Source organism: Lentibacillus halodurans, assembly GCF_900112045.1.
Taxonomy (GTDB): domain Bacteria; phylum Bacillota; class Bacilli; order Bacillales; family Amphibacillaceae; genus Lentibacillus; species Lentibacillus halodurans.
This window is the reverse complement of sequence record NZ_FOJW01000016.1, coordinates 1-57,671: the sequence shown is the minus strand read 5'-3', so window position 1 is coordinate 57,671 and position 57,671 is coordinate 1. Positions and strand designations below refer to the sequence as shown.

The window sequence follows — 57,671 nt, the reverse complement described above, 5'->3', positions numbered from 1 at the left end:
TTCAATCATCAGCATATAGGCGCCGGCATCCAGGCAGCGTTTACCGATTTCAATCGCGTGTGATGGGTCGGTAATGCCTTCTGCTTCATTTTGTTCGACCGTGTTGGTTCCGCCGGCTCCGAATTGGATGCCGATTTCGGGTTTGGCGAGAAGGCCAGCTTTTTGTACTTTCTCAACTAGGCGGACAATATCATCGGTAGGCATGGTGATAAAGCCAGTTGAAATTTCGATTATGTCAAAGCCGACGCGCTTGCATTCATTGATATAATGATCAACTGCTTCAGGCCCTTGTGTCAGGACAGTTTCCATAAAGCCTCCCGTTGACACTTTGACGCCAAATTCATGAGCAAGATCGAGCAGTTCCCGAAGCTTATTTTCCGGGTATAAGGTGAAGGCTCCGCCGGAAAACTTCAAAATGTCCACATAATCACCCATGGTTTCCAGAATATCCTGTAAATAACTTGTGCCCATAACAGCATAGTATGGTCCGCGGATTTCGGTAATCCCATGAGTACGTGGTTTTTCCTGACGGCTGTTCATTCGAATATCTTGAAAAGCTCTTTGGTTACGCATCATGCGTCATCCTCTCTGGTTTTAATTTGTCCAAGTAATTCGGTTAATTCACGGACTTTCACATGTTCCAAATTTCTAATGGTGTCCGCGATTTCCTGAGTAAGTTCACTGTCGATCCCCTGCGTCAAACCATTATATTTTTCCATCAGGACATCCCAGCTGGCGGGATGTGTTGTAAACCCTTGATAATCACTTTTTTCAATCTTAAAAATCCGTCCATCTTTTGTTTCCAGTTCGATTCTGCAGGCCATTTCACCCGGAAAACGTCTGCTGTACGCTGCATTAGGTGTGACATCGACTTTTTGCAGCAGCTCTTGGACGTCATTACGCTTGATACGACCGGGTTTATACTGCTCCGGCATGATCTGGCCATCGAGATATGCGGCAGCCAGCATATATGGCAATGAATGGTCAGCCTCTTCTTTATAACGGATACGTTTTTTCCCGCCTTCTTCTCCGCCGCCGATGATATTATAGGCGACATCAAACGTATTGAGCCGGATTGCTTTGATATTTTCAGGTTCAATATATTCACGATCGCGAAGCTCCAGTAGTCCTTCAATGGACGATTGAGAATGAATTTCTGCATTGAATCGCTTGATGATCGTATCGGTAACACGTTCGAGATTTTCTTTTTTCCAATCGATTGCAAATTCTCCTGTGATGGCATCCATCAACCCTTTGTTTCCTTCAAAAACTTCTCGGGGGCCGGTAATGCCGTATTTGGCAAGCATTGTTGCATGAACCGCTCCCTTTGCTGTGTTCGGATAGGCGAGTCCTTTATAATTTGACAGCTCACCGGTTCTTGTTACCCTGAGCGAATGATATCCGGTACCGGCAATGGTAATCGCGTTAGCAATTTGATTCCAGCTGAGTCCCATTGCACGAGCTGCTCCCGTTGCAGCACCATATGCACCCTGAACGGTATGGTCAAATCCATGTTTCCGGACAGGCGCCACATCTGACAGGCGGCATTGCACCTGATAGGCAATCGCAAGCGCCAGCAGAAAGTCACGTCCGTCCGCGTCAGCATATTCTGCTGCCGCGAGCACCGGTGCGATGTTATCGGAAGGATGCCCGGTTTCTTCTCGGGCAAGATAGGCATCATTAAAATCGAGATAGCGGACAGCAGCTCCGTTAAAAAACGTTGCGTAGTCCGGGGTTGTTTTTCCGCCACCGATCAGTGTAACAAGCCCTTTACCGCCAAGATCCGCTGTCATCCTGCGAATGTTTTGTACAGGTTCGCCGTGAAGTGCTCCAATGGCAACTCCAATAGAATCCAGCACCCGTCTTTTCAGTGCTTCCTTTGCCTGTTCGGACAAGTTATTCCAGTCAGCATTGTGAGCCCACTCACCCAGCTGTTCAACCATTGTTTTTTCGTTTGACATGTGAATCACCTCCAGATTTTTATGACGCCTTAACGGACAGTAATCCTCAAACATTCAGCGGCAAAATCGTTCCGTTGAATGAGGTTTCACTTTTGGGAAATGGCACCCAGTGGCCACAATCGTGAAGGAAGTTTTCCTTTACTTCCTTCACTTATAATCATATGGCAGTTTATGATAAAAATAAATTATTTAAACTCACAAAATAGATACTAAATACTTATATAAAGTGATAAGCTGATTTTTTAGCTGTATGAGAAGAGACTGGTTTAATGCCATGTACTGATTTGTCCTTTTTGGGAATAAAATGATATTAATATGGTGTGGGAGGGGTCCGATGCGGAATATTGTGGTGATTTTCATCGTGGTATTGGTTGGTGTAGCCATTTTCTTTCTTTTTTATAAATCCTCAGAGAAACAGGCAATTGAAGCGGTTGAAACATTTTATACACATGAACAAAATGCCGATTTTTCGGATTCCTGGGAGATGTTTCATCCATTCATGAAAGAAAAATTTGATAAAGCTCATTATTTGCAGGACCGTGCTCATGTGTTCATGAATCATTTCGGGGTAACGACATTTTCCTTTTCGGTGGAGGAAGCAAATGAAATTAAAGACTGGAAGCCTGAAGTAGATGCAGCCACGATTGATGTTGTCTACAAAGTGATCGTAGAACAGTATTATCAAGGCAAGTACGGGAATTTCACACTGGTACAAAATGTGTTTGCAACGGAAATTGACGGTGAATGGAAGATTTTATGGGATTACACGGATTATTAATGCTTTTTAAGGGTTAAATGTCTTGTATGGAACACCATTGCCAGATTAAAACGTGGCACCCATTAAAACGGATGCCACCATACTGCTGATTCATTCAGCTGCTTTAACGCGGTACAAGTAAATCTTCCATGGGGATTGGCTGTTTTCAAAACTGCGCTTAAATGCCAGCTGATTTTCCTCATGGTTATCGATTGGTACGGCGGAAAATATGTAGTCACCGCCTAAATCAGCTAATGCTTGAGTATTGATATTAAGGTTATCCAGCACTGTGTTACTATTTTTGCTCACCATATCGTCCTTGCCCAGTTCAGCCGTATACATGTACAAACGCCCGCCCCATGAATCGAAATAGTCCTGAATCACGGCATCCTTTGCCAATTCCGGTGCAATTATTTCCCTGAATTTATTTTTATATTCAAGCGGATAGCTGTTATTGTACGTGTCCAATGTGTAAAAGCCGTTGAATTGTGCAATCGTTGGATGAATCCCGATACTGACAATCCGGTATTCGGATTGATCTTCGCCGATATAAGCTGCAATCGAATCAAACAGTTCCCCGGAGTAAAATTCAGCAAATGTTGGCGTCCCGATGCCGCTATATTTTAATTCCTCGTTCATCCCAAACACATGCAGACATTGGGCAACGATCAGGACGGTAACGATTACTTTTGCGAATCGCATATGTTTCCAAATAATCCACAATGCAAGGGCAAAGCAAATGTACCAGATCATCGGATCCAAAAAATGAATTCTGCTAAAGTTGAACGTGTTGGCAATCATCAAGTTATCTTTCACAACACGCCACCCTTCCCAATACCATAAGGCGTACCACATTGAGAGAGCAGCATTAAACAATAACAGGCCAATCATCATTTTAGGTTTTAAGTACCGGAATATTGCTACGATCAATGCTACACCAATGACCGGGAGGATAATATGTTTATGAGCTGCCATGTCATGTGTATGTCCATTAAGTAAGTTATCAAAAAACAAATGAATGGCCCCCATCAGATCTTTATGACCAAGATCAAGATCTTCCCGGTGAGAAATAAAGCTTTCATTGAAAAACATGGCATATATCAGCATGTAATTTTTTATCAGGTAAATACTTGTCATACTGGCAATTGCCGTGAAAAACGCCCAATTTCCCCGTTTGATGCTGATCCAGTCGATCAGCCACATAACGCCCATTAATCCTAGAAAAAATACAAACGTCAAGATAAAGTTCGAGAAAAACGGAATCATTATTAATATGAACCAGTGATACCAGGGGGTGTGCCATTTGTTTTCCCGGATGGACAGGAATAAATGCAGCGCTAATGGCAAACCTGCAATGGAAAGGAGTCCGGATGGCCAAAATGGCAATAAGGCAAAAGCCAGAGAAACGCCGGTCACAATCCGTTTTGAACTGATATACCGCCGAAGTAAAAAATACATTCCGAAAAATCCGGCAACCCTCATAATCGTTTGACCGATTGTATAGGCGGTCATCGGTTCAAACAGGACATAAAACCAGACCATGATGTCAAACGGCGTAGCCAGGGTACTTCTGGGCAAGCCATTGATGACATTTGGCAGTTCAGAAATGGAAAAAAACTGACCGCTTTCAGCCAGCAGTTTGTACCAGACAATATTGGAATCCAGATTATCATGGACACGGATGTGTGTATCCTCCCCCAAAATGTAATAGGGGGACAGGTATGCTGCGATCACCAGACAGGCAAACAGAATATGTTTATATTTCGAAAAAACGCTTGATATGGCTGATGACATGATCCACATCCTTTTCTTCCAGTCCATAATACAAAGGCAGTCGGACGATTTTTTCACTTTCAGCAGTTGTATGATCATCTTTGCCGACAAATTGGCCGAATGTTTTCCCCGCATGGGATGAATGCAACGAGACGTAATGCGTGACAGCCATTATATCGTGTTCTTTCAAGTAATCGATTAATTCGGAACGACGGTCTGTCTTGATGTAAAACATATGAGCATTATGGGTGCAATTGTCCGGGACATAGGGCAAAGAAATGGTCTCCATGTCCCGAAGTCCTTCATAATAAGTTTGCCACATTTGCATTCTGTCAGCCATAATTTGATCGGTATGTTCCAATTGAACAGACAGGTATGCTGCATTCAGTTCGCTCAATAGATAGGATGAGCCAATGTCACGCCATGAGTATTTATCGACCATACCTTTGAAAAATTGCTTCCGATTTGTGCCTTTTTCCTGCAATATCTCAGCCCGTTCGATAGCGTCACGGTGGTTGATGATCAGTGCGCCGCCTTCACCGCATGTGATATTTTTTGTTTCGTGGAAGCTGAACGTGCCGAAGTGGCCGATTGTACCGAGTGGTTTTCCGTTATATGTACTTGTCAGTGCCTGGGCAGCATCTTCAATCACCCATAAGCCATGGCGGTTGGCAATCTCCATGATCGCATCCATGTTACAGCTCACACCGGCATAATGGACGACGACAATTGCCTTCGTCTGTTCAGTGATAGCTGCTTCAATGGCTGCCGGTGATATGTTCATCGTTTTTGGTTCTACATCGACAAATCGGATGGATGCTCCTCTCAGCGCAAAGGCATTCGCCGTTGAGACAAAGGTGTAAGATGACATGATGATTTCATCTTCTGGACCAGATTTGGTCAAGAGGGCTGTCATTTCCAATGCTGCTGTGCAGGAAGGGGTCAGCATCCCCTTTTCACAGCCTAGCTGATTTTCCAGCCAGTCCGTACATTTCTTACCAAATGAGCCATTGCCGGAGAGCTTCTGATTGGCAATGGCTTGCTGTATCGCGGTTTCTTCTTTCCCAATATGACATGGTTTGTTAAAATCGATCAACTATAACACCTCACAATGATTGGCTCGTGACAACGATTCCGGCGATAATAAGGGTCAGTCCCACAATCTTTTGTACTGTTACCGGATCACCGAACAGGATGACTGACAGCAGAAACACGAGTAAAAATGACAGACTCATAAACGGATAGGCGTAGCTGATATTAAATTTTGTCATCGCTGCCATCCAGCACAATGCAGCCAGAAATGCTGAAAGGAAGCCGGAGATAATCCATGGGTTCAGCAATAGCTGCAGCAGGAAAACGAGCTTTTCCCATAATGCTTCAGGTAACGTTCCTGCCTGATCAACCTGCCATTTTAAAATCAGCTGCCCATATACGGTAAAGACGACGGTTCCGAAAATATAAATATACCCCATTAGGTTACCTCGCCGTTTAGTTTATGATATACATCAACCGTATTGCGCAGCCGGAAACCAAGGGCGTAAAACAGGTTCAGCGATGCAACATTGGCAGCTGATATGGACGTTCTCAATTCGTCATATCCGGCCTGGAATTGTTCCTTGCAGGCAAGGCTGGTAAAGACTTTGGCGAGACCTCTGCTGCGGTATTCTTCCCGTATACCCAAAAGCAGTACCTTATCACCGGTAAATCCATAAAAACCGGCCGTATCATTTCCATATTGAAGAGCAATAATTTGTCCGTTTTCCTGCAAGTCACTGACCCAGTTCATGTAGCGTTTATCAGCCATCACATCCGGTATGTTAAAGTCACGATGAAAGCGGCCGTGCATGAACGCCTCTTCAGCAATTTCCAAGATCTCATCATTATCATAGGTATTGGAAAGACTTATTCCCTTTTCGCTAAACAGGTTCAAATCTTTCTTTCTGCAAACCGGTTCGATTAATGTATCCACATAGTAAAATCCATGCCGTAATAGTGGTTCAGGGTTTTCAAGCGGTGTTACCTTTATGGTGTAATGGCCTTTATGCCGATCTGTTTCCTGGAGTGCTTCTTCGGTTGTGTTTGTCAGTTCATATGTGTTGATGTTAAAATTTCGCTTATCCCACGGGGTTTCCTGTAAATGGTTCATGTTATCGCCTCTTTTCGTCCTTATCTTCTGTTGTTTCCCGGATCAAATAAAGGGGTCTGCCCTTTGTTTCATTAAAAATTTTCCCGATGTAGAGACCGAGAACACCGAAATTGAAAAAAATCAGACCACCGATAAAATAGAGCGAGACCATGACACTTGTCCAACCTTGTACAGGCTGATCAAGGAAGAAGTAGCGTATGAATAAATACATGCCATACACGAGCGATCCCGCTGCTAATAAAAAACCAAATTGAATGGACAGCCTGAGCGGTTTATTGGATTGTGATATGATCGCGTCTGTTGCCAGTTTGATCAGTTTTCTAATGTTATAGGCCGTTTTTCCTTCTTGTCTGGCACTGTGCTGGACTGGAACGGTGCCTGTTTTATATCCCATCCATTGGATAAATAATGGGAAAAAACGATTTTGTTCACGCATTTGCCTGAACGCACTGACGACTTTCTTTTGGCTGATACTGAAGTTGGCAATGGTATGATCTGACGTTTTGCCGCTGAAATAATCGTAGACACGATAGAAAGCCTGAGAAGTTTTCCGTTTAAACCAATTATCCTGCCGCACTGTACGGTTTCCGAAAACCACTTCATAACCAGCTTGTGCTTTTTCATATAATGTCCGGATTTCTTCAGGACGGTCCTGCAGATCACAGTCCATGACGACAACCCAATCACCTGAAGCGTGATCAAGTCCTGCCGTAATGGCATGGTGCTGTCCGAAATTGCGCGCTAAATCGATCCCTTTAATCCGCTTGTCCTGTTCATGCAGCTCTTTGATAGTTTCCCAGGCGTTGTCAGGGCTTGCATCATTGACTAGAATAATCTCGAAATCGGCTGGAATGGATTCGATTGTGGCTGTGATGCGCCTGCATAGTTCCTTTAGACAGGTTTTGCAGCCATACACCGGTACAACGGTTGTAATTAAAGGGTGACTTTTTCCCATTGATCAACATACCATTCAACCGTTTTGTTAAGCCCTGCATCAAATGTCATTAAAGGCTTCCAGCCTAATGTCGTTCGTATTTTACGGTCATCTACTGCATATCGCCGGTCATGTCCTTGCCGGTCGTCAGTAAATGTAATCAGTTCTTTATGACTGTACGTCTTTGGTTTTAAGTGATCGAGAATATCACAAATCATTAGCGCCAATTCAATATTTGATTGTTCATTTCTGCCGCTGATATTGTATTTTTCCAGTGTTTTACCCTCATGGAAAACCAAGTCGAGGGCCCGGCAATGGTCTTTTACATACAGCCAATCACGGACGTTTTTTCCATCGCCGTACAGCGGAATCGGTTTACCATGCAAGGCGTTTGAAATAATGGTGGGAATCAATTTTTCCGCATGCTGTCCCGGTCCATAATTATTGGAACTGCTGGAGGTGACAATATTCATGTCGTATGTGTGACCAAAGCTTTTCACAAGCATGTCGGCACTGGCCTTTGATGCACTGTAAGGGTTTCGCGGGTCATAAGGTGTCTGTTCATTAAATCTTTTGTCTGTATCAAGCTCAAGAGACCCATATACTTCATCAGTGGAAATTTGATAAAATCGTCTTTTGTCCAGTTCGCCTGCTTTATTCCACGCATTTCGGGCGGCCTGCAGAAGGACAGTGGTACCAAGCACATTAGATTCAATAAAAGTTTTGGCATCTTTGATGGAACGGTCAACGTGCGATTCTGCTGCAAAATGGATGACGCCGTCAATATCATAATCTGAAAAAATATGATTGATGAGTTGTTCGTCGGCGATGTCACCCTTGATAAAGTCGTAGTTTTCGGTAAACGTTATGTGTTTTAGGTTCGTATCAGATCCAGCATAGGTGAGTTTATCAATGTTTATGATATGGTATTCAGGATATTGTTGCCTGATATAATGAATGAAATGAGAGGCGATGAATCCGGCGCCTCCAGTAATAAGCAGGGATTTACTCATTTTTAACCAGCTCCAGAATCGGATTTTTGTCGATTGTTTCCCAATATTGTTCGGTATGTTTCCGGTTGGCGATCTCCATTAAGTATTGCCCGTAATCGGTCTTTCTCATGCTTTCCCCTTTTTGATGCAAGGATTGTTTGCTGATATACCCCATATAATAAGCGATTTCCTCCAGACAGGCAATCTTGAATCCTTGCCGCTGCTGGGTGATTTTCACGAATTCGGATGCTTCAAACAGTGATTCATGTGTACCGGTGTCCATCCAGGCAAAACCTCTTCCAAGCAATTGAACATCCAACTGATTCCCTTTTAAATACGCTTTGTTCAAATCCGTTATCTCTGTCTCGCCGCGGTCCGAATACGGCAGTTGCTTTGCGATCTGTACGGCACGATAATCATATATGTACAATCCCGCAACTGCAAAGTCAGATTTCGGATTCTCCGGTTTTTCCTCAAGGGAGATGACTTTTTGATGATCATCAAATTCCACAACTCCGAATCGTTCGGGATCTTTCACGCGACTGCCAAAAATAGTGGCATGCCTGTGATGATTGAGCGCTTTCCTGAAAAGTGTGGTAAATCCTTGACCATAGAAAATATTGTCACCTAGTATTAACGTGACATCATCGTGTCCGATAAATTCCTCGGCCAGTATAAAGGCTTCGGGAATCCCATTTGGCTTTGACTGCTTCTTGTAGTGCAGGTTGATGCCGAATGCTGAGCCATCTCCAAGGAGGTCCTGAAAATGCGGAATATCCTCCGGAGTGCTGATAATCAGAATATCCTTGATACCACCAAGCATCAGCACAGATAGTGGATAGTAAATCATCGGCTTGTCATAGACGGGCAGCAAATGCTTATTCATTCCGATTGTGCTTGGTGCGAGTCTTGTTCCGCTTCCCCCTGCAAGTACAATCCCTTTCATGCCAATCACCTCTTGAAAGATTTTTTACCTGATATCGCGTATCTGTTATGTTAGACGTTTTCCCAATGTGTCCGTTACACCCACTCCTGCTTTAAGAACATGGAGTAAAAGGATTAGGGGGGACGGACCTCACACCGGTTTTGTCGGGCCGACAAGATGCAGGTGACAAAGGCGTTGTCACAGGACAAGGAAAGGTTCTGCAGCGATGCATCGCACGAAGAAAAAGTATAATCCTTTTTCGAGGTCGTTACGTGTTTAGCCTTTGTTCATCTTTTTTTAGCTGGGGCCGGCTAGGATCGCGACTTCCTGTCGCAACGCCGGCACTAGTACGTCCTGTCCGTCGAAACGCCTAACTGAATGAAGTTTCACTTTACATTACAGATGTCTATTTCCGTTTTTAAAGAAAATAATCTTACAATTTGTTTTCAAATTTATTACAGTTTATCAGAACAATAAAATGAAGATTGTTAGAAACATTGGCTGGGGATAATGTCTGGTTACAGTCTTTCTATTTGAGGATTTTACAGACGAGCGGCCGAGAAATCGTACGACCAGTATTCCGAAGAAGGTAAACGAATACTGCAGTGGTTTGAAGATGGCGTTAATGCATATATCGATCAGGCTAAAGCTGATAACAATCTGCCGGTGGAATATACATTGATGGGTGCTGAGCCGGCTGAATGAACACCGATTGACTCCCTGACGATCAGGAAATATATGACGTTTACATTTCCACCCTGTGCTTCTGCTTGATGACCAAGCAAACGTAATTTATAAACCTCTGAACGATAATTTCTAGTATTTTATTACAGGCATAATAATTCCATAGTTTCGAGCCGAAGCAGTTGAGGGGTACTTTTGAAAATATCATGCTGCGCTGGATAATACGCAATGCTATTATCTAATCGTTCTCCATCTTGAAGTATATAACGGTCTGTATGTTGCATTTCACAAAATGAACAGTAGTTTGAAGTTAATTCCGTTCCGCAATAAGCGCATGTTTTCATGAATAATCCTCCTTTTTAAGATAATGAATTAATGCATTTTCAATATCTTTATACATTTTACTGTCTACGGAAAGATTCCTACGTTTTTTAAGGTTCATTAAATTGCCATATCAGTAATGTATGGGCACAACCGTATCGCTATGAACGGATTGTGGAAGTCCTTGAGGCTGGAGAAAATTTGACCGTTGAGGATATGAAGGCACTGCAAATGGATCAAACGAATTTGCAGGCGCGCGCGTTTGTGCCAATGTTTATTGAAGTGCTTGATGTAGCCCACCTTTCTGATGAACAGGGTGAGGCGCTGGGACGGCTGTCAAAATGGGATTATTTGGACGAGGTGGAAGCTTCTCAGCCGCTTATTTTTCATCGTTGGATGAATGAAATCGAGAAGTTGCTGTATGACAATGAATTTCCGGAAGAGGTTATGGAATTTTTGGCGGCAAAGGCCAGACTACGGATAAGCTTTTAAGGAAGGGGAATGAATCGATCTGGATTGAGGAAAATGGCGGTTTAAAGGAGATTTTGCATACCTCCCTGGAAAGAAGAACGCTGGAGCAGCTGACGGATGAATATGGCAGTTCTATGGCAGATTGGCAATGGGGAGACTATCATAAAGTCCGGTTTGATCATCCGTTGTCAGATACCAGTTCATTGCTTTCGTTCTTTTTTAAACGCGAAGACCCGATTCCTCCTGGCGGCAGCGGTGTGACCCCAATGGCAGCCAGTTACAAAGCTGATACAGGCATTGTTGATCATGGCGTTTCATGGCGGTTTGTCCTGGATACGGATAAAATAGGCACAGGCTACCATATCGTTGGACCCGGGCAGGCAGGCCATTCCAGGAGCGACTGGTATCATAATCAGATGAACGACTGGGAGGCTGATGGTGTTTATCATGTGACAAAGATGGATGAACCTGTTGGAATGGAATTAACGCTAACACCACAAGACACATAAGCAAAGGAGGGATCACAGCATGAATGATCAGGAAAACGCAAAAAAATATGCAGGGGAAGCCTCCGTGAACTTCATTGAAAATGGGATGAAAATTGGTTTAGGATCAGGTTCAACTGTTTACTGGATGATTCGCAAGCTTGGTGAATATGTGCAGAAAGGCCTGGATATCACGGGTATTCCCTCTTCACATCAGACAGAAGCTTGGGCAAAACAATTTAGCATACCGCTGACTGATTTTACACAGACCCAGAAGTTAGATATAGCGATTGATGGAGCTGATGAGGTTGATCGGCAATGGAACTTGATAAAAGGCGGCGGTGGTGCATTGGTTCGGGAAAAAGTCATCGCAGCCGCAGCCGATCGGTTTATCGTCATTGTTGATGAATCAAAAATGGTTACGAATTTGGGTACTTTCCCGCTGCCAGTTGAAATTTTGCCATTTGGCTGGGAAGTGACTTCAAGCCGAATTGCTTCCCTGAGCGGCAAACCGGTCATACGCACAAACCCAGACCATGATATCGTTGTATCTGATAACGGGAACTTTATTGTGGATTGTGACTTCGGTGCGATTTATGATCCGAAGACACTGAATCACCAATTAAAGCAGCTGACTGGTGTTGTAGATACTGGTCTGTTCATTCAAATGGCTGATGACGTCATTGTCGGGTATCCAGATAGGACAGAAATTCAATCTGATCGATGAGGAATTGATGTGAAAACAATGTGGCATGAATTATGACCGTGTTCCTGCTAAAATAGATCTAGTATACAAATTATCAAAGAATGAGGTTCATATATAGATGAGTCGAATGATGAATATCTATCAACAATTACAGAAAATTGGCAGCAGAGGCGCTACAGCAGGTGAAATCGGGGATACACTGCAAATAGATCGTTCAACAGCAAGCCGTTATTTGAATGATTTGGTCAAAGCGAATCGTGTGGAAAAAATACCGGGAAAGCCGGTCAAATATGTAATTAAAATGCCTAAGCGTAAGGGAGCTGCGAACCTGAATGTGATCGGGGCGGAAGAGAGTCTTCAGCCCCTTCTTGAGACAGGTATGGCAGCATTTTTATACCCTTCCAGACCGCTGCCGATCTTACTGACAGGTGAAACAGGCACAGGTAAATCATATTTGGCGGAAAAGCTGTCCAATATGGCGATTGAAAATTCGGATACTTCCGGGGATGTGCCGTTCATTGCATTTAACTGTGCAGACTATGCCCAAAACCCGGAGCTGCTTGTCGGACAGATTTTTGGGATAAAACAAGGTGCGTTTACGGGTGCTACCGAGGATCAAACAGGGCTTGTTGAACAAGCAAATGGCGGCATTTTATTTTTGGATGAAATTCATCGGCTGCCGCCGTCAGGACAGGAGATGCTGTTTTATCTGATGGACAAAGGCATCTATCACCGGCTGGGGGAAGCGACCCAGGAGCGTCGTGCGAATATTGCGCTTATCGGCGCAACAACAAAGGAATCAGAAACATATATTTTGTCAACCTTACTACGCCGCTTTTCCGTGAAACTGGATGTACCTCCGCTGCGTGATAGAACCGATGCTGAGCGTAAGGCACTCATTGATCACTTCCTAACTGAAGAGGCATCGAAAATGAACACCGGCCTTTCGATTGGGAACGATTGCCGTCAAGCATTTCTGTCATATGATTGTCCCGGTAATATCGGCCAGCTGAAAAGTGATATTCAAATCGCCTGTGCAAGAGCTTATTTACGTTATTTGAATAAGGAAGAAGCGAAAGTACTGGTTAAATTAGAGGATTTCCCAGGCGAAAATCGTGTTAAAAGCAAAGGGGGAAGTCACACTTACCGGAACATTGAAGTAAACCATGAGACAGACGAACCATCTTATCTGTTTCCAAATATTTATCAGCGTCTGGATTATAAAAGCAGAGATACACAGAACAAAGATAAGCGTAATTTACAACAAGTGGTGCTTGATTATATCCGGGATCTGACGGAAAAATATCAGCAGCCTTCCTTTTCCCGGGACAGCTGGCAACAGTTGATTGACCATGATCTGTTTCAGGTGCTTCAGAACACGGTGGATATTTTAAATGCCAACCTTCCTTTTAACATTGATAAAAACCGGGTGTATGTGATCGGATTGCATTTGCAAAATTACCGGAACCATTTGCGCGAAAATATTCAAAAGGAACCTATACCGGTTATGATACATCCGAATGCGATGTATCGCCAGGCAGCTGGACAGCTTGCCTTCCAATTACGCACGGAAATTGATATGGATTTGCCTCAGGAGGAAATTGAACTGCTGGCTCATTTTCTTACACCGGAGAAACAAACGGAACAGGAAATGACCTCGGAGCAGGAATTAGCTGTAATACTTGTGACACACGGGACTTCCACTGCATCTTCCATGGCGGAAGTGACCAATTATTTGCTTGGAAATCATGTTATTCATGCTGTTGATATGCCGCTCAATATGTCAGCAGAGGATACGTATGAGCGGGTAAAAAAGACCATAAACGGAATGTCGCAAATCAGAGGTGTCCTTTTGTTAGTGGACATCGGTTCATTAATTACGATGGGGGATACAATCCAGCATGAATTGAATGTCTCCATTAAAACGTTATCAAGTGTTAACCTTCCAATGGTCCTGGAAGCCGGAAGACAGTCACTTATTTCAGAGCAGACATTGGACGGCATGTATCAGGAGGCAAAAAGTGCACTGTTAACGTTTATGGAAAAAGATCAGCAACAGGCAAGTATCCAAAAAAAGCGGCTCATTGCCACCGTCTGTTTCACCGGCGAAGGAGCCGCACAGCTTTTGGAATCATGGCTGGAAAATCAGTTGTCAACGGTTGATCAAGACGTCCTTATCCGATCAGTGCGGATTGATCCCGTGACAAAAGACACCTCCGTATTAACTGACCTGAAAGATTATTATGATGTCATCGCGATTATTGGAACGGTCCCGGTTTCAATTGAAGGCATTCCATATATTCCGGCATGGGAACTCCTGCAAGTTGAAGGAATATCCCGCATGCAGAAGCTATTGGAGATTACCAGAAAATCCAGTGTACTACAGCTTGATGAACATGTTTCGGAAGATGAAATTTATGACTTGATCATTCAAGGTCTGCAGGAAATCGTCACATATATCAATCCAAAAACAATGGCAGAATTGCTCCAGGAACATATACCTCCCATCCGTGATTATTATGGATGGGACAGCAATCGCGAGTTAGGCATGTGGATGCATATTGGAAGCCTGATTGATCGTATTTTAGATACGACGCTCAAGAATCAGGATGATCAATTCCTGTCATCCATTCCATTGGATCATCAAACGGTTCCTTCCAGTCAGGAAGTAGAGATTTGGAGACCGCTTTTTGACCACATTTATCAAACATTTCATATTGAATTGATAGATGATATAAAACGTGAAATCGTTAAACTTTCCCGCTGAATGTGTGCAAAAGATATTGCACACATTTTTTGATGACTTGTTTTATGTCGTTTGAGGCAATTGTACAGTCGCTCGCACAAAAGATTTTTGTCGTTTTCGGATAAAAGTTGGCATAACTTTTGCTGTAGTATGAATGGATGCGGCCATATGATGATCATGCAGCTGATTCCCTGTTTAGTTTTTCTAGGCTGCCTTGTATCTTCGTAGGGTTTTGCTGCCCGTTAAGACAGGGTGAAATAGCAGAATGGGAGGGATAGTTTGAAAAAGTTTTTTATGATTTACGCATCGATCTTTGCATTAATTTGGACGGGATACGGTCTTTTTGCAGTGATCACGGGAAAACCGTCAGCTAATCTTATCCTCGGATATGGTATTGCATTTTCCATTGTCATATTTGCTGCATCATGGTTCTCGTACTGGCTGATGGGCCACTATAAGAGGGTTGACAAGATGGCAAAAGAAGTTTTGACCAAAAAATAACATGGTAAAGGAGCGGAATTTCTATGGCAGATCAAATGAAAGTCATCATACTGTGCAGCTGGGGGGCTACATCCAGTCAATTGGCGAAAAAGGTACAGGAAGCGGCTGAAAAAAGAGGAATGGACGTCGAGGCATACGCCGGTGGTACCGGGGAGTTCAAAGATAAAGCAAGCCAATATGACGTTGCATTGCTTGAACCGCAAGTGCGTCACCTTAAGAAAGAAGTGACCAAAGTAGCGGATGAACACGGTATTCCGGTAGAGCTTGTTGATCAGCGGGCATTCGCCATGATGGATGGGGAAAAGGTGCTGGATCAGGCATTAGATTTACTGAAAAAATAACATAACGGATTCAAAAGGCATTTCGGACTTTTTGAACGCCTTTCTAAGGGGGAAACAATCGTGAATATGGTAGAATGGATGGAAGATAAATTAATGGAACCACTGGGCAAAATCGCCCAAAATAAATATTTGCAGTCCATCAGGGATGCGTTTGTTATTTTTGCGTTACCGATTATCATTACAGGCGCAATTTTTCTGATTATTGCCAACCCACCGACATCCCTTGACTGGGGAATTATCAATGCGTGGGAAGATGCGATTGCACCAATCCAAGGACAAATTCTATTCCCGTATAATCTGACGTTTGGAATTATGGCGGTGACTGTTGCGTTTGGTGTCGGTTACAGCCTGGCACAGAGGCATGACATGGACGCCGCCATGGCGGGGATATTATCGATGCTGGCGTTTATAATGACCGCATTTCCGGTCACTGATATTACGCAAGTACCGTTTGGGGATATTTTGGATTATCTCGGTGGACAGGGTCTGTTTGTTGCTATTATTTTAGGTGTTCTAACAACAGAGGCTATGCGATTCTTGATTAATAAAGGTGTTGCCTTTGAAATGCCTGCTGGAGTGCCGCCATATGTTATGCGAACCTTCCGTGCCTTGATACCATTCATGATCATTCTGCCAATTGTATGGATTTTGGAATGGATTGTCTGGGCAAACTTTAAGGTTACGATACCACAGGCAGTGCTTGATTTGTTCAGTCCGCTTGTTTCAGCATCGAACTCATATTGGGCTGCACTCGGTATGATTCTCTTGATGCTAGTGCTCTGGTCTATTGGTATTCACGGCATGAACGTTGTATCATCTGTTGCATACCCGTTCTGGATGACACAGATGGCAGAAAATGCTGATGCCATCAGTGCGGGTAATCCTGGTGAGGCAACCGGTATTGTCACCGAACCGTTCTTCCATATGTTCACACATATCGGTGGTTCAGGTGCGACACTAGGTCTAGCTATATTTTTACTGTTCTCGGCTTCAGTTCAGTTAAAGCAGGTTGGAAAAACAGCCATTATTCCATCCCTTTTCAATATTAATGAACCACTTATTTTCGGGGTGCCCATTGTATTGAATCCGATATTAATTATCCCGTTTGTATTGGGCCCTGTGGTGATTGTGACAGTGAACTATATCCTGTTTGCAACCGGAGTCATGCCGCCGGTAGTTGTGCAGCCGCCATTTACGGTGCCAATTTTCTTTGGTGGTTTTATTGCAACAGGTGGATCGGCGATCGCCGGATTGGTACAGATTATGAATGCTATTATTGCTGCGGTCATTTATTGGCCATTTTTCAAGCAATACGAAAAGCAACTCGTTCGAGAGGAAAAATCAACATCAGAAGCGTAATTCAGTAAACAGCTTAGAGGAGTGTGAGCAATGACCTACGAGGAGATCATGACACAGCTGATTTTACACGGCGGAAATGCCCGTGGTGCAGCTTATGAGGCGCTTGATGAAGCAGAAGAGTACAACTTTGAGAAAGCCGAAAAATTGCTGGAAGAAGCAAATGACGAATTTCTCAAAGGCCATAAATACCAGACAGAACTGATTCAAAGTGATGAAGAAGCCGTTCCAAGCTTTTTTATGATCCATGCACAGGACCATGTCATGACCGCACAGGCCGAGCTTCAGCTGATTAAACGTATGGTTGAACAATTAAAACATACGGAAAGGCTTGAAAAACGGCTTGAAAAACTGGAACAGTGATATGGGTTTATGGCCGAATTAAACGGGAGAGCAACCAAAAAAGCTTGAAATGACCGAACTTAATCATAAAAGCTGAAGCGTCCGAATAACCGGTATATTTGACCGAATCAAATTGACTGAGCTGGGAGAAACGGATGCGAATACTGCTTAACACTGATAAACTTGGTGTTAAGCAGTATTTTTACATACGAAATAGGGGAGCTGTGAATATGAACTTTGGTACTGTTGGAACAGGCTGGATTACGGATGCGTTTATCGAAGCGTCTAAGGAATCTGAAGGATTTGAGCATACGGCAGTCTATTCCAGGACTGCTGACAAGGCAAAGGGTTTTGCGGAGAAACACAAAGTCAGGCAATTTTTTACTGATTTAAAAACAATGGCAGCAAGTGACCATCTGGACGCTGTATATATCGCGTCACCAAACGCATTACATTTTGAACATGTTGTCACTTTCCTCGAACAAAAGAAACATGTCATTTGTGAAAAGCCAATTTTTTCTAACTTAAGCGAGTGGAAAGCGGCCTATCGTGCTGCGGCGGATAGTGGTGTTTATTTATTCGAGGCGATGCGGAATGTGCATTCACCTAATTTGACAAGTTTGCAGGAAGGATTGCAGCAGATTGGTCATATACGCAGCATGATTCTGCCGTTTGTCCAGTATTCATCAAGATATGATAAATATTTGCAGGGTGAGGCACCCAACATCTTTACGACGAAATTTTCGGGAGGTGCGCTTGTGGATTTAGGCGTTTATCCGCTTTCACTAGCTATAGAATTATTTGGCAAGCCTGGGGAGGCTTCTTACTTTCCGGTAAAACTTGACAGTGGCGTGGATGGCAGTGGAACGCTGGTTCTGGAATATCCGGATTTTACCGGCACCATTCTTTGTTCCAAAATCACCCAGTCATCCAATACATGTGAAATCCACGGTGAGAGAGGGACATTGGTATTTGAAAATGCCGGCGATATGTACCGTCCGAGGGTGGTGGTGAATGGGTCCCAAGAAGAGGTTCTGCTGCGGGCGGATGAACACCCGAACAATATGGTATATGAAATAAGGGAGTTTGCTCGGATTATTGATTCCGTTGATATGGATGCATATAAGCGTTTGAAGCAGCTCAGTTATGATGTATTGGCGATTACAGAAAAAGTCCGGAACGAAAATGGCATTATGTTTGGCAGTGAGAAATGATGTTTGAGGGCCGTAAATGGGTCCTTTTTTTGATGAGCTCCAAAATTTTCTGTTTCAGTCGAAGCCATTCCCACATAACAGTTCAGCGGGTGCGACATATTTGATCAAGAAAAAAAGCGAAACCTGAATAACCATATGCTTTTCTTGTTCATAAAGGATCAAATCTGTTCATATAATCATATGTTATCTGCGTCATATTTTAGCAAAGCTGCACATAGAATGAACAGGTGTCAAACGAATGTTTTGAATAAGTACAGAGAGGATGAGACGGTGTGTGCGGGATTGCAGGTATGGTTAATTGGCGGAAAAATGTGTCAGATGAGCGAACAGTTTTGGAGAATATGACTGAAACCCTGACATTAAGGGGACCGGATGATACAAGGATATGGACGGATAAACATGCCGGATTTGGCCATAAGCGATTGGCGGTTGTTGATATTGAAGGTGGAAAACAGCCGATGCAGAAAGAAAAAGGCGGCAGCATGTACACATTAGTATATAATGGCGAATTATATAATACGGACGATTTACGGAAGGAATTGCAGAAAAGAGGATATACGTTTTATACTGCTTCGGATACAGAAGTACTGCTGACGGCTTACATGGAGTGGAAAGAAACTTGTGTTGATTATTTAAATGGAATATATGCGTTTGGTATATGGGATGAAGAAAACGATCAATTATTTATGTCCCGTGACCGATTAGGTGTTAAACCATTATTTTTCCATGAAGATTCACGGGGACGTTTTCTTTTTGGGTCTGAACTAAAAACTATTCTAGAACATCCGGATATAAAAGCTGAGGTGGATCGTGACGGTTTGGCCGAAATATTTGGTCTTGGTCCGTCAAGAACACCTGGTCATGGTATTTTTAAAGGAGTTCGTGAATTACGGGCAGGGCATTCGTTAATATTTTCAAAAGCTGGTTTGAAGGTTTGGCGTTACTGGAATGTAGAAAGTCGCCCGCACTCTGACTCTGCAGAGGAAACTGCTGAACATGTACGGGAGCTTTTTGTTGATGCTGTCAGGCGGCAGTTAGTGGCTGATGTACCTGTTTCGACATTTCTATCTGGCGGTCTTGATTCGAGTGGGATTACGGCGATAGCATCGGCGTATTTTCAGGAGAAGGGGAAAGGGCAGCTGAGCACTTTTTCGGTGGATTATCAAAATAATGAGCAATACTTTGAAACAAGTAAATTTCAGCCATCGAGTGACCGGCCATGGATTGCAAAAATGGCAAAAGATTTTCAGACCGATCATCATGATGAAATCATCTCCGGTGAAGAATTGGCGTCATTGTTAAAGGAGTCGGTTGTCTTGCGCGATCAGCCGGGGATGGCTGATATCGATTCGTCTTTATTATGGTTTTGCAGACAAATCAAACAGCATACAACGGTCAGTTTGTCGGGTGAATGTGCCGATGAAATCTTTGGCGGTTATCCATGGTTCCACGATCCGTCTATGACATCAATTGGCGGATTCCCATGGATGACATCACTTGACGCCAGAATCGACTTGCTGCATTCCGAATGGCAAAAGAAATTAAATTTAAAAGAATATGTTTACAATCGATATCACGAGACAATTGACGAGACACCAAGGCTGGATGGTGAGCGTAAACAGGATGCACGCCGCAGAGAACTGTTTTACTTGAATATGCACTGGTTTATGGCGCAATTACTTGATCGTAAAGACCGCATGAGTATGGGAGCTAGTTTGGAAGTCCGGGTGCCATTTGCTGATCATCAGTTAGTCGAATATGTCTGGAATGTTCCTTGGGAGATGAAAGTATTGGATGGCAGAGAGAAGGGAATCTTGCGGAAAGCGCTGGAGGGAATTTTGCCGAATGACATTTTATACCGGAAAAAAAGTCCATATCCAAAGACATTCCAGCCCGAGTATACCAGACAGGTTATAAATTGGATGAATGATATTCTAGCCGATCCGGACGCACCGCTATTTGAATTTATGGACCGAAATCGTGTTAAAGCCATTGTCCGTAGTGAGGGAGAAGAATTCAAACAGCCTTGGTATGGTCAATTGATGAAAGGACCGCAGCTGATTGCCCACTTGTGTCAGATTGATTACTGGCTGCGCACGTATGATGTCAGCGTGAATTGAAAATCTGCAGAATTATGTCTGGCGCCCCCTTCTGGTTGTTCGATTGGTTGAATCCCTGCGAATGGTTGCATTAATATGATGTTAGCGGTATTCTGGCCGGATTGAATTTACAAAACCGTGTTAAATAAAATTAAACACAACGAAAAAAGGAGAACATTATGAACATCGTAGCAGCACCAGACTCATTTAAAGGCAGTCTGACATCCATTCAGGCATCTATGATCATGAAAAAAGCCATCAAAGCAATTGATGATAACTCCCGGGTCATACTGAAACCAATGGCTGATGGCGGAGAGGGAACCTTGGAATCACTACTTACCGCCACGGAAGGGGGACATACCCCCATAACGTGTACAGGGCCCTTGGGCGAAAAAATAAACACATCCTATGCAATCGTTGATTCCAATACTGCGGTCATCGAGTGCGCTAGCATTGCGGGGTTGGTTCAGGTACCCGATTATAAGCGGAATCCTGAGCTAACCACAACTTTTGGAATTGGCGAGGCAATGCTGGATGCGCTGAACAAGGGTTGTACATCACTTATTCTCGCTCTTGGGGGCAGTGCGACCAATGATGGTGGACTGGGAATGCTTAAGGCATTAGGAATGAAGGCATGGAAGCAAAATGGCGAAGCAGTGGGTCCATTCGGCAAAGATGTGCAGCATGTAACAGATGTCAGTTTTCAGGAAGTCGATCCAAGACTTGCCAAAGCAAATATTAAAGTTGCCTGCGATGTTGATAATCCGCTTTGCGGCGAAAGAGGGGCAACATACGTTTACGGACTTCAAAAAGGGTTGGGAGCAGCTCAACTGGCGCAATATGACGCAGCCTTAAACCGGTATGGGGCCGCAATCGAGTCTGCTTTAAGCAAAAGGTTTCAAAACATCGCTGGTGCCGGGGCTGCTGGTGGACTCGGCTTTGCCTTATTGGCCATAGGCGGAACGCTTGTTTCGGGGGCAATGCTTTTGGCGAATGCCATGAACGCTGAAGATGTCATCAGGAATGCTGATCTTGTATTAACGGGTGAAGGGCAGAGTGATGAACAAACACTTTATGGAAAAGCACCGGGTTATATCGCGTCCCTTGCCGAAAAACACCAGGTTCCAGCCGTTTTGATTTCAGGCAGTCTGGATGGGGATTTGGATGTCTTAAGAGAAAAATTTGCGGGATGCTTCTCAATCGTCAATAAGCCATTATCGCTTAAGGAATGTATAGATATGGCTGATGAGTTGCTTTATGAGCAGACAAAGCAAGTTATTCATTTATTATGTCATTTATAAAAAAGGGGTGGAGAAAGTGGAAGGCTTTGGACTTATCTTGTTAATTTTTATTGGCGTTTTATTTGTTATTTTGGCTACCGCTAAACTGAAGCTGCATCCATTTTTATCACTAATCATTGCTGCATTTGGCATTGGAATATTTGCTGGGCTGCCATTAATGGATGTCGTTAATTCTGTAAATGATGGCTTTGGCGGATTAATGGGCAGTATTGGTCTCGTCATCGTTTTTGGTACGATCATCGGTGTTATCCTGGAAAAGTCCGGGGCGGCACTTCGAATGGCAGAGGTTGTCCTGCGTATGGTGGGTGAAAAACGTCCGCAAATGGCGATGAGTATTATTGGGTCAATTGTCAGTATTCCGGTATTTTGTGATTCAGGTTATGTCATTTTGTCCTCACTGAAAAAAGCACTCGCAAAGAGAGCTAAGGTAACAATAGCGTCAATGGCGATAGCATTATCCACCGGTTTGTTTGCAACACATACATTAGTGCCGCCGACCCCCGGCCCGATTGCTGCTGCCGGAAATATTGGCGCTGAGAATTATTTGGGAACCATTATTCTGATTGGCGTAATTGTCGCGATTCCGGCGATCATTGTTGGATATATATGGTCCTTGAAAGTCGGGACGAACATTAAAGTGGAAGGAGAAGACGAAGACACTTTCGCTTATGATTACGACACGATATTAAAAGCGTTTGGAGAAATGCCTTCAGCAATTAAATCATTTGCCCCGATCGTAATACCTATCTTGCTGATTGGCTTTAGTTCTGTTATTACGTTTGCTGACTGGACCGGGACGTTGTTTGATATATTTTTATTTCTCGGGTCGCCAGTGGTTGCATTATTGATCGGCGTATTATTCGCATTTCTGTTATTGCCTGACTATAATGAAGAAACACTTACTGAATGGATTGGGATAGGTATTAAAGAATCCGCTCCGATTTTGCTGATAACAGGCGCAGGTGGTGCATTTGGGACAGTGATCAGCGCAACGCCGGTAGCTGAATTTATCCAGGGTTTTGGAGAAAATGCATTCTTTACGGGGACCCTGTTTATCTTTATTCCGTTCTTGATTGCTGCTTCTTTAAAATCAGCTCAAGGTTCGTCAACAGCAGCCCTAGTCATCACGTCGACTTTAGTGGCTCCATTACTTCCGGATGCGGGCGTTACCGGAGCAGTTCCGCTCGCTTTAATCGTTATGTCGGTAGGCGCAGGAGCAATGGTTGTATCTCATATTAATGACAGCTACTTCTGGGTTGTGAAGGAATTCAGCGGGATGTCGGTCACACAGGCATACAAAGCTCAAACTACTGGTACATTATTACAGGGAATGGTGGCGATCGCGGTTACGTTTATTTTGTGGGTGATTTTGGTTTAGAAAAAGAACCGTTCAGGAGATTTAAGCTCTTGAACGGTTCTTTTTCTGCTTTGCAGTTTTTTGCAGATTTACTTCCCTAGCATATCATCGACCTTGTCACGGTGCTCCTCAATCCATTGTGCTGCTGATTCTTCAAATGGAACATCGTTATTCTCATAGTCGTGGATCATTTTTTCCAAATCGCCGACTTCAATGCTCCATTTTGATAATACTTCATAAGCTTTTGGGTGATCTTCTTCCAGCCCTTTATAGCCTACCACATATACATTATCATATTTGAAATTTTCCTTTGGTTCTTCCAGGAATTTCAAATCATATTTCTCGAAAATGGAATGTGGGCGCCAGCCTGTAATAATGACAGGTTCCTCGTTATTGATTTTTTGATCCAATGTGCTGATCATAGCGGTTTCACTGGATGGCATCAGCTCGAAAGCATCCAGGTTGTAATCTGCCATGACCTCTTCAGAAATAGAAACGACTCCGGCACCAGGGCTGATCGTGTACACTTCGTTGCCAAACTTTTCAGGGTTTTCCTTTATATCTTCAATGGAATCTTCCTCGACATAAGTTGGAACAACCCAGCCCAATGGCACATTTTCATAACTGGTGGCGATTTTCTGAACGTCATCCTGATATTCATTCCATAACTCTGCTTCGGTATATGGCAGCCAGGCATCCATGAAGATATCAACTTCTTTTGACTGCAAGCCTTCAAAAATAACTGGTTGTGAAAGCAATTTGATTTCCACATCATATCCTGCTTCCTCTAGGATTTGTTTGGCTATTTGTGTCGGTGCTTCGGTACTTGTCCACGATGTCTGTCCAAATACGATGGTTTCATCTTTGTTTTCTGTTGCATCTGAATGATTAGCTGATTCTTCATCTGTATTGCTGCAGGCTGCCAATGCAGCAAGCGCAATCATCAACAGTATACTTACAAATTTTTTCATCTTATCTTCCGTCCTTTCGTGGTTGTTGAATGCTGCTGAAAACTTCTCGCATATTTTCAGGGGTGAATTGTAACGTGTCGGCAGCGGTTGATTCCCAGTTTATAAACGCTTCACCGTTTAAAAATTTAATGAAATTCTCGGTGTCATAGATGGATAAATGATAGATCCAATTCGCCATGATCATTAAGGATGCCATATGAGCACCTTCATTGGATGCTGAACATATATCCTGGATCAAGTGAATGTCATAATCCCGAAAATAGGCATCAAAAACAGTAGTCATTAAGCAGCCATCTGTAACGACGCCGCCTATAATTAAATGTCTGACATTCAGGCTTTTCAATATTAAATCAAGACTTGTTTCATAAAAAGCACTCCAGCGATATTTATCAATAACAATATCGTTTTCCTGTGGCTTTATATCCTCAAAAATTTCAATCTGACTGGTATTGGACGCATAGTAAAATGGTGTACTGTCATCGTTCAGCGGCTCTCCTTTGGAAAGACCGATACCATCAGCACGATTAATCTGTCTTGTATATATAACCGGTATCCCGGCAGTCTTGCACGCCTCAATGAGCTGCCTGGAATTCCCGATAACACGGTCCATATGCTGCAGACTGAAATTGCTTTCCTTTTGCAAGTCGATCAATACGAGGGCTGATTCCTGGATGTTCATTGCTAACGACTCCTTATTTTTTATTTTTAGGAAAGTAATCAAATATTTCCCCAGACTCCATTGCGTTCGCCAACCGCATGGTCCAATCGAGATATTGCTGGGATTCGTCAATCAGTTCAAGATCCCGTTCGATGTATTCCTGGATTTGCGCATCTTCCGTTTCTCTTGAAATGTCGTTCAAATTTGATTTGGTTTGCTCTGCTGCTTTCATAATGAGATTCCGTTCCTGCCTGAGTTTTTTTACAAAAAAGTTCAGCAAGTTTTTCAGAAAATCTTTTTCAGCCATAAAATGATCTTTTCGTTCGCCCTTTTTCCAAACTTTTGTGACCATTTCAGTTTCTAACAGTTCTCGCATTCCATTACTTACACTGGCTTTGCTCATAGCCACCTGTTCTTTGATTTCATCAAGGTTCATTGGCTCGTCAGCAAAGTAGAGAACACCATAAATTCTGCCTACAGACGGTGTAACACCATATATAACCATGGATTGTGCAATGGCACTTTCCATTACATCCCGTGCTTCTTCTATCCTTTCCTCATGATCGGCCACACCCAACACTCCATTTAATTTATTTAATTTGTATAATTTAATTTAAACAAAATGATCAAAATGTGTCAAGTTATAAAAAGTTTTCTTTGAATGCCACCCTTTCGACCATTCGATACGATTGCAGTTATAGAGGAACGCAATTTTATAAAACCCTGTATTGGAATGGGGTGGCAAATAAAAGGTTGTTTCGGCTGTATAAAGACTTGCCAGCGACTGCGGTGTGCAGATAGGTGTTGTTAATACAGATAAAATGGTGATGGAATTTACGTCGATTTAATGAGTTAAAACCGACAGTCAATCGTGGAAGTGTCTGAAATATTCGATATTGGCAATATGTTGGTGGAGAAAAGGTCACGCAGTAAAATAGTTTCTTAAATTCCTGGGAAGCCTGCGCAACGAGCGGTAAAATAACTCAGAAGGGAGGATATTTTTATATGGAATATGAGGCTGGGAAAAACTAAAGTAGGAGGCTTAAAAGACGACCAATCGTCCGTTTTAGCGGAAGAAATATACGTAGACTCCAGCGGAAGGAAAGGCATGGGTGGCAGAGCGAATGCACGCGGAGGCTCACCAGCCGCTCACGGAAAGCGAGGAGCGAAACATTCACCGAGTAAACTGTGAGTTGCGAGGAGTGCTGCTTCTCCGAAATCTCATTTAACATAACGAGCACCAAGTATATTTCCGCAGCGGGGTATCCCTTGCTTTGTTTGTTCGCATTTTTGTTTTATAAACGTTCTTTTGTCCCAACCTCTCTGTACATTAAAGAAGGCCAAGCTGGTTTAGACCATAGGCGATGCCGTCTTCTGTAACAGTGGCTGTCCTATGTTTGGCATAAGGAAATAAATCCTCATGGGAATTACCCATGGCAAATCCTTCACCAACTGCACTGAGCATTTCTTTATCGTTCATCCCGTCACCGAAAGCTATGGCTTGTTCACGGGAGATATCCAGCAGGCTGAGGATTTGTTCAACCGAATAGCCTTTGTTGACGTTTTTCCGCAAAATGTCGTAGCTATGTTCTGCACCATTTACATGAACTGGTGAAAGACGGAGATTGGATTCAATTTCGTATAGAGCGACTTGTTCAGGAGATACATTCAGAACTGTTGCTCCCAGAACTTGATCTGTTATTTCAGGTGTGAATGCTGTGTTGTCTTTTAGACCGAATATATCAATAAACTTGCTGATAAATGGACGTTCAAAATTGGTGAAATAATTTTGATCACGTGTGTACATAATCAGCTCGTGATCATGATTGGCAGCGATATCGATAAACTGTTCCATATTGTTTTGCGGGATCGGTTCATCAACAATTGTTTTTCCCTGATGGAGGGCAAAGGCACCGTTGTAGGCAATAAATGAATGGACATTCAGATCTTCAGCCAAGCCGCTAATCTCATGTAGTGGCCGACCTGTGGCAAGAAAGACCTCAATTCCCTGTTTTTTTACTGTACTGATCGCTTGTTTTGTGATGTCGGAGTATGTATGATCCGACTTTAAGATAGTTCCGTCAATATCGAGAAATAAAATTTTGTATGTCATGTGATTCTCCTTGTGTTTTATTGTCTACATGCATTTTAGCATAAGCGTCTAACTTTTTGCGAAAAAATGTTTGGTCAGCTATTTTTAAGGAAATAGTATACATGGACAATCTACTTTGCCCTCTATAATGTTACAAAGGAGTATGCGATTATGGCAAAATTTGCAGGAAAAACAGTTCTTATTACCGGTGGAGCTGGCGGTATTGGCAAGAAAACAGCCGAACTATTTTTAAAGGAAGGTGCCAGTGTCTCACTGGTTGACATGAACCAGGATGCACTGCATGAGGTCAAATCAGATCTTGATCAATATGGTGATGTGATGATCGTAAAAGCTAATGTTACGAATGAGGATGATGTGAAAAATTATGTTCATCAGACCGTTGACAAATTTGGAACGATTGATGTCTTTTTCAATAATGCCGGAATCGAAGGGGAAGTTGCGCCGATTGTAGAGCAAACGGATGAGAATTTCAGTAAGGTACTGTCAGTCAATGTTCAGGGTAGCTTTTTGGGACTGAAACATGTTCTTCCGGTCATGGCAAAACAGAAAAGCGGAAGTGTGATCAACACTTCATCCGTTGCGGGGCTGGACGGTTCTCCTGGGGTTGCACCTTATATCGCATCAAAACATGCAGTAACAGGATTGACAAAAACGGCCGCACTTGAAGCGGCACAGGATAATGTCCGCGTTAACTCCATCCATCCTTCACCGGTCAATACACGAATGATGCGTTCACTTGAAAAAGGATTTAATCCGGAAAACGCTGAGCAAGCTAAAACAGAACAGGAGAACGCCATTCCACTGGGACGTTACGGCGAGTCCGCGGATATTGCCAAGCTGGTACTTTTTCTGGCCTCTGATGACAGCAGCTTTATCACAGGTTCGCAATACAGAATTGATGGCGGCATGGGAGCACAATAAAGGTTGGGATAGCAACATCTCATGAAAGGGCTTTATTTTGCCGGAAATGCTTCAGTTCTGGAAAATCGCTAAAGTTCACAATTGCAGCGCGGTACAGGCCGTTTCAAGTTTGGAGCGGTCTCTTCATATGCATTTTTTAACAGGGCTAAAACCGTAATGTTACCACATAATAAACCGTGAACAGATAAATTTTTTCTGTTCGAATTCCCACGAGGAGTGATCAGTTGTGGCAGGTAACAAAAATGATTTGTTAGTGCCTGGAGCAAAGGATGCAATGGAAAATATGAAAGAAGAGATTGCAAATGAATTTGGTGTCCAGCCCGGAGCGGATACAACTGCACGTGAAAATGGCTCTGTGGGAGGCGAAATGGTCAAACGGATGATCAAAATAGCCGAACGAGGTATGTCCGATAACAATCGATAGTTGTTTGGCGGACTTACAGCAAAAAAGGCGGATCCGAAACAAAATCGGGTCTGTCTTTTTGTAATGTCAAAAAGGTATAATTGATGTGAGGCTTATCATTCCCTTACAAGACTTGCATAAAGTCTCAGTTTTTCTAATGTGAGTGAATGCGGAAGTTCAAATTTTTTGTGATTAGAGTGAAAACCAGTTATAATTTAGCAGGAATTTTCAGTTTCAAATAGAAATATTATAAAGGAACGGAAATATAATAATAATAGCAATTATTTGTAAATTCGAGAGGGGATTAAATTATGGAATTTGGCGTGTTGTCGCTGTTGCCGCCGGTGATTGCAATTATACTGGCTCTTATTACCCGAAATGTTATTCCTGCTTTATTTGCCGGCGTTTGGCTTGGAGCGACGATGATGTATGACTGGAACCCGTTTATGGGTCTTTATGCAAGTTTCAGTGATTTTATTATACCGAATGTAGGTGATCCATGGAGTGCCACCGTTTTGATTTATTGCGGTCTATTCGGTGTATTGATTGCATTTCTGCAAAAAACGGGTGGCGCACATGCCATTGCTAACTTCATTTCCAATAAAGTTAAAACATCAAAAGGCGCACAGGGTTCAACGATGTTATTCGGGCTTATCATTTTCTTTGAGGATTATTTTAATGCACTGACGGTCGGAAGTGTGATGCGTGCGGTCACTGATAAAATGCGTGTGTCCCGTGAAAAACTGGCATATATCGTTGACTCAACATCTGCACCGATTTGTCTGCTGGGACCGGTTTCCACTTGGGTTGTTTTCGTCATGGGGTTGATTGGTGCACAATTTGCAGAACTGGGCATTTCCGATTCTGAATATATGACCTATATTTTAACGATTCCATTTAATTTTTATTCCATTCTGGCGATCATACTTGTCGGTATTATCGTTTTCCTCAAATGGGATTTTGGACCGATGGCACAGGCCGAATACCGCGCGAGAACATCGGGCAAACTGTTTCGTGATGATGCAGAGCCGCCGTCAGATAATGAAATGATGGATGTTGAGATGGCAGAAGGCTACACACCTAAAATGCGGAATATGATTGTACCGATCGTTGTGCTTGTCGGCATGATCCCGCCACTATTTCTGTGGACCGGGGGCTACCCGGAACAGGACTTCGTGACAGCGTTTGGGGAAGCGGACGGTGCAACATCAATTTTAATTGCTGCCTTTGTGGCGGGTATTGTGGCGCTGGTGATGGGCATGCAGCAGAAACTTTACTCATTCAAAGAGGCCATGTCCATCATTGTCAGTGGTTTCCGCAGTATGATGCTCGTTTACATTATATTGGCATTGGCTTGGTCAATTGGCGGTGTGACGACAGAACTTGGAACAGCTGAATACATTGTGCACTTTGCTGAACAGACAACATCATCGGCCATCATTCCAGTACTGCTGTTCTTTATTGGTGCAATTGTTGCGTTCACGACAGGAACATCATATGGAACATTTGCGATTATGATTCCAATTGCTATGCCGATTGCCGCTTCGATGGATATATCGATGTATTTGGCCATTGCTGCGGTCTTTAGTGGGGGCATTTTCGGGGATCACTGCTCGCCGATTTCCGATACGACCATACTATCATCAGCAGGAGCTTCGAGTGACCATATTGATCACGTTAATACACAGATACCGTATGCGATTACCGCAGGGGTCAGTGGTGTGATTTCATTCCTGATAGCCGGTGTTACAGGTTCTTCAATATTGGCACTTGTTGCTGGTATTGTTGTTGTATTTGTTCTGGCCTTTATCATGAAAAAAGTATGGGGCAAACCGATACCGGAAAAATATGAAATAATGGCTTAAATAATACGGGATCAAATTTTCCAGGGCTCTAGTGTTGGATAGGAATGTAAAAAAAGAAGCGGACTGTCGTTTTTATCGGCAGTCCGCTTCTTTTTAAGTATTTTGTTCAAGCCATTTGTTAATGGATTCAATAACTGAATCCACATTGCCATCTTCAAAAGGGGATTTCAGGTTTGCCGCTTCAACCAGTTCGAGAAATGACTTCGATCCGCCAAGTTTACATAAACGTAAATAGTCTACCCAAGCTGCTTCCGGTTCTTCGCGTGACCGTTTCCAGAACTGGAAGGCACAGATTTGCGCCAGTGTATAGTCGATGTAATAAAACGGGACTTCATAAATATGTCCCTGGCGCTGCCAAAAACCGCCATACTCCAGGTAAGCATTCCCGTCGTAATCGCGATGCGGCAGATACGTTTGCTCAACCCGTTTCCATGCTGCTTTACGCTCATCGGGGGTCCAGTCTGGATTTTTGTAAACAAGATGCTGGAATTCATCAACCGCGACGCCATACGGCAGGAATTGCAATCCATCTGCCAAATGGGCATATTTATATTTATCCGTTTCCTCTTGGAAAAACAGCTCCATCCACGGCCATGTAAAAAATTCCATGCTCATCGAGTGGATTTCCGCTGCTTCACTAGTTGGAATAATATATTCCGGAATGCCGATTTGGCGGCTGGAGTAAAACTGAAAAGCATGCCCTGCCTCATGTGTCAGTACATCAATGTCTCCGGAAGTCCCGTTAAAGTTGGAAAAGATGAACGGTGATTCGTAATCCTCGATAAAGGTGCAATACCCGCCGGCTTCTTTACCCTTCTTAGCCTCCAGATCCATCAGGTTGCGGTCAAGCATGAACTGGAAAAATTCCTTTGTTTCTGACGATAATTCCGCATACATTTTTTTACCGTTTTCAATGATCCACTCGGGTGGACCTTTAGGCGTTGCGTTGCCATCAGGGAATCCAAAGTTCTCATCATAATATTTGAGCTTTTCCACACCGATTCGCTCCGCCTGTTTTTCGGAAAGCTTTGTGACGAGGGGGACAATGGATTCACGCACCTGATTCCGGAAATTAGCCACCATATCAGCATCATAGTCAACACGCTGCATTCGTAAATAACCAAGTTCGACAAAGTTTTGAAAACCTAATGTGGTAGCGATTTCGTGGCGCGTTTTGACAAGCTGATCGTAAATGTCATCAAATTTTTCTTCATGTTGTTCGAAAAATCCTGTGCTCGCTTCAATCGCTTTTTTGCGGATGGAACGATCCTGATGTTCGGTAAAAGGTCCGAGTTGTGCGAGTGTATAGGTTTCACCCTCGAATTCCACTTGTGCGGATGCAACGAGCTTGGAATATTCGGTTGCCAGCTTATTTTCTTTTTGTAATAGTGGCATGATTTCTGGTGAAAATGTCCTGACTTCATGTTCGGCAATCCGGAACAACTGTCGACCCCATTTGTGTTCCAACAGATCACGGTACGGGGATTTTACCAATGCTTTATAAAAGGCCGTGTCCATCTCTTGTATCTCCGGCCCGATCTCGTCAAAGTAATCCCGTTCGTTTTGATAAAATTCATCGTCTGTGTCTATGGAAGCACGAATATAGACCAGGTTCTCAAGTGTTGACAGCTGATTGCGAAATGCATTGATCTCGGCTATCGCTTCGTTCTGCTGATTAACCGAGGAAGCATTGGTGAACTTTTGTAAAAGCTTGGTGAATTCCTCTTTTTTCTGTTTCATATTCGGCCGTTCGTATGCATAGTTTTCAAAGGTTAACATCTGCTGATTCCTCCTTCTATAGAGTTATTCGACATTTTTTTGAAAAGTCCTGTTTATACAAGGATTAAATTGACTTTATGTATACACATCGATAAACTGGTATATAGTAGAAAAGGATAGATGAGGTGAGTTCATGTTTAATTTGGCCTTGCTTATCAGCATCTCATTGCTGGTTGTCATTATGCTTCTTAATATTGTCGTCACACTGGCAACTTCCAGGGGAGGATATGCGGTTTATGCACCAGCTGCAATGATCTTTGTAGCCGGTATTGTCATGATTGTGATTTCAATATTCGGCAAAGTTGAAATGCTAGGATTAGGTTTTGGCGGATGGGGTGGTGCCAGCCTGTTTGCTGCAGCAATCGGGTTTATTGTGACATCGCTTGTTGAAACCTATAGACAACATTCATAATGAATAATAACTGAAAAATATCTGTCTTACTGGAAAGGGCAGGTATTTTTTTTATGTTCATCTGTGACAGTTGAGTGGTCATGAACCATAAACTATGATAAGCAGGCAGGTGCCTTAAAACAAAGAGAAGCGGACAAAAAACAGGAGGGACCGTTTATTAACGAATGATCAAACGGGAGGCGAACGGCGTTAAAAATCTGGCGACCTTCGAATTCAAGTGATAGACTGGAAAAAGATTCGCTTTAATGGGGATGTTATGAATGGATGTATTTTTTCAAGTTGTATTGCCGATTATGGCGGTGTTCGGAGCAGGCTTTCTGCTGCAGCGGATTCGTTTTCTTGATGTGAAATCACTTGCTGCGGCATCGATTTATATTTTTCTGCCGGCACTGGTGTTTACAACATTATATGAGGCCAGTTTTAATCAAGGATACACCATGATTGTCATATTTGCGTTCTATTTATTGTTTGCCATGATCGTTGTTGTTAAAATGCTTGCACATATTTTCAAATGGTCAGAGTCGGTGGAAAGCGGGTCGATTTTGACGACTGCCTTCATGAATGGCGGTAATTATGGGGTTCCAGTTATCCTGTTCAGTATTGGCGAAGCGGCTATGCCATACGCTGTGTTTCTGATGGTTCTTCAATCGTTGATCATGAATGTGTTTGGGGTTTATTATGCATCGCGCAGCACGAGCGGGTTTTGGAGGGCGTGTAAAACCATTTTTAAAATGCCGGCCACATATGCGGCTGTTTTGGGCGTTGGATTTCAGGCGTCTTCTGTAGACATACCAGATTCGGTTTATTCGACATTAGCGATGGTAAGCGATGCGGCTATTCCATTGATGATGGTCATCTTAGGTATGCAGCTAGCATCGATTACGGGACTGCAATTCAATTGGAATGTTATTTTATCGGCAGCGAGTGTTCGCATGATTCTTTCGCCGATGCTTGCATTCTTATTTATTTGGTTAGTGCCGGTCGACCCGGTCATCGGAGCGGTACTCATGATTGTTGCGGCAATGCCCAGCGCTGCCACGACAACAATGTATGCTATTGAGTTTGATGCTGAACCCGAGCTTGTTTCCAGTATTACACTTGTGACAACGCTAGTAAGTATTGTAACGGTTACCGTGCTATTGAATGTCATCAATATTATATCATATTAAAAATCCCCAATATAATGAGCAGAAATGGAGGAAGCAGTGTCAGTTGCTTCATCCATTTTGTGGCTGATAAAAACATACCGAACCGAATACCGCATAGTACAAATAATCCGCTCATCAATGCGATTGAAAGGGCGGTTATCACGGGTGAATACCCCAGCATGGCTGCTCCCAGTCCTGCTCCAAATGCATCAATTGCCAGTGCGAATCCCAAAAGAATTGCTTCTGTCAATGAAATGCTCCCGGATTCATCCAAGTCTGCCTGCTGCGGCTCTCTCATGACGGTTTTGAAATGGTCCCAGGTTGCATCATCGGAAACTGCTGCCAAATGAGTGTCTTGTTTGGAACGGATGACATTGTATAAACAGTACACACCGATCAGCAGCAGGATAATACCACCGATGTTATCTGTCAGATTTGGTGTGATAAAGGACTTCAGCGTATTGCCAATGATCATTGAAATATAAACAATCAATCCGGAACAGAACATAATGATTCCCAGGGCTGTATATGGCACATGAACACGTCTTATGCCATATGACATACCGACGCCAAACCCGTCGATACTGACTCCGATGATTAAAAGAATTAATCCGGTGTAATAGAGCATCGATATCATTTTCCTTTCCGTAACTTCCTAAAATAGTGTATGGGAATTGGCGCATGGTGTGAAACACGCACAATATAAGCAAATTGTGTTACAGTAGCATCATAAGGATTTTAAAGAAAGGACTTATTCATATGAGCAAAACAGTCGTATTAGCTGAAAAACCTTCTGTTGGCCGGGACATTGCCCGCGTGCTGAACTGTACGAAAAAAGGGAACGGCTATATGGAAGGTTCGAAATATATTGTTACATGGGCGCTGGGGCATCTCGTTACTCTTGCTGATCCTGAGGTGTATGAGGATAAATGGAAAACATGGCGCCTTGATGATCTTCCCATGCTGCCGAACCGATTAAAGCTTGTAGTGATAAAAAAATCTGGAAAGCAATTTAATGCTGTCAAGACACAGCTGAACCGTAAAGATGCCGGTGAGATTGTCGTTGCAACGGATGCCGGTCGTGAAGGGGAGCTGGTTGCCCGCTGGATTATTGAGAAGGCACGTGTCCATAAACCAGTCAAACGGCTCTGGATTTCCTCTGTCACGGATAAGGCCATCCGGGAAGGCTTTAAAAAACTAAAACCAGGCAAACAGTACGAAAATCTTTATGCGTCGGCAGTGGCGCGTTCGGAAGCCGATTGGTATGTCGGGCTGAATGCGACACGGGCGCTCACAACGAGGTTCAATGCCCAGCTTTCGACCGGCCGCGTGCAAACACCAACACTTGCAATGGTTGCCGCAAGGGAAAGAGAAATTAAGGAATTCCAGCCACAGCCATTTTACGGGATTGAGGCCAAAACAAGCACGGGAATAACACTGACCTGGCAGGACGAGAAGCATAACAGCCGGATTGATTCCAAGGAAAAGGCGGAAAAGCTGGTTCAACAGCTACAAAACAAACCTGCTAAAATCGTCGGCATTGATCAGGCTTATAAGAAAAAACATGCACCGCAATTGTATGATCTGACCGAACTTCAGCGGGATGCGAACCGTATTTTTGGTTTTTCAGGGAAAGAGACGCTATCTCTAATGCAAAAGCTGTATGAACAGCACAAAGTCCTGACATATCCAAGGACCGATTCACGTGTATTGTCGACGGATATTGTCCCGACGCTGAAAGATCGAGTGAAAGCGGTTGGCGTTGATCAATATGCGAGTGCTGCTAACAAAGTGATGAAAAAAGAATGGAAGCTGCCAAAGTCGGTCGTTGATAATGCAAAAGTATCCGATCACCATGCGATTATCCCGACTGAAGAATCTGCAGTGTTGGCTGACTTGAATAGTAAAGAACGGAAAATCTATGATCTTGTTGTGAAGCGATTCCTGGCTGTACTGTCAGATCCGTACGAATACGAACAGCTGACAATTGAAGCCCGGATTGATGGAGAACACTTTACTGCCAAAGGAAAAAAAATTAAAAAACAAGGCTGGAAGGCAATCTACAACGATGGAAGTACGAATGATGAGCAATTGCCTGACGTTCAGAAAGGATCCACATTATCCAATGTCAACATCAAGATGACAACCGGTGAAACCAAACCGCCGGAACGTTTTACAGAAGGGGCGCTCTTGCAGGCGATGGAAAACCCGGTCCGCTATATGAGTCAGGATGAAAAACATTTGGCCAAAACGATCAGTAAAACCGGCGGAATTGGCACCGTTGCAACACGGGCTGATATCATCGAAAAATTGTTCAACAGCCAGCTTATGGAACTGCGGGGTAAACATATTTTCACGACATCCAAAGGCCGGCAGCTGCTTGAATTGGTTCCGGAAGATTTACGCTCACCGGCACTCACTGCCGAGTGGGAAAACAAACTCGGTCAGATTGCGAAAGGCCAATTGAATAAAACGCATTTTATTAATGATATTAAAGGCTATACAAAGGAGATCGTCCAGCAGATCAAAACGAGTGAAGAGAAGTTTAAACATGATAATCTTACCGGGAGCAAGTGTCCGAACTGCGGACAGCTCATGATGGAAATTGACAATAAAAAGGGCCGGATGCTTGTATGCCAGGATCGCTCATGCGGCTACAAAAAAAATATTTTAAAACGGACGAATGCCAGATGCCCAAATTGTCATAAACGGATGGAACTGCGCGGTGAAGGTGAAGGGAAAACGTTCACTTGCCAATGCGGTCACCGTGAAAAACTCTCTACATTCAACAAACGGAAAGAACAAGAGAAAAACCAGAAAGTCTCCAAAAAAGATGTCAACAAATACTTGAAACATCAGGATGACGAGTTTAAAAATAATGCACTGGCAGACGCGCTTTCCAAATTAAAAGAATAGATTGATGATCAGGATCCTTGCACATGCAGGGATTCTTTTATACGTCGATTGTACCTGTCATGATTCCCGGAATGTTATACTGACGTTTATGAATGCGAATGATAAAAAACGGCATTTGACACACGGATGGCGTTTCTGCTGCTGTACAGCCTGATCCTTTTTTGCTGGTTGGATACTGTTATTCGAGCATTTGCATTGTTTGAAATGTCGCCTGGCCAGCGTATTGATATTTTTGTAACCTCAAAAGTACATACATGTCATGGTTGACCTTATAAGAAAAGCTTGGGCACTTACTATAAGGCAATGTAAATGCCGCGTTTTTCTAATCTGCGTTAAAATGATTTCCTGAAATTGGTGGAATGTTTATGACATGCATTCATAATTTTCGAAATCCATGATAAACTGTATTAGTAGTAGATTTTTAACATTTTCCTATGATAGAGGAGGAGCGAGAAATGTCGAGTAACGAAGAATTGGATAAGGCCACTGGGGATAAAAAAGTTCAAAAGCTGGATTTCATATTCGGACCATTTGGGGCAGCAGTGCCTTTACTATTTTTTGTCGTTTGGGCGATTACGATAAGTGTCATGCAGCTGTCATCCGAGGTTGCACTGGTTTTAGGAGCTGTTATAGGTCTGACACTCGGTTTACTGTTATGCAAAAGCAGATGGGAAGATTATGCACAAGGCTTATTTGACGGTCTCGCACAGCCTGTTGGTGTAATTGCGATGGTGGCATGGTTTTATGCAGGCATGTTCGCACAAGTATTGCAGGTGGGCGGTCTTGTCGAAGGGCTTGTATGGATTGGATCTGTAACAGGGGTTGAAGGCGGTATTTTTGTTGCGCTGACCTTTCTGTTGGCGGCGACTTTTTCAACAGCTGTCGGTACTGGTTATGGAACGACTGTTGCTTTTTGTACGTTAATGTATCCGGCTGGTATTGCAGTAGGGGCTGACCCGACATTCATGTTTGCAGCTATTTTGGCTGGAGCTGTGTTTGGTGATAACCTGGCACCAGTTTCGGATACGACGATTGTTTCGGCGACAACACAGGACGCAGATGTGCCCGGCGTCGTACGGAGCCGTTTCAAATATTCGATCGTCGCTGCTGTTCCGGCTGTTATTTTGTTCGCGATTTTCGGCGGCGGCGGTAATGTACAGGTTGATCAGGCTGCAGTGAATTCGGTGATCGAATCTGTCAATGCAAGCGGGCTAATGATGCTGGTTCCTTTTGCGTTAGTACTTATACTTGCTTTATCCGGACAGCATCTGCTTACATCGTTAACATGGGGGATCATATCAGCTATCCCAATCATTTTGCTGCTGAATTTGGGAACATTTGGTGACATTCTAAGCTTTAACCCGGATTCAGATGCTGTTGTGGAAGGTGCTTTGGTTGAAGGACTGACAGGTTATTTTAATATGGCCATCCTTATCCTGCTTATTGTAGCAGCGGCTCACCTGCTGAAATTGGGCGGAACAATGGAAGCTATTACGAAAGGTCTGGTCAAATGGATCAAACATTCTGTCCGCAAAGCTGAGGTGTCGATATGGGCGATTGTCGCATTGTTAAACAGTTCAATCACTATCAATACGGCGGCAGAAATCGCAGCAGCACCATTCGTTAAAGAGATAGGTTCAAAGTATAAAATTCACCGCTACCGGATGGCGAACATGCTCGATGCTGTGACTTCAGCCCTGGGTTACATTTTTCCATGGGGAGCTCCAGTACTGTTGGGCTGGTCAACAATCCAAACGATGCAGGGGCAATATGATTGGCTCCCGATTGTTGAGCCGACAGCTGTGTTCCCATTCGTATTTCAAGGCTGGTTCCTGTTCATCATCATGCTGATTGCAGCATTAACCGGATGGGGATTGCGCTATGAAGGGAAAAATGGTAAAGAGTTAAAAGAAAAACCGCATGACTGATCTTGTCATTCAAATAGGGTGGGGATCTTCCTTAGGGAGATCTCCATTTAAAAACATAGCGATTATGCAGAGATGAGAGGAAATATCAGAAGCGGCCGCAGAGGTTTGGGGTGATCAGCATGAAGAATGCGTTGCCCCCGAAACGTTGGGGAGGAAATCTTTGTTTCAGCCATATATAGCAGAAGGAGTTTTTTATGACGATAAAAGGAGCAATCGATCAGGAGACACGCTGTGAACACTATCACAGTTCCAATGATAGAATAGCGATTAAATTCTATTGTTGCGGGGAGTATTTTCCCTGCTATAAATGTCATGCGCAATATGGGTGCGGGACAACAAAGGTCTGGCCACGGACAAAATTTGACCGTAAAGCAATTTTTTGCGGCAACTGCAAAACAGAACTGACGATAAACGAATACCTCAAGGGCAGCTACCGTTGTCCATTTTGTCATGCAGCTTTTAATCCGGGCTGCGCCTTGCATGCTCACCTGTATTTTGAAAAGTGACAAGCTGTTTACTTGTAACCGCGGTATCATGTATCATTAAATATAATTGGAAGGAGGTTACATTTGTGGCTTTTGTTATATTAGATCCTTGCCGTGGTGAAAAGTCAGGTGAATGTGTGACGGTTTGCCCTGTTGATTGCATCGAGGAAGGACCGGAACAATTTTACATAGATCCGGATGTTTGTATCGACTGTGCTGCATGTAAGGCGGTATGTCCGGTTGATGCGATTGTGGAAGAGTATGATCTGGAGCCTTCACAGGAAAAATATCTTGACGAGGCTGAGGAATTCTTTGCAAACAGGTGACGTACATGCAGACTAAAAAACCCTTGTACGTGTTCTCCCTGAGGACATGGTACGAGGGTTTTTAGTTTCGGGAAAGATCCAATTTGTTTATTCGTGGGGCATGAGCTGAGGTATTAATTTGTTAACTGATGCTTCAACTGGTTGATGTCCCGTTCGTTTTGCACAGTTTTCTTCCAGATATGATCCTGGTCTGCCCGCAGGATTTTGAATTCATCCATAATTTCTCGATGACGTTTGTCGTTTTCCGTCATTTTCTGTTTCATGTCAGTCTGTTCATTCTTGATTTCCGCCAGCTCTTCCCTCATGGCAGCCTGTTCTTCTTTCATGGCAGTCTGCTCAGTCCGCATGCTGCCAACCATAGAGATTAATTGTGAAAGCATATTTTCCATACGTTCCGAACGTTGCGCATCCATTTGGTTCACCTCCTTTTTCTCTAGTATATATTCTCTTTTGATAGAGAGCTATAGACTTTCTATTCGTTTTCAACTTTTTCCGCTATTTTGCTGGCGATCCAACGTTCAGCGGTAGTTTCATCCACTTCATAGATTTTGCCTGCACGAAGCAGGTCACCATGGTATGCAGTTTGAACATTCATTTTTACCTTCTGCATGCGAATGCTCCTTTATATGGCTATTTACGTTTATTATATCATAGGGACGGTCTGATTTTCAGGCCCGTTTAGTATAGTCAAATAGCAGATTATGAAGGAAGCGCTGCAGTTATGGCAAATTCATTAGAAAACTTCGCGCATCACCAAGCCTTATACCAAAGTCTAAGCTGTACTTATGCATATAGGAAAGTTGATCCTATCTTATCTGCTAAAATGACCGCTGCGCTTCATAGCATCAACGGTCATTCTGGATGAGCTCCCATGCTTTTGCCATATTGCTTGTTGGTTGGTGGCATGCAAAGTTTTCGCAGACGTAAATGGTCGTCTCATCGTCAAGCTGTTTATATTCGGATGTGAAAGGGGCCGCCTCTGCAAGCTGCCTTGGATCATTGCCTGCAAGCAGTGTTACATCTGGTGAAAATGATTGTTGAAGTTCCGCTGTAAATGGACTTGAATCACCGATAACGACGACTTCTTTTGTCGCGTTTTCCGTTAAGAGCAGGCTCTGAATAAAATGTGTACTCGCTGCTGTACCTTGATTAACCTCGTCATAAAAGGTATAGTACATTTCTTCCAGTTTATCGAGATAAGATGTTTCACCGGACAAGTATCCCATTGTAGCGAGCATGACAGCTGCAACACTGTTACCTGAAGGGAGTGCACCGTCATAGATCTCTTTTTCCCGTGACAGCAGTTTTTCACTGTCATGTCCATTAAAGAAAAACCCCCCCTCACCGGTATCCCAGAACAATGCAATCATGTCATCGGTCAGAGTACGTGCTTTTTTCAGGTACGGCAATGAAAAAGTTGCCTCATACAGTTCAACATAAGCCCACAATAAAAAGGCATAATCATCAAGGTAACCATTATATTTCGCGTCACCGTCACGATAGCGGGCCATAACCCGTTCGTCCTGAATCAGGTTGTTTTCGATAAATTCCATCGTGTCTTCAGCAGCTTTCGTGTATTCGCGCTTGTGAAAAACCTTCCCGGCTTTAGCCAGAGCGGTAATCATCATGGCATTCCACGATGTCAGGATTTTGTCATCCACATGCGGATAAACGCGTTTTTCCCGTGCAGACAGCAATTTCTTCCGTGCATCATCGAGTTCTTGATCAAGCTGTGTTAATGTCATGTCATGGTCTTCTGCTATTGTTTCCAGGTCAGCTTTCAGCAGGTTTGGAATGTTTTTCCCCTCAAAATTGCCTTCAGATGTTATGCCGTATACAGACGCATAGAAATCTCCTTGTTCTTCACCGAGGATATGAAAGATTTCATCATAATCCCAAACGTAATATTGACCTTCAACACCTTCTGAATCAGCGTCAATGGCCGAGAAGAAACCACCTTCCGAACTGTGCATTTCCCTCATTACAAACGTGATGATCTGCTCACTGATTTTCTTATATAATGGGTTTTTCGTGATCTGATAGCTTTCTGTATATGCGATCAGTAATAATGCATTGTCATAGAGCATCTTTTCAAAGTGGGGGACGAGCCATTTTTTATCGGTGGAATAGCGCGCAAATCCGAAGCCGACATGGTCATAAATGCCGCCGTCAGCCATTGTTTGCAGTGTGCTTTCTGCCATTTTCAGTGCGGCGGTTTTGCCGGTAAAATGATAATATCTTAACAGAAACAGCAAATTTTGTGGCGCGGGGAATTTTGGTGCTGAACCAAATCCGCCATAGGTAAAATCAAATCGTTTGCCGAGCTGCTGAAAAGCTTGATCGGTGATGTCTTTCGTAAGGCGGTTCTCACTTTTGATTGCGACAGTTTTTTCCAGCGCATCGGTCACACTATTGGTCACTTCATCAATCTGATTAGGATCCTGTTTGTATCGTCGGTATAGTTGCGTGATAACTTCCATAAATCCGGGCATGCCGTATTTGCTGGTACGGGGAAAATAAGTCCCGGCATAAAATGGGACTTTATCCGGTGTCATAAAAATGGATAGCGGCCAGCCGCCATGTCCGGTCATCATTTGACAAACTTTCATATAAACGGAATCAATGTCCGGACGTTCTTCGCGGTCGACTTTGATGGCGACATAATGATCATTTAAGTAAGATGCGATTTCTTCATCCTCAAATGATTCATGCGCGAAGACATGACACCAATGGCAAGTTGAGTAACCGATGGAAAGGAAAACAGGCTTGTTCTCCTGCTGGGCTTTTTCAAAAGCTTCATCACCCCATGGATACCAATTAACCGGGTTGTAGGCGTGCTGTTGGAGGTATGGCGATTTTTCGCTGATTAACTGGTTAGGCTGCTGGTTAACGATCATACGTGCGTACACCAACTTTCTTCATGGTTTGGTTCGAATTTACCTTACCACAATAGGTTATTTTCATGCATCAGCAAACGATGTTGCAATCGTGGAATACAGTAAAAATGAACTGAACATTTAGCAATGGGATCGAATATAGGTTTAACATTTTCACCGGCAAGCTTGGAAATGGTTATATACCACACTTATCGCCATGATAAGGGGTAGTATTGGATGTTAAGCATAAGGAGAGGCGTCAGATCTTCAACCCGTCTTTCACAATAAATGACACACATGGCAGGCGGTCTGATGTGATGGTATCGTTGGCTTCGAAAACGTTAATCAAATCATATTGCTGCTTGTCCCCTTCTGGAACGTATTGCTCAACAGCTTCATTTTTATAGTCCACGATCCAATATTCGGGGACGCCGAACCTGGCATAGCTTTCTTTTTTCATGATCCGATCCCGATTTGCACTGTTGCGGGAGAGGATTTCAATGACTAAATCGGGCGGTCCGACAATGGCATGTTCCTGAATAATACGTTCCCGGCTGCGATGAATCATGAGTATATCGGGCTGACGTGTTTCCATGTCTGAAAGAATGACATCAATTGGTGAATCAGTGATAATATAATTGTTTTCGCATGAATCAGTCAGTGTTCGTTCCAGACGGTGGCTGATCCGCTGGTGTGTCGTGGATGGCGATGGTTTCAATTCAAGTATTCCATTAATGATCTCATACTGGTTTCCATCTTCCGGCAGCTGGTAATAATCATCGACAGTCCAGCCTGGTTCATTAATGACAGGCTTTTTACGGTGTTTTCCTCCATACATGAAGCTCGCTCCTTTCAATTTATTTCATTATTGCATTTTTCGAAAAAATAAGTTATTAAAAAGGAGGTTAGAACGATTATCTGTTTGAAATTTTATTTCATAAAAACTTGTTAATATATTTTAAATTTTATAAGATGATAGTACAACATGTCACGAAGGGTCGGGGGAATATGAATTACGTTGTTGGAGTTGACGGTGGGGGAACCAAGACTACAGCGGCAATAGCGGACGCAAATGGCATGGTTACGGCCAAATCTGCTGCAGGACCTATCAATCCGAATGCCGTTGAAAAAAAGGATATCATCCAGACCTTGACGCATATAATGGAGGATTTAAAAAAACAGAATCCCACAGCATTTGAGAATGTAACCAATTTATTTGCAGGTATCTCAGGTGCCGGTAATAACAAAGCTGTTACCGATCTAAAGGAGATATTAAGCCTGACCGTTCCGCAAAAGGTCGTGATTCAAGTCGAACCTGACACGGTGAACGCACTGTATTCCGGGACTTATGGTGATCCCGGAATTGTACAGATCTCAGGAACAGGTTCTATAACTTATGGAATTAACAGTAATGAAGAACGTGATCGTGTCGGTGGCTGGGGCTATTTATTTGGTGATGAGGGCAGCGGATACGATATTGGCAGAAAGGGGATAACAGCAGCGTTAAAAGCCTTTGACGGACGTGGTGAAAAGACAATGCTGCTTGACATGGTTCGTACGCATTATGGAATGGAAAATCCATTTGACCTTGTTCAGCAAATTTATACTTCCGGAGCTCCGAAAAGCCACATTTCCCCGGTATCAAAGCTGGTGTTTGGGGCTTATAAACATAACGATCCGGTTGCGGGAGAAATTGTTGCGAATGCCGTCAATGATTTAAGCTGGAGTATGCGGACTTTATATTCGAAACTTTTTTCACCGGGGGATGGATTGAACGCGGTACTATGTGGAGGCGTTTTTCGGGATGAAAATGTTTTGCCTCGGTTACTTGAAGAGAAACTGGACGATTTTCCGCAATTAACAATTATCAGACCTGAAATGGAACCGGTAGGCGGTTCAATAGTTGGTGCTTTTTTAATGGATAATATCAGACTGGGTGGTAACGCGATTCGAAATATTATTTCAACATATTAAGAGGTGATGGGATTGTCACAAGTCAAAGGCGGTCTGACGATTTTAAGGGAAATGGTACATACACTTCCGCCATCGGAAAAAAAACTGGCACAACATATTTTAGAAAATCCGGAAGAATCAATTATGCTTACAGCGTTGGCGCTTGGAGAAAAAAGTGGTACCTCAAGTGCTGCTGTAATCCGTTTATGCAAATCTCTCGGGCTGGATGGTTTTCAGGAATTGAAGATTCGAGTCGCTGGTGATCTGCAGGAACAGGCAGAACAGGGATACCGGGATATAGAACCGAATGATAAATATGAAAATATTATTGACAAGGTCGCTTCAAACACGATCCAAACAATAAAAGAAACGGTTGACATTATGCGGGTGTCAGATTTGGAAAGAGCGGTAAACACCTTATCCAATGCAAAATCAATTGTATTTATTGGATTTGGTGCTTCGTATATTGCTGCAAAAGATGCGGAACAGAAGTTTACGAGAATTGATAAAAATGTGCAGTCCTTTTCAGATGTACATATGGGGGCAACAGCTATTGCCAATAAAGGACCTAATGACGCCGTTGTCGGGATTTCTTTTTCAGGCAAAACAAAACAAGTGCGTCATTTGCTGGAGCTGGCCCAACATAAACAAGTCAAAACGATCAGTATAACAAAATCCGGGAAGTCACCGGTCAGCAGCATTTCGGATATTCAATTGTATACATCTGCAGCAAGAGAAGCAATCTTCAGAAGCGGAGCAACCTCTTCAAGAATTGCACAGCTCCACGTGATTGATATTCTGTTGATGGCTTTAGCTTCAAAGGATTATGAAGAAATTGTGCAGCACCTTGATCAAACTAGGAAAGCCATATCCGATTTGAAAGAAAAGTAAGAAACTTGTGTTGCATATTGAAATATTATTACAAAAATACAAAAGCTATATTGACAAAATAGTTCAACAAACCTATACTTAAATCAAATAAAAATTTATTCGATTTCTTTTGTTTGGTTGAAAGCGCTTTATTACTCTTTATGTGGGGAGACGCATGGAAATATGGAACTGGCAAAGCTAATAACTGAAAAACGCAATGATAACACGATGACATTGGATCAAATGTCGACAATGGAAATGTTAAATGTGATAAATCAAGAAGATAAAAAAGTTGCAGGGGCTGTTAAAAACGTATTACCTAAGGTCAATGATGCCATTGAACATATCTATAAGGCATTGAATCAAGGCGGGCGTTTGTTTTATGTGGGAGCTGGAACAAGCGGCAGACTTGGTGTGTTGGATGCTTCAGAATGTCCGCCTACATTCATGACGTCGGATGATATGGTTCAAACCATTATGGCAGGTGGTAATGGTGCATTTTTTCACGCCGTTGAAGGGTCAGAAGATGACGAAACACAGGGTGTGCAGGATATAAAAACCAAAAATCTAAATTATAAAGATGTTGTGATAGGTATTACAGCAAGCGGGCGAACCCCCTATCCAATTGGTGCATTGAAATATGCAAGGGAAATTGGTGCATACACTGTTTCTTTGTCATGCAATGAACACTCATTAATAAGTGAGTTTGCGGATACCGAAATTGAGGTGATTGTCGGTCCGGAAGTGCTGACAGGTTCTACCCGGATGAAGGCGGCAACAGCTCATAAAATGATCTTGAATATGATTAGCACAACAACAATGGTAAAACTGGGAAAAGTCTATGAAAATCTTATGGTAGATGTGCATGCCAGCAATTATAAGTTAATGCAGCGTGCCAAACGAATTATTATGGAAATTACTGGTGCTGATTATGAGGAAGCTGATAGAGTACTAGCTTTAACTGATAACCAGGTGAAACCAGCAATTGTGATGATTAAGGGGGGTGTTACCTACCAGGAAGCAGAAGAAGCCATCGAGCAAAGCAATGGTTATGTTCGTGATGCGATTGCAATTGTAATGAACTCCAATGTTTGAAACTTGTTTAATAGTTACATGAGCTATTAGTGAGTTTCATATATTTTAAACTAAACAAAGGGGGAAGATTATTTTGAAGCGTTTATTTAAAAATCCTTTCGTGCTTTTTCTGATGGCTGTCTTACTTATTGTAGCAGCAGCCTGTTCAGATGACAGCACAACGGAAGAATCACCTGATGAGGGCAGTGATGGTTCAGGTGAAGAGTCAAGCGAGGGCGATGGTTTGAGCGGAACACTTGAGATTCAGTATTTTGTCGGAGGTTATGGTGACTCATGGTGGAAAGAGGTTATTGGCGACTTCCAGGAACAGCACCCTGATCTGGAAATTGTCGAACATGCCGGACCGAATATTAATGAAGAAATGAGATCACGCTGGGTTTCCGGCGATCCGCCTGATGTTGTTTACATTGATGGTGCTGGATCAAGCGAAACACAGATGGTAGAAGATGGACAATTGATGAATTTGTCTGATTGGGTACAAGATATTGAATTGGAAGACGGTACACCACTGCTTGATAGTTTTATAGTAGAACCGGCCACATATGATGGTGAAATTCACAGCTTGCCATTAGTATTTGATACATGGGGAACATGGTATGACATATCTTGGTTTGAGGAAGAAGGTTTTGAAGTACCGACCGATTTTGAAAGTTTCATGAGCTCCATGGGTGACATTCAGGAGTCTGCTGATATTGCACCATTTGTGACAACCGGACAGCATCCATACTACTTCCTGCGTGGTATGTTATATCCGGCATTCGGGGCAGCAGGCGGTAATGAATTGCTGGAGGATGTCATTACTGGTGCAGAAGGTGCATGGACAAGTGAACCAGTACTCGAAGTCATGAAGAAAGTGGAAAAGATGCAGCAGGAGGGCTATATTGACGAAGGATTTGCAGCGATTAATCATACGCAGTCACAAATGAATTTCCTGCTTCACGATAATGCCTATATTCCGGTTGGGTTCTGGCTGCCAAATGAAATGGAAGGTGACAAACCTGAGGACTTGGAGTATGGTTTCATCCCGTCACCAATGAACGATGCGGGCGAACCAATGGCAGTTGTTCCGGACCTGCGTCCACTGGCGATTGCTGAACAGGCGGAAAACCCGGAAGCAGCCAAGGCGTTTGTTGAGTTTGTTTTCACAAAAGAATATGCTAAATCATTTTCTGAGCATACTGGTGCTATTATGAACCTCGAAGGCGTAGATTTGGCGTCGAACGAAAACGTACCGCAATATCTGATTGATGCGAATGAAATGATCAATGATCCTGAACAGGCTCAAATCTATCATAAGCCTCATCCAATGAGTGCAGACTTGGAAACACCGATCAGTGATTCACTCGTCTCGCTTATGCTCGGTAATATTACAGCAGAAGAATTTGTCGAGGAAGCTGAAGAAGCAGCTGCCGAATATCGAAACAACCAATAATAATATAAATGTGTATGGAATGTGAAGGCTGCTTGTTTGCTTTCATATTCCATACCATTATTTTCACCGGAAAGAGTGGTTAGATGGTACAGTCAAAAAAACAAAAATACCTGTTTCTGGCTTTTTGTCTCGTCCCGACATTTATCCTGTTCAGCATTTTTACCCTTTATCCATTATTCAGCGGATTGTATTATTCCTTTTTTGACATGTCGGGTTCGTCACAGGCGAGAGAATTTGTCGGATTGGACAACTATATAAGACTTTTCAAGGATGAGATAATTCCCGCAACAATCTGGCACGATTACTTTCTTGTTATTACAAAAGTGATCGGGATAATGATTATGGCGATGTTTATTGCGGTTGCTCTGACGCAGCTGAAAATTAAGGAGGCGCCGTTTTACCGGATTATCTTTTTCTTCCCGAATATTATGTCTGTCGTGGTTATTGGTATTTTGTGGGCATTTATTTACAATCCGGATTTGGGTCTGATTAATTCGGGACTTGAGTTTCTCGGTCTTGAGGAATGGCAGCGAGCATGGTTAGGGAATGAAGATTGGGCACTCACGAGTCTTGTTCTGCCATCCATCTGGGCTGGAATTGGTTTATTTATGCTGCTCTTAATGGGGGGGATTGCCAACATCTCCAAAAGTTATTATGAAGCGGCACACATTGACGGGGCAAATGAATGGCAGCAATTTTGGAAAGTAACGCTACCACTTGTATGGCCACAGATTAAAATTTCCATCCTGTATATTGTCATTACAACTTTAAATGGATCATTTATTATTGTACAAGTCATGACCGGGGGTGGACCGAATAACGCGACACACGTAATGGGGTCCTACCTCTATCAGCAAGCTTTCCAGCAGTATAATTTTGGATACGGAGCAACCATTGGTGTCATGATTTTAGTCATTTCATTAATCACCGTATTGATCCTGCAGTTGCTGCTGAAGAGAGATAAGGTCGAATACTGATGGAGGGGGAACAAGCATGAAACCAAGTATAGGTCAAATGATATCCAGAACCGGGATCAGGATACCGCTTATATTATGGTCGATCGCTGTGCTATATCCGATTATTTGGATGCTTATTGGTTCATTTAAATCAAACGCTGAAATTTATGCCAATCCATGGGGTTTTCCGGAAACATGGAATTTCCAGAACTTTGTAACGGCGTGGACGGAATATAATATTGATACAAGCGTGTTTAATAGTTTGATTGTGACGGTGGTTGGTGCTGTTTTGACATTGGTGCTTGCCATTCCGACAGCCTATGCGCTTGAACGGATCCGCTTTAAAGGAGGCCATTTTTTATTTACATTATATATTTCGGCGATGATGATTCCAATGGTGCTCGGCTGGATTCCGCTGTTTTTCCTGCTGGCACAGTTCAACTTACTGGATAATATATTCGGGCTTGCGATTGTCTATGCGATCAGCCAGTTGCCATTTTCGATTTTCGTACTGACAAGCTTTATAAGTACAATTCCCAAGTCATTGGAAGAATCAGCGGCAATGGATGGCATGTCGCCTTATGGTGTGCTGTGGAAAATCATTACACCGCTTTCTATGTCAGGGATTATTACGGTGACAATCATGAACGCAATTCAGTTCTGGAACGAGTACTTTATGGCGCTTATCTTTCTGCAGACTGAGGAAAATTATACACTTGCATTGGCGATTGATTTTATTAGCAGTGAAGCACAGTATACGAATGCATGGGGAACGTTATTTGCAAGTTTGGTCATTGCGATTGTTCCGGTGATCATCTTATATGCCATTTTCCAGCAGCGGATTGCAAAAGGCATGACAGAGGGTGCCATTAAAGGATAAGAAAAAAGGGGGATCGCTTAAGCGGTTCCCCTTCTTAACGGATTTAATAGAGAAAAAGTTCAGTAGTTTCGCCTGACCCAGTTCTCACTTGTAAAATTCAGCTGGGTCCCATTGTCCAGACGGGCATTGGCAATATACCATCCCCTCCCATTGGTACTGGCATCTGTCTGATAGTTGAAACGGATGTGCTTGGTTTCAGCAGGTATTTGTATTTCATGTGATTGCCACCCGTCGCTGCTGCCTGTAAACTCGATTCCAGCACTCGTCCAGTTCTCACCATCCTCCGAGATTTCCATAGTCCCTGAATCATAGGCCTGCTCAATACGGAACCATGTATCAAACGAAACGGAGGTCACTTCATCAAGGTCGACATTTGCCGTCAATGTCCGGTTTTCGTTATCGCCGTAACCGGCAAACCATGCATCCTCTTTACCCGGAATGCTGACAGGGATAGCATCAGCAACCTGGCGGGCAAGTTGCCGTCTTGCTGGGTTGGTTGAGACGGTGTCACGTGTCGGGTGTACACGATTTGTCAATAAAATCGCAATGGTGTCATTGTTCCGGTTTATAACAATTGATGTCCCTGTGAAACCAGTATGCCCAATTGCTGATGTATCTGATAGCGCATCCATATACCAGCCTTGGGCTACTTCCCACCCTAATCCATGTTCATCACCGGGGAACTGCGGCAACTGGTTTTTAGCGAGAAGTTCAACAGTCTCAGGCTGAAGAATTTGGACGTTCCCATATTGTCCGTCATTGATCATCATGTGCCCAAGTTTTGCGAGATCATTCGCGGTGGAAAAAACACCGGCATGACCTGCAACTCCATCAAGTGCCCAGGCGTTCTCATCGTGAACCTCGCCCCAGACGAGACCGCGGTTTGTAGACGGCTGATATTCGGTAGCAGCAATCCGCTCTTTTAGTGTTTCCGGCGGGTTGTACATTGTATTTGTCATGTCCAGCGGGTCAGTGATGTTGTCTTTGACGAAATCATCAAGTCTTTTGCCGGAAAGCCGTTCAATAATGGCGGCAAGTGTGATCATATTCAAGTCACTGTAGGTATACGTTGTGCCAGGCTCGTTATCCAATGGATATTCAAAGACATACTGCAGCCTGTCCTCCCTTGCGTCGCCAATCGTATAGAGTGGAACCCAGGCTGTGAATCCAGAGGTATGTGTCATCAAATGCCGTATGGTAACATGTTCTTTTCCATTTTGGGAGAATTCCGGGATATAGTTTGCCACCGGATCATCCAGTTTTAATTGTCCTTCTTCGTATAACTTCATCGCTGCAATGGTTGTGAAAATCTTACTGAGAGAGGCAACGTCAAAAATCGTGTCCTTGTTCATTGAAATGGGATCGTTCAGCTCGTTCCCACTGTCGTCCTGGTAAAGAACAGCATTCCCATATGCCTGGTGCTGCACGATATGGCCCTGCCTGGCAACAAATGTAACCGCTCCGGGCATGACATCATCGTTAATCGTTGATTCTATGACTGTATCAATGTCATTTAAAGGTTCCTCCATCATTCCGGCTCCCTTTACCGAACCGGGATGTAATACGGGTGATGATGGTCCTGGTGATCCCCAGCTGAATGTAGGGTGTGGTTGTTCTTGCACGTGTTTCTTGTTTTGTTTTTTCATGGAAGGTTTCTGTTCCGCGAATGCTGGTGTGGTAACTAATGCTATTATAGTCGCCGATATAGCAGCACAAGTGACAGTGTACAACAATCGTCTTTTCATAATTTTCCTCCTTTTTGCAAGGGCTTACATTAAGCGTAATTCGATAAAGTTCGTACGTCCATCCAACTTATGCATTAAAAACGTTGGGAAAGTCTATAATTATATGTTAAATGATACAGACGAAAAGTTTCAGACACTGCTGTATGATTTTTGAAAGCAGCTGATCCGAAGCAAAAAGTGCTAGTGGATTGCAAAAAGGAACATATTTTTCGCGTAAGGAATTTAATCGAATAATACAAAAAAGGGGTGCCCCAAATGAAAGTGGGACACCTTATATTTTTAAAAGGGGGAATCTTATAGCTTATATTCATCATAATTCGATAAGATTTGAATGTCCATCCAACCCAGGAATTAAAAAAGTTGCGCATACTCGTCAATATATGTCTATTGATATAGGAATTAAGTTTCACTGGATTCATTTATTGCCAACCGTATCGGAAATGACTATACTAATGTTATAATGCCAGATAAAGAGGTTTTGGGGCTATGGGAAATTCTTTATTGAAAAATAGATGGATTGTGTGGACCTTGATTTTGCTTATTACAATTATTTGGGGCTATGCATGGGTTTTCATGAAAGCCTCGCTTAATTTTATGGGGCCATTTACGTTTTCTGCGTTTCGGTTTGGAACCGGTGCAGCTGTATTACTGCTTGCTGTCTGGCTGCTTAAAAAAGCTAAGCCGGCGCGAAATATGTGGAAACACCTTATTATTGTCGGAATATTGCAGACAACAATTGTGTTTACGTTTGTCATGTACGGGATGCAGTTTGTCGATGCTGGGAAATCGTCTGTTTTGCTGTACTCAATGCCATTGTGGAGCAGTATCTTTGCAGTAAAAATTTTAGGCGAAGAAATTACGGGAGGAAAGTTTCTTGGGCTTGTGGTTGGTATGTTGGGTCTTGTAACGATACTTGGCTGGGATATCTTTTTTGTACAGGATCCGGCGACCATATTCGGTGAACTTCTGATCATTGTGGCAGCCGTATCGTGGGCAGGTGCTAATGTTTATTATCGCCTTAAACTTGAAGGCATGACCCAGCTGCAGGTGTCAGCCTATCAAATGTTTTTTGGAACAATCGGTATCGTTATTGCGACGCTGTTTGCGGAATGGGGTGATCCGATCAGACTGACTGGCGAAAGCGTTTTTTACATATTATTTACCGGTGTGCTGGCATCGGCGTTATGTTTCACTGTCTGGTTTGTGCTTTTGAGCATCATTGATATGGTGACAGCAACCTTGTCGACATTACTTGTTCCGGTGTTTGGTCTGTTTTTTGGATGGTGGATTTTAGGTGAAGAGTTGACGAATGGGATTCTGATCGGATCGGCGATGATTATTGCCGGTATAGCTGTTGCGCAGGTATTCGGCAAACGAAAAGTAGAGCAGACTGCTGAGACTTGAGCTGATGAAACCGGAGACAACATCAAATTTTGATCCAAAACGGCCAGATTTCGGCTTGAAAACGTCAAACGAACGTGTATTTTTACGGTCAATACTACGAATAAGTCCCGGTATCATATATGGCACCGGGACATTTTCTATTTTTAAAAGAACAATAGACCTATCGAAATCGGAATGAAACTGTAAAACAGAATCAGGGCACAAAAGCCCATGATGTCACGAACTTTTAAACCTGCTATCGCGAGCAGCGGCAATGCCCAAAATGGCTGTATCATGTTCGTCCATGCATCTCCCCATGCGACACCCATTGCGGTTTTCGCTGTATCTGCACCAATCTCCAGAGCAGCTGGTACCATAATGGGTCCTTGTACCGCCCATTGACCGCCGCCGGATGGGACGAAGAAATTAACGATGCCGGCACTGATGAACGAAAATAACGGCAGGGTCATTTCATTTGATATGCTAACAAACCACATCGACATCTCCTGTGACAGTCCCGACTCAACCATCATGCCCATAATACCTGCATAGAACGGGAATTGGATAATGATTCCCCCGGCATTTTGCACCGCACTCGTGACACTGTTCAAAAAGCGCCGTGGTGTTTTATGGAACAGAATCCCCAGGAAAAGGAAAGTGAAATTGACGATATTAAGGTTTAGGTCAAAGCCGTTTTGCGTAAAATGATAGATGATAAACGCGAGTCCCATGATTCCGATAATAAGCGAAATAATTTGACTGTTTTCCAGACTTTCTGCCGGTGTTCGGTTTTTGGCAGGTATTGTTTCTTCTTCAGTATCCTCATAATCTTTCGTATCCCATGTTGACGCATCTGTATTTGTGAAAGGATCACGGGCTTTCATTAAATACCAATTGATGAAAGGTAATGTCAGGAGCAAGAAAAGTACAATGAATAGATTAAAGCTGCTGAAAAGTGTTTCCGTTACCGGTACTGTCCCGATCGTGTCCATTAAAAAATGGTCATCAGTTGCAACCAGTAACGGAATTGATCCCGAAAGTCCACCGTGCCAAAGCAAAAAGCCGCTGTAGGCACTGGCCATCAGCAATCGATAATCGACTGATGTAACACGTCTTGCCACATGGATAGCTAAGAGTGCTCCAACAACAAGCCCGAATCCGTAGTTAATGAGACAGGCGACAGAAGCCACAAATGTGACCAGCAATATCGCCTGACCGGGTGTATTGGCCAGTGTGCTGATTTTCTGCAAAATGTTACGAACAAACGGTGTGCTTGCCAGGATGTATCCGGTCACAACAATCAGCGACATTTGCATGGCGAATTCAAGCAAATCCCAGAAGCCTGTACCCCAATATTCAACCATCTCAATGGGTGAACTGCCCATAACACCCATTCCCAGAAAGAAAACAATGATCGTTAGGATGATGGCAAAAAGAAAAGCATCGGGTAAATACCGCTGCACCATCCGGTCAAATAATGCCGTTAGTGTTTTCAATTTTCATTCCCCCTGTGTTCTATGTGTAAGCGTTTCTTATTACTTATCTATCAAACTAGCAAAAAATTCGACATAACGTCAAATAGAGCTTGTTTTAGGTGTATGATTCTACTCGTGGAATCATGTATTCCGAATGATTCACCAAATCAGCTGGATAATTACTCAAGTGGCCGGAATGTTTCAAAAAGTGGTTTCCCTTCCTGAACGAATAACAATATAAAAGTGGCGGTATCTCACTAAAATTGACCGGATAGTTATCAGGGAGGAAGATGTGACAAGATTTGTACGGTCAGTCCTGTGAAATAAGAAACCACCGGACACTGCCAATGGTTTCTTATTCAATCTATTCGTTTTTAGGAAGCTAGTTATATCTGACCCTCACTCAAATGAACTGCATAAGCTATAGCGTGCTGCGCTGTCTTAACATCATCAATACCACGGTTATCAAAATCAGCTTCAACGAAACGGAGGTCCGTTTTTTCATCAACAGTGAAATCCAGTGTTACAACATGAAAGTGTTCAGCATGGATTCTTTCAAGGACTGTTACAATCTTGTGTGATAAAGCTGGCAGTTGCTTTTTAAGATTCTCTGCACATTTTTCGCCATAATGTTGAACAAGCCAATTGTTTTCATTGTCCGTTCTGCTGCTGCCATCATGTTCCAAAACCGGATCACTGCTCACAAGCGACCACTCGCCATTCCCGTCTTTCATCATGTGTATCCGAATGTTAGATGATTGTCCGTCTGTTGTCAGTGTTTTAACATGCTGCTGAACAACAAAGCTTCCCTTTTTAATCTTTTCCCTTAAGTGCTGTGTCAAACCTATTTCGCTGTATTGCTTATTCTTTTTTTCATCAGACATCATGTAATGATCGATAGCTGATTTTGATATGCAATAGCAATCCTTAGAAGCACTGCGATCAGGTTTTAACATAACGTCTCCAAACTGTTCTACAAAATGAAGTATATCCTTGACACGACTGACTTTTTGATAGGGTATCGTAACATCCTTTAAATCGTTCGCATCTGTCAAGTGATCATAAATGTTTGACCGGCTAACTGAATTCACCGATAGTTCATTCGTAAACGGTATCTCTTCCAGTTCTTCATAGATAATTCGATATCGTTTTGTCCCTCTCATCCTGAGATGGTCGTAAATCACATCCGGATATTCCACGACTTTAGGTATCCATTTCGCATTTTCATAAAAATAGCCTCTGATTACCATTTCATCAAAATCAATATCTTTCGGTGTGAAATAGAAAAAGTCCACACTTTCATTATGGGCGGTTCTGGCACATGAGACAGCTAATTCGTCAGGTTCATTGTTCTGCATTAGCATTCCAATCCGAGACTGTTCAGTTGATTCAACCCATGTTAAATTGGTGTAACGAGATTCAAATTGATCTTTTATCGGCTTTCGTTCAGCCAGTTCATTTGTGTGCACAATGCCATTTTTGGCGATATACGCTGCATAAGCGACGGTGTTGGCCGCCCGTTCCTTCTCATGAAATAAGGTTTGTGGTCCGTTGTTTACCTCATGCAGCCAGAAGCGGCCATTTTGATCAATGGTCAGATCAATTCCCAGCTCATCCAAGGCCAGCCCATGAATATGATCAAGATGCCGTGTTAAGCCTATGGCAATCTCCAGTGTTTTCTGTTCGTATTCTTTGCCTTGCCCGCCAAATTCTCTTTCCAGAAATGGTCCGAGTTCTTCAATTCTCCCTTCATTGGCGATATTACTGAGATTACTCTTCTTGCTGCCGACACGTGGGTAGATTTTAGTCAATTGCCAAGATCCATCGCCATTTTTCTGAACGTGTGCCCGAATATGGAACGGTTCGTCACTTTTGGTGCGGGAATGAATATAACGCTGAACTAAATAACTGTTTTTACGTTTTAAAATAACTTTATGAAGCCATTCGTTAAATTTTTCCTGACCGATGATTTGCTCCTTTTTGTGATCCAGCAATGAATATCTGTTGCCCCTTTTTTCAACAAAGAAGATGTTTTCGCCTCGGCGTCCCATAATCGGCTTGAAGACGACAATTTTATTTTCCTGCATGAATTCATGGATGATGTTTTCATGACGACACATTTTGAATGGAACCAGCAGATTCGCATATTTCCTGTATTTCACCAATTTCTTTGGCAAGTGAAATTTATTGCCGACATAGAAACTGGTGAAGGGCAGTTCACGCCGCAGCTTCCGTTCCGTACGGGTCTGCTGAATGCGGGAGCTTGGTGCAATATTATTGATGACATCCGGAAAAGGAGAAACCATTTTCTGCCATTCATTGGCCTTGAAAATGTCGGCATTGATTTGTTTGTTTTCAAAATCAACATCTTCTGAAGAAAAAAAGATCAAATCGACACCTTGACGTTCCGCTTCCTCGACATAGGCGTTAATGCGTTCTTCCGGATAGGCGATACGAGGATTGGCCCTGCTTGAATAAACCCCGATTGTAATGGGTTCTGTCGCTTGTTCACCTGGGATGCAGGCCTCAAATGTCCGTTTTAATTCCCGAAACTGCGGCATCAGGGAAAACTGGATGACTTCCGAAATTTTTAAAAAGTTTCCTTGTTCCATCTGTTTAGCTATGAAGTGAATACTGCGTTCAATGCTTTCTTTATTTTGCTTCATTTCATCAGATTTTGTTTTCGCTAAGGTTTTCTCTATTGCACTGAATCCGTCAACAATGGAGCTGAATATATAAATACTCTGGTTAAGGTTTTTCTGTTTCACCAAATCAGAAAAATGGTCAGCAGCTTCTATTAATGTATCGATAATATGTAATGTTTGCGGAAGTTGCTTCTCTTTTAATGTGGCCATGTCTTATGCTCCTTATAAAATATCAAATATGATCCTATTTCATATATCGACTAAAGAGGTGAAAAATTGAATAGGGAATGCCTGTCAATCAGTTGCAGCCAGTAAGTTTCCCGCTTCGTGCTTGCAGGGTAAACGTAAAAACTGTGGGGGAACAGCTCCCAGGCAGGCTAAGTTCGTCACGTCCTGTGCGTCGAAGCAGCCCGCTGAATGAAGTTTCACCTTTTGTGTTTAACTTTGTAAAAAATTTGTCGATATAGTAATTATAATAGTTAAAAAGAAATGGTTCTATTAACCCATGATTTAGAAAAAAGGCAATTTATTGATCTGTTTTAAACATTTCCTTCATGTATCGATGTCAGTTCATAACCTGTTGCTTGATTAATAGATAGGGGGGTTGAAATGGATACCAGTGATTATCTTGATGTATTCCTTGACGAAAGTGATGAACACCTGCAGTCCATCAATCATCATTTATTAGAACTCGAACAGAATCCGGAGAATCCGGATATCGTCCATGACATTTTTCGTTCAGCCCATACATTGAAGGGCATGGCCGGAACAATGGCATTTCATGACATTGCCGCTTTAACCCATCAAATGGAAAATGTCTTCGATCAGATCAGAAATCAGGAATTGGACGTGACGGAAGATGTGATGGATGTCATGTTTCTGGCAGTGCAATCGTTGGAAGACATGGTTGAGGCGATCCGAGATGGTGGAGATGGCAGCATGGATGTCCGGGAACTTGTTTCACAGCTGAAACAGATTGAAACAGGAGATTTTCAGCCGCCGGAACCGGAAAGGCATGCTGGAC

Annotated in this window: 52 protein-coding genes and 1 pseudogene (1 of these 53 running past the window's edge); 31 read left to right on the top strand and 22 right to left on the bottom strand. The window is 43.1% G+C overall.

Annotation, left to right across the window (positions count from 1 at the left end):
- Nucleotides 1-573 carry the 5' portion of a phosphosulfolactate synthase gene (locus BM195_RS15830; RefSeq protein WP_090240794.1) on the bottom strand. It extends 252 nt beyond the left edge of the window, so the window shows 573 of its 825 coding nt (coding positions 1-573); it begins with the start codon at nt 571-573; the stop codon falls past the left edge of the window.
- Nucleotides 573-1,961 carry an MmgE/PrpD family protein gene (locus tag BM195_RS15825; RefSeq protein WP_090240792.1) on the bottom strand — a complete coding sequence of 463 codons (1,389 nt, stop codon included), beginning with the start codon at nt 1,959-1,961 and terminating at the stop codon, nt 573-575. Before BM195_RS15825 ends, BM195_RS15830 begins: the two co-directional genes overlap by 1 nt.
- 334 nt (nt 1,962-2,295) lie before the next feature.
- Between BM195_RS15825 and BM195_RS15820 the strand changes: the two genes are divergently transcribed.
- A complete protein-coding gene (locus BM195_RS15820) occupies nt 2,296-2,739 on the top strand; it encodes a hypothetical protein (protein ID WP_090240790.1) in 444 nt (147 codons plus the stop codon).
- A 90-nt stretch (nt 2,740-2,829) separates the two neighbouring features.
- Here BM195_RS15820 and BM195_RS15815 read toward each other — a convergent pair whose 3' ends face one another.
- From BM195_RS15815 to rfbA, 7 genes are read right to left on the bottom strand one after another with little or no spacing between them, the layout of a single operon-like run.
- Entirely contained in the window at nt 2,830-4,512 is a 1,683-nt protein-coding gene (locus BM195_RS15815; protein WP_090240788.1) for a DUF6044 family protein, read from the bottom strand.
- A complete protein-coding gene (rffA, locus tag BM195_RS15810) occupies nt 4,475-5,587 on the bottom strand; it encodes a dTDP-4-amino-4,6-dideoxygalactose transaminase (protein WP_090240787.1) in 1,113 nt (370 codons plus the stop codon). The genes BM195_RS15815 and rffA overlap by 38 nt, the downstream gene beginning before the upstream one ends.
- A 10-nt stretch (nt 5,588-5,597) precedes the next feature.
- On the bottom strand, nt 5,598-5,963 hold the full coding sequence (locus tag BM195_RS15805) for an EamA family transporter (RefSeq protein WP_090240784.1): 366 nt from the start codon (nt 5,961-5,963) through the stop codon (nt 5,598-5,600).
- On the bottom strand, nt 5,963-6,637 hold the full coding sequence (locus BM195_RS15800) for a GNAT family N-acetyltransferase (RefSeq protein ID WP_090240782.1): 675 nt from the start codon (nt 6,635-6,637) through the stop codon (nt 5,963-5,965). Before BM195_RS15800 ends, BM195_RS15805 begins: the two co-directional genes overlap by 1 nt.
- A 1-nt stretch (nt 6,638) precedes the next feature.
- Nucleotides 6,639-7,592 carry a glycosyltransferase family 2 protein gene (locus BM195_RS15795; protein WP_090240780.1) on the bottom strand — a complete coding sequence of 318 codons (954 nt, stop codon included), beginning with the start codon at nt 7,590-7,592 and terminating at the stop codon, nt 6,639-6,641.
- A complete protein-coding gene (gene rfbB / locus BM195_RS15790) occupies nt 7,571-8,584 on the bottom strand; it encodes a dTDP-glucose 4,6-dehydratase (RefSeq protein ID WP_090240774.1) in 1,014 nt (337 codons plus the stop codon). The genes BM195_RS15795 and rfbB overlap by 22 nt, the downstream gene beginning before the upstream one ends.
- Complete coding sequence (gene rfbA / locus BM195_RS15785) at nt 8,577-9,509, bottom strand: glucose-1-phosphate thymidylyltransferase RfbA (RefSeq protein WP_090240769.1); 933 nt, start codon at nt 9,507-9,509, stop codon at nt 8,577-8,579. Before rfbA ends, rfbB begins: the two co-directional genes overlap by 8 nt.
- 534 nt (nt 9,510-10,043) lie before the next feature.
- Between rfbA and BM195_RS18140 the strand changes: the two are divergent.
- The 13 genes and pseudogenes from BM195_RS18140 to BM195_RS15720 form a co-directional block, all read left to right on the top strand.
- Nucleotides 10,044-10,193 (top strand): annotated as a pseudogene (locus tag BM195_RS18140) (penicillin acylase family protein); the annotation flags it as partial.
- A 474-nt stretch (nt 10,194-10,667) separates the two neighbouring features.
- On the top strand, nt 10,668-10,985 hold the full coding sequence (locus tag BM195_RS18925) for a penicillin acylase family protein (RefSeq protein ID WP_280141274.1): 318 nt from the start codon (nt 10,668-10,670) through the stop codon (nt 10,983-10,985).
- Nucleotides 10,925-11,473, top strand: a complete 549-nt coding sequence (locus BM195_RS18920; RefSeq protein WP_090240752.1) for a penicillin acylase family protein — start codon at nt 10,925-10,927, stop codon at nt 11,471-11,473. The genes BM195_RS18925 and BM195_RS18920 overlap by 61 nt, the downstream gene beginning before the upstream one ends.
- 19 nt (nt 11,474-11,492) lie before the next feature.
- Nucleotides 11,493-12,176 (top strand): ribose-5-phosphate isomerase RpiA, encoded by a 684-nt coding sequence (gene rpiA / locus BM195_RS15765; RefSeq protein WP_090240743.1) that lies wholly within the window; start codon nt 11,493-11,495, stop codon nt 12,174-12,176.
- A gap of 97 nt (nt 12,177-12,273) precedes the next feature.
- Nucleotides 12,274-14,922, top strand: coding sequence for a sigma 54-interacting transcriptional regulator (locus BM195_RS15760; RefSeq protein WP_090240738.1), 2,649 nt, complete (start codon nt 12,274-12,276; stop codon nt 14,920-14,922).
- 258 nt (nt 14,923-15,180) lie between these two features.
- Nucleotides 15,181-15,402 (top strand): hypothetical protein, encoded by a 222-nt coding sequence (locus BM195_RS15755; RefSeq protein ID WP_090240729.1) that lies wholly within the window; start codon nt 15,181-15,183, stop codon nt 15,400-15,402.
- A gap of 23 nt (nt 15,403-15,425) precedes the next feature.
- Nucleotides 15,426-15,743, top strand: coding sequence for a PTS sugar transporter subunit IIB (locus BM195_RS15750; protein WP_170848283.1), 318 nt, complete (start codon nt 15,426-15,428; stop codon nt 15,741-15,743).
- A gap of 66 nt (nt 15,744-15,809) precedes the next feature.
- On the top strand, nt 15,810-17,102 hold the full coding sequence (locus BM195_RS15745) for a PTS sugar transporter subunit IIC (RefSeq protein ID WP_090240814.1): 1,293 nt from the start codon (nt 15,810-15,812) through the stop codon (nt 17,100-17,102).
- A 30-nt stretch (nt 17,103-17,132) separates the two neighbouring features.
- Nucleotides 17,133-17,462 (top strand): PTS lactose/cellobiose transporter subunit IIA, encoded by a 330-nt coding sequence (locus BM195_RS15740; protein WP_090240727.1) that lies wholly within the window; start codon nt 17,133-17,135, stop codon nt 17,460-17,462.
- 209 nt (nt 17,463-17,671) lie between these two features.
- On the top strand, nt 17,672-18,655 hold the full coding sequence (locus tag BM195_RS15735; RefSeq protein WP_090240725.1) for a Gfo/Idh/MocA family protein: 984 nt from the start codon (nt 17,672-17,674) through the stop codon (nt 18,653-18,655).
- Nucleotides 18,656-18,927: 272 nt separating this feature from the next.
- The gene (asnB, locus tag BM195_RS15730) at nt 18,928-20,775 is read left to right on the top strand and encodes an asparagine synthase (glutamine-hydrolyzing) (protein ID WP_090240723.1); all 1,848 of its coding nucleotides are present in this window, start codon (nt 18,928-18,930) and stop codon (nt 20,773-20,775) included.
- Between the two features lie 158 nt (nt 20,776-20,933).
- Nucleotides 20,934-22,055, top strand: a complete 1,122-nt coding sequence (locus tag BM195_RS15725) for a glycerate kinase (RefSeq protein ID WP_090240721.1) — start codon at nt 20,934-20,936, stop codon at nt 22,053-22,055.
- Nucleotides 22,012-23,433, top strand: coding sequence for a GntP family permease (locus tag BM195_RS15720; RefSeq protein WP_090240719.1), 1,422 nt, complete (start codon nt 22,012-22,014; stop codon nt 23,431-23,433). Before BM195_RS15725 ends, BM195_RS15720 begins: the two co-directional genes overlap by 44 nt.
- Nucleotides 23,434-23,501: 68 nt before the next feature.
- Here the strand turns inward: BM195_RS15720 and BM195_RS15715 are convergent, their stop codons facing one another.
- From BM195_RS15715 to BM195_RS15695, 4 genes are all read right to left on the bottom strand, one after another.
- Nucleotides 23,502-24,383: a glycine betaine ABC transporter substrate-binding protein gene (locus tag BM195_RS15715; RefSeq protein WP_090240717.1), complete on the bottom strand. Its 882-nt coding sequence runs from the start codon at nt 24,381-24,383 to the stop codon at nt 23,502-23,504.
- Nucleotide 24,384: 1 nt separating this feature from the next.
- Nucleotides 24,385-25,062: a cysteine hydrolase family protein gene (locus BM195_RS15710; RefSeq protein WP_090240715.1), complete on the bottom strand. Its 678-nt coding sequence runs from the start codon at nt 25,060-25,062 to the stop codon at nt 24,385-24,387.
- A 13-nt stretch (nt 25,063-25,075) separates the two neighbouring features.
- A complete protein-coding gene (locus BM195_RS15705) occupies nt 25,076-25,612 on the bottom strand; it encodes a GbsR/MarR family transcriptional regulator (RefSeq protein WP_090240711.1) in 537 nt (178 codons plus the stop codon).
- 759 nt (nt 25,613-26,371) lie between these two features.
- Entirely contained in the window at nt 26,372-27,154 is a 783-nt protein-coding gene (locus BM195_RS15695) for an HAD family hydrolase (RefSeq protein ID WP_090240707.1), read from the bottom strand.
- Nucleotides 27,155-27,304: 150 nt separating this feature from the next.
- Between BM195_RS15695 and BM195_RS15690 the strand changes: the two genes are divergently transcribed.
- From BM195_RS15690 to BM195_RS15680, 3 genes are all read left to right on the top strand, one after another.
- Nucleotides 27,305-28,075: an SDR family NAD(P)-dependent oxidoreductase gene (locus BM195_RS15690; protein WP_090240702.1), complete on the top strand. Its 771-nt coding sequence runs from the start codon at nt 27,305-27,307 to the stop codon at nt 28,073-28,075.
- Between the two features lie 226 nt (nt 28,076-28,301).
- Nucleotides 28,302-28,499 carry an alpha/beta-type small acid-soluble spore protein gene (locus BM195_RS15685; protein ID WP_090240700.1) on the top strand — a complete coding sequence of 66 codons (198 nt, stop codon included), beginning with the start codon at nt 28,302-28,304 and terminating at the stop codon, nt 28,497-28,499.
- Nucleotides 28,500-28,789: 290 nt separating this feature from the next.
- Nucleotides 28,790-30,343, top strand: coding sequence for a Na+/H+ antiporter NhaC family protein (locus BM195_RS15680; RefSeq protein WP_090240698.1), 1,554 nt, complete (start codon nt 28,790-28,792; stop codon nt 30,341-30,343).
- 93 nt (nt 30,344-30,436) lie between these two features.
- Here the strand turns inward: BM195_RS15680 and BM195_RS15675 are convergent, their stop codons facing one another.
- Nucleotides 30,437-32,122: a M3 family oligoendopeptidase gene (locus BM195_RS15675; protein WP_090240696.1), complete on the bottom strand. Its 1,686-nt coding sequence runs from the start codon at nt 32,120-32,122 to the stop codon at nt 30,437-30,439.
- 133 nt (nt 32,123-32,255) lie between these two features.
- Here BM195_RS15675 and BM195_RS15670 point away from each other — a divergent pair, with 133 nt between their 5' ends.
- Complete coding sequence (locus BM195_RS15670; protein WP_090240694.1) at nt 32,256-32,534, top strand: hypothetical protein; 279 nt, start codon at nt 32,256-32,258, stop codon at nt 32,532-32,534.
- A gap of 260 nt (nt 32,535-32,794) precedes the next feature.
- The gene (locus BM195_RS15665) at nt 32,795-33,703 is read left to right on the top strand and encodes an AEC family transporter (RefSeq protein WP_090240692.1); all 909 of its coding nucleotides are present in this window, start codon (nt 32,795-32,797) and stop codon (nt 33,701-33,703) included.
- Here BM195_RS15665 and ytaF read toward each other — a convergent pair.
- Complete coding sequence (gene ytaF / locus BM195_RS15660) at nt 33,690-34,310, bottom strand: sporulation membrane protein YtaF (protein ID WP_090240690.1); 621 nt, start codon at nt 34,308-34,310, stop codon at nt 33,690-33,692. The two genes, BM195_RS15665 and ytaF, sit on opposite strands and share 14 nt — an antisense overlap.
- 131 nt (nt 34,311-34,441) lie before the next feature.
- Between ytaF and BM195_RS15655 the strand changes: the two genes are divergently transcribed.
- From BM195_RS15655 to BM195_RS15640, 4 genes are all read left to right on the top strand, one after another.
- Nucleotides 34,442-36,598 carry a DNA topoisomerase III gene (locus BM195_RS15655; RefSeq protein WP_090240688.1) on the top strand — a complete coding sequence of 719 codons (2,157 nt, stop codon included), beginning with the start codon at nt 34,442-34,444 and terminating at the stop codon, nt 36,596-36,598.
- Between the two features lie 455 nt (nt 36,599-37,053).
- Entirely contained in the window at nt 37,054-38,526 is a 1,473-nt protein-coding gene (locus BM195_RS15650; protein ID WP_090240686.1) for a Na+/H+ antiporter NhaC family protein, read from the top strand.
- A 194-nt stretch (nt 38,527-38,720) separates the two neighbouring features.
- Complete coding sequence (locus BM195_RS15645; protein WP_090240684.1) at nt 38,721-39,032, top strand: CHY zinc finger protein; 312 nt, start codon at nt 38,721-38,723, stop codon at nt 39,030-39,032.
- A gap of 65 nt (nt 39,033-39,097) precedes the next feature.
- Complete coding sequence (locus tag BM195_RS15640; protein WP_090240683.1) at nt 39,098-39,337, top strand: ferredoxin family protein; 240 nt, start codon at nt 39,098-39,100, stop codon at nt 39,335-39,337.
- Nucleotides 39,338-39,450: 113 nt separating this feature from the next.
- Here the strand turns inward: BM195_RS15640 and BM195_RS15635 are convergent, their stop codons facing one another.
- From BM195_RS15635 to BM195_RS15625, 4 genes are all read right to left on the bottom strand, one after another.
- Nucleotides 39,451-39,750 carry a hypothetical protein gene (locus BM195_RS15635; RefSeq protein ID WP_090240682.1) on the bottom strand — a complete coding sequence of 100 codons (300 nt, stop codon included), beginning with the start codon at nt 39,748-39,750 and terminating at the stop codon, nt 39,451-39,453.
- 59 nt (nt 39,751-39,809) lie between these two features.
- A complete protein-coding gene (locus tag BM195_RS18395; protein ID WP_170848282.1) occupies nt 39,810-39,947 on the bottom strand; it encodes a hypothetical protein in 138 nt (45 codons plus the stop codon).
- A 235-nt stretch (nt 39,948-40,182) separates the two neighbouring features.
- Nucleotides 40,183-42,234, bottom strand: coding sequence for a thioredoxin domain-containing protein (locus BM195_RS15630; RefSeq protein WP_090240680.1), 2,052 nt, complete (start codon nt 42,232-42,234; stop codon nt 40,183-40,185).
- A gap of 238 nt (nt 42,235-42,472) precedes the next feature.
- Nucleotides 42,473-43,051: a Uma2 family endonuclease gene (locus BM195_RS15625; RefSeq protein WP_090240678.1), complete on the bottom strand. Its 579-nt coding sequence runs from the start codon at nt 43,049-43,051 to the stop codon at nt 42,473-42,475.
- Between the two features lie 170 nt (nt 43,052-43,221).
- Here BM195_RS15625 and BM195_RS15620 point away from each other — a divergent pair, with 170 nt between their 5' ends.
- The 6 genes from BM195_RS15620 (at nt 43,222) to BM195_RS15595 (ending at nt 49,399) form a co-directional block, all read left to right on the top strand.
- Nucleotides 43,222-44,187 carry an N-acetylglucosamine kinase gene (locus tag BM195_RS15620; protein WP_090240676.1) on the top strand — a complete coding sequence of 322 codons (966 nt, stop codon included), beginning with the start codon at nt 43,222-43,224 and terminating at the stop codon, nt 44,185-44,187.
- Nucleotides 44,188-44,193: 6 nt separating this feature from the next.
- Nucleotides 44,194-45,057 carry a MurR/RpiR family transcriptional regulator gene (locus BM195_RS15615; RefSeq protein WP_090240670.1) on the top strand — a complete coding sequence of 288 codons (864 nt, stop codon included), beginning with the start codon at nt 44,194-44,196 and terminating at the stop codon, nt 45,055-45,057.
- Between the two features lie 162 nt (nt 45,058-45,219).
- On the top strand, nt 45,220-46,131 hold the full coding sequence (gene murQ, locus BM195_RS15610) for an N-acetylmuramic acid 6-phosphate etherase (protein ID WP_090240669.1): 912 nt from the start codon (nt 45,220-45,222) through the stop codon (nt 46,129-46,131).
- 112 nt (nt 46,132-46,243) lie between these two features.
- The gene (locus tag BM195_RS15605; protein WP_090240812.1) at nt 46,244-47,563 is read left to right on the top strand and encodes an ABC transporter substrate-binding protein; all 1,320 of its coding nucleotides are present in this window, start codon (nt 46,244-46,246) and stop codon (nt 47,561-47,563) included.
- Between the two features lie 83 nt (nt 47,564-47,646).
- Nucleotides 47,647-48,540, top strand: a complete 894-nt coding sequence (locus BM195_RS15600; protein WP_090240666.1) for a carbohydrate ABC transporter permease — start codon at nt 47,647-47,649, stop codon at nt 48,538-48,540.
- Between the two features lie 16 nt (nt 48,541-48,556).
- A complete protein-coding gene (locus BM195_RS15595; RefSeq protein ID WP_090240661.1) occupies nt 48,557-49,399 on the top strand; it encodes a carbohydrate ABC transporter permease in 843 nt (280 codons plus the stop codon).
- A gap of 59 nt (nt 49,400-49,458) precedes the next feature.
- On the opposite strand, the gene BM195_RS15590 is transcribed toward BM195_RS15595, so the two are convergent.
- The gene (locus tag BM195_RS15590) at nt 49,459-51,144 is read right to left on the bottom strand and encodes a serine hydrolase domain-containing protein (RefSeq protein ID WP_090240656.1); all 1,686 of its coding nucleotides are present in this window, start codon (nt 51,142-51,144) and stop codon (nt 49,459-49,461) included.
- 486 nt (nt 51,145-51,630) lie between these two features.
- Between BM195_RS15590 and BM195_RS15585 the strand changes: the two genes are divergently transcribed.
- On the top strand, nt 51,631-52,548 hold the full coding sequence (locus BM195_RS15585) for a DMT family transporter (RefSeq protein ID WP_090240651.1): 918 nt from the start codon (nt 51,631-51,633) through the stop codon (nt 52,546-52,548).
- 143 nt (nt 52,549-52,691) lie between these two features.
- On the opposite strand, the gene BM195_RS15580 is transcribed toward BM195_RS15585, so the two are convergent.
- Nucleotides 52,692-54,023 (bottom strand): short-chain fatty acid transporter, encoded by a 1,332-nt coding sequence (locus BM195_RS15580; RefSeq protein ID WP_090240649.1) that lies wholly within the window; start codon nt 54,021-54,023, stop codon nt 52,692-52,694.
- 365 nt (nt 54,024-54,388) lie between these two features.
- Nucleotides 54,389-56,857 carry a YheC/YheD family protein gene (locus tag BM195_RS15575; RefSeq protein ID WP_090240644.1) on the bottom strand — a complete coding sequence of 823 codons (2,469 nt, stop codon included), beginning with the start codon at nt 56,855-56,857 and terminating at the stop codon, nt 54,389-54,391.
- Between the two features lie 399 nt (nt 56,858-57,256).
- Here BM195_RS15575 and BM195_RS15570 point away from each other — a divergent pair.
- Nucleotides 57,257-57,671: Hpt domain-containing protein (locus BM195_RS15570; RefSeq protein WP_170848281.1), on the top strand; the 415-nt coding region annotated here is incomplete at its 3' end.

Coding starts and splice junctions, on each gene's coding strand:
- BM195_RS15825 (WP_090240792.1), bottom strand. CDS start 1,961: ATGTCAAACGAAAAAACAATGGTTGAACAGCTGGGTGAGTGGGCTCAC.
- BM195_RS15820 (WP_090240790.1), top strand. CDS start 2,296: ATGCGGAATATTGTGGTGATTTTCATCGTGGTATTGGTTGGTGTAGCC.
- BM195_RS15815 (WP_090240788.1), bottom strand. CDS start 4,512: ATGTCATCAGCCATATCAAGCGTTTTTTCGAAATATAAACATATTCTG.
- BM195_RS15805 (WP_090240784.1), bottom strand. CDS start 5,963: ATGGGGTATATTTATATTTTCGGAACCGTCGTCTTTACCGTATATGGG.
- BM195_RS15800 (WP_090240782.1), bottom strand. CDS start 6,637: ATGAACCATTTACAGGAAACCCCGTGGGATAAGCGAAATTTTAACATC.
- BM195_RS15795 (WP_090240780.1), bottom strand. CDS start 7,592: ATGGGAAAAAGTCACCCTTTAATTACAACCGTTGTACCGGTGTATGGC.
- rfbB (WP_090240774.1), bottom strand. CDS start 8,584: ATGAGTAAATCCCTGCTTATTACTGGAGGCGCCGGATTCATCGCCTCT.
- rfbA (WP_090240769.1), bottom strand. CDS start 9,509: ATGAAAGGGATTGTACTTGCAGGGGGAAGCGGAACAAGACTCGCACCA.
- rpiA (WP_090240743.1), top strand. CDS start 11,493: ATGAATGATCAGGAAAACGCAAAAAAATATGCAGGGGAAGCCTCCGTG.
- BM195_RS15760 (WP_090240738.1), top strand. CDS start 12,274: ATGAGTCGAATGATGAATATCTATCAACAATTACAGAAAATTGGCAGC.
- BM195_RS15750 (WP_170848283.1), top strand. CDS start 15,426: ATGGCAGATCAAATGAAAGTCATCATACTGTGCAGCTGGGGGGCTACA.
- BM195_RS15745 (WP_090240814.1), top strand. CDS start 15,810: ATGGTAGAATGGATGGAAGATAAATTAATGGAACCACTGGGCAAAATC.
- BM195_RS15740 (WP_090240727.1), top strand. CDS start 17,133: ATGACCTACGAGGAGATCATGACACAGCTGATTTTACACGGCGGAAAT.
- BM195_RS15735 (WP_090240725.1), top strand. CDS start 17,672: ATGAACTTTGGTACTGTTGGAACAGGCTGGATTACGGATGCGTTTATC.
- BM195_RS15725 (WP_090240721.1), top strand. CDS start 20,934: ATGAACATCGTAGCAGCACCAGACTCATTTAAAGGCAGTCTGACATCC.
- BM195_RS15720 (WP_090240719.1), top strand. CDS start 22,012: ATGAGCAGACAAAGCAAGTTATTCATTTATTATGTCATTTATAAAAAA.
- BM195_RS15715 (WP_090240717.1), bottom strand. CDS start 24,383: ATGAAAAAATTTGTAAGTATACTGTTGATGATTGCGCTTGCTGCATTG.
- BM195_RS15710 (WP_090240715.1), bottom strand. CDS start 25,062: ATGAACATCCAGGAATCAGCCCTCGTATTGATCGACTTGCAAAAGGAA.
- BM195_RS15695 (WP_090240707.1), bottom strand. CDS start 27,154: ATGACATACAAAATTTTATTTCTCGATATTGACGGAACTATCTTAAAG.
- BM195_RS15690 (WP_090240702.1), top strand. CDS start 27,305: ATGGCAAAATTTGCAGGAAAAACAGTTCTTATTACCGGTGGAGCTGGC.
- BM195_RS15680 (WP_090240698.1), top strand. CDS start 28,790: ATGGAATTTGGCGTGTTGTCGCTGTTGCCGCCGGTGATTGCAATTATA.
- BM195_RS15675 (WP_090240696.1), bottom strand. CDS start 32,122: ATGTTAACCTTTGAAAACTATGCATACGAACGGCCGAATATGAAACAG.
- BM195_RS15670 (WP_090240694.1), top strand. CDS start 32,256: ATGTTTAATTTGGCCTTGCTTATCAGCATCTCATTGCTGGTTGTCATT.
- BM195_RS15665 (WP_090240692.1), top strand. CDS start 32,795: ATGGATGTATTTTTTCAAGTTGTATTGCCGATTATGGCGGTGTTCGGA.
- ytaF (WP_090240690.1), bottom strand. CDS start 34,310: ATGCTCTATTACACCGGATTAATTCTTTTAATCATCGGAGTCAGTATC.
- BM195_RS15655 (WP_090240688.1), top strand. CDS start 34,442: ATGAGCAAAACAGTCGTATTAGCTGAAAAACCTTCTGTTGGCCGGGAC.
- BM195_RS15650 (WP_090240686.1), top strand. CDS start 37,054: ATGTCGAGTAACGAAGAATTGGATAAGGCCACTGGGGATAAAAAAGTT.
- BM195_RS15645 (WP_090240684.1), top strand. CDS start 38,721: ATGACGATAAAAGGAGCAATCGATCAGGAGACACGCTGTGAACACTAT.
- BM195_RS15635 (WP_090240682.1), bottom strand. CDS start 39,750: ATGGATGCGCAACGTTCGGAACGTATGGAAAATATGCTTTCACAATTA.
- BM195_RS18395 (WP_170848282.1), bottom strand. CDS start 39,947: ATGCAGAAGGTAAAAATGAATGTTCAAACTGCATACCATGGTGACCTG.
- BM195_RS15630 (WP_090240680.1), bottom strand. CDS start 42,234: ATGATCGTTAACCAGCAGCCTAACCAGTTAATCAGCGAAAAATCGCCA.
- BM195_RS15625 (WP_090240678.1), bottom strand. CDS start 43,051: ATGTATGGAGGAAAACACCGTAAAAAGCCTGTCATTAATGAACCAGGC.
- BM195_RS15620 (WP_090240676.1), top strand. CDS start 43,222: ATGAATTACGTTGTTGGAGTTGACGGTGGGGGAACCAAGACTACAGCG.
- BM195_RS15615 (WP_090240670.1), top strand. CDS start 44,194: ATGGGATTGTCACAAGTCAAAGGCGGTCTGACGATTTTAAGGGAAATG.
- murQ (WP_090240669.1), top strand. CDS start 45,220: ATGGAACTGGCAAAGCTAATAACTGAAAAACGCAATGATAACACGATG.
- BM195_RS15605 (WP_090240812.1), top strand. CDS start 46,244: ATGGCTGTCTTACTTATTGTAGCAGCAGCCTGTTCAGATGACAGCACA.
- BM195_RS15600 (WP_090240666.1), top strand. CDS start 47,647: ATGGTACAGTCAAAAAAACAAAAATACCTGTTTCTGGCTTTTTGTCTC.
- BM195_RS15595 (WP_090240661.1), top strand. CDS start 48,557: ATGAAACCAAGTATAGGTCAAATGATATCCAGAACCGGGATCAGGATA.
- BM195_RS15590 (WP_090240656.1), bottom strand. CDS start 51,144: ATGAAAAGACGATTGTTGTACACTGTCACTTGTGCTGCTATATCGGCG.
- BM195_RS15585 (WP_090240651.1), top strand. CDS start 51,631: ATGGGAAATTCTTTATTGAAAAATAGATGGATTGTGTGGACCTTGATT.
- BM195_RS15575 (WP_090240644.1), bottom strand. CDS start 56,857: ATGGCCACATTAAAAGAGAAGCAACTTCCGCAAACATTACATATTATC.